This window comes from Candidatus Accumulibacter sp. ACC003 (genome assembly GCF_907163085.1).
Taxonomy (GTDB): domain Bacteria; phylum Pseudomonadota; class Gammaproteobacteria; order Burkholderiales; family Rhodocyclaceae; genus Accumulibacter.
This window is the reverse complement of sequence record NZ_CAJQTX010000003.1, coordinates 57672-115342: the sequence shown is the minus strand read 5'-3', so window position 1 is coordinate 115342 and position 57671 is coordinate 57672. Positions and strand designations below refer to the sequence as shown.

Sequence of the window (57671 nt, the reverse complement as noted above, 5' to 3'; positions counted from 1 at the left end):
CGCCGGCGGCGCCGCTACTGCTGGCCGGCAGTATCGGCTTTCTGTTCCACGCGCACGAGGCGCAGCCGATGTTGGCGACGCTGACCGCGCACACCGCCGCCTACTGGGGCTTGAGCGAGCTGCCGAGGCGGCCACTGCGTGGCGCGTCTTGTTTCGGCTCGGCACTGGGGCTCGGCTTCCTCGCCAACGGCGCCCTACCGATGCTGCCGCTCTTGCCGATTGCCGCCTTTGTCGTCTGGCGATCGGAGAATCGCCAGCGATCGGCGCTATTACTCCTCGCCTCCTTGCTCCTGGCCAGCGCTTTCGCCGGCGCGTGGCTCGCCGCCTTGTTCGCCAGTTCGCCGGCCTACCTGGCGGAATTCTGGCAACTCGAATTGAGCCAGCTCGGCGACGACGCGCAACCGCTACTCAGCTTGCTGAATTTCTCGATGCTGCTCCCCTGGTACGCATGGCCGGCCTTCCCGCTCGCCGGGTGGACGCTCTGGGTGAAGCGTAGACAGCTGCGCTCGACCGCACTGGCTCTGCCGATTGTCGCTTTCCTGATCATCCTGGCGGTGCTCAGCGTCAGCCTTGGAGCGCGCAGCGCGCCGGCCTTGTTGCTGCTGCCACCGCTGGTTCTGCTGGCAGTCCCGGGCGTTACATCGCTGCGGCGTGGCGCGGCGAACGCCTTCGACTGGTTCAACATGATCACCTTCAGCTTCTTCGCCGTGCTCGCCTGGCTTGGCTGGTCGGCGATGGTATTCGGCTGGCCAGAGCAGCTGGCACGCCAGGCCAATCGGCAGGAACCGGGATTTGTCGGCCAATTCAGCTGGTTAAACGTCAGCTTCGCGGTGCTCGGAACTCTCGTCTGGTGCTGGCTGATCGCCAGCAGCCCGCGCTCGCCGATGCGCGGCATCATGCACTGGATGGCTGGCCTGACGCTGTTCTGGTTATTGATTGCGACGCTCTGGATGCCGTGGATCGACTACGGAAAAACCTACCGTCCGCTCTCGGCGGCGCTGGCCAAGGCGCTGCCTGCCAAACATGGCTGCATCGCCGCCAATGTCGCCGATTCGCTGCTCGCGTCGCTGGACTATTTCGACGGAATACAAACCGTAGCGCGGGAATCGGCGGAGGGGAGAAGCTGCGACCTGCTGCTGACGCACGGCTCGCCGACCATCAATGGCTGGCAGAAAGTGTGGCAGGGCGGACGACCGGGCGACCGCCGTGACTCGGAAAAAATCAGCCTCTACCGGCGCAAGGCAGGCCACGCCGGCGGCTAGGCTTTTCCTTGCCGACGATCGTCGAACGCTTTCAAAGCTTGATGAAATGCTCGCGGTAGTGCGCCAACTCGGCGATCGACTCGCGAATATCAGCCAGCGCCGTGTGCTCGGAGCGCTTCACGAAGGCCTTCGCCACCTCCGGCTTCCAGCGCCGACACAGCTCCTTCAGGGTGCTGACATCGAGGTTGCGATAGTGGAACCAGGCTTCGAGTTGCGGCATGTATTTCACCATGAAGCGACGATCCTGCCCGATCGAGTTACCGCACAGCGGACTGGCCGCCTGCGCGACGTAGCCCTGCATGAAAGCCAGCGCCGCGGCTTCGACAGCCGCCTCGTCGAGGATCGACGCGCGCACCCGATCGATCAGACCCGAGCGCCCGTGCGTCTTTCGGTTCCACTCGTCCATCGCGTCCAGACAGGCATCGTCCTGATGTACGGCCCACACCGGTGATTCGGCAATCGTCGTCAGCTGGCTGTCGGTAACGATCATCGCCAGCTCGATGATCCGCTCACGTTCCGGCTCGAGACCGCTCATCTCCATGTCCAGCCAAACGAGGTGATTTGCATCGTGTGCCATATAATCTGCCTGAACCTGTAAAAACAACATTGTGTCACACTCGCATGCTCGATACTTTCTCGCTCGTCTTTCTTGCCGCCCTGCTGTCAACGTGCGCTCTGCGTCTCTGGTTGGCCGGCCGCCAGATTTCGCATGTCATCGCCCACCGGGCGCATGTGCCGGTCGGTTTCGCGGGTCGCATCGCCCTCGCCGCGCACCACAAGGCGGCCGACTATACGGTGGCGCGCACACGCCTGGGCCGCATCGGTCTGGCCGTGGAAGTCGCTGCCTTGCTGGCCTTCACTCTCGGTGGTGGCGTGCAGGTGCTGCACGAATTCTGGTCGGCGCGGGTAGACGGCCTGCTTTATGGCGTCGCGCTGATCTTCAGCGTGCTGCTGATTTCCGCGCTCATTGATCTGCCGCTGGCGTTCTATCAACAGTTCGTCGTCGAAGAACGCTTCGGCTTCAACCGCATGACGGCGAAGCTCTTCGTCCTTGATCTGCTGAAACAGGCGGCACTGGCCTTCGCCATCGGCACGCCGGTGCTACTCGCCGTGCTCTGGCTGATGGACAGAATGGGGAGCCTGTGGTGGCTCTACGTCTGGCTCTTCTGGTGCGCCTTCAATCTGCTCTTGCTGTTCATCTACCCGACCTGGATCGCGCCCCTGTTCAACAAATTCGTCGAGCTTGACGACGCTCAACTCAAAGCGCGCGTCGAAGCGCTGCTGAGCCGCTGCGGCTTCACCAGCTCGGGCTTGTTCGTCATGGACGGTTCCCGCCGCTCAAGCCATGGCAACGCCTACTTCACCGGCTTTGGCAAGAGCAAACGCATCGTCTTCTTCGACACCTTGCTTGGTCGCCTGCAAGCCGTCGAAGTCGAAGCCGTACTGGCGCACGAACTCGGTCACTTCAAGCATCGCCACGTAATCAAACGGATCGGCATGCTCTTTGCCATGTCGCTGGCTTTTCTCGCCGTACTCGGGCAGCTGATCGACGCCAGCTGGTTTTTCAATGGCCTCGGTGTCGAGGCCGGCAACACGGCACTCGGGCTACTGTTGTTCTTCCTTGTCGGACCCGTGTTCACCTTCCTCCTGACGCCGCTGCTGAGCCTGCTGTCTCGCCGCGACGAGTTTGAAGCGGATCGCTACGCCGCGGCCAACGCCTCCGCAGACGATCTCGTCGCGGCGCTGGTGAAATTGTATGAAGACAACGCGTCGACCTTGACCCCCGACCCCTTACACTCGCTGTTTTACGATTCGCATCCGCCCGCCGCGCTGCGCATTGCCCGCCTGCAGGAGGCGTGACCCGCCCGTCACCGGAGGTCCCAAGATGACTACCGCTCAAGAACTTGCCCTCGAACATTGCCGCCCCTTGCGCGGCAACGAACACCTGCTTGACCCCGCGCAGGCTAGCGCGCTGCAAAAAACGTGTCTGCCCGACTGGACGATTGCCGAGGCGGGCGTCCTGCAGAAGGACTTTGTCTTCGCCAGTTACGCCGCGACACTGCTGTTCGTCAACACCGTCGCCGGCCTCGCCGAACGCGAAAACCACCACCCGGAGCTCGCCGTCGGCTACGGCCGCGTCAAGCTCAGTTACAGCACGCATGACGTTGGCGGCCTGTCGCGCAACGACTTCATCTGCGCTGCCAAGATCGAGGCATTGACACGGATTTGAACCTCGCCGGCACCGTCGTCGCCGCTTACGGTCGGCAATATCGCGTCGAACTGGCCGACGGCGCCACACTGCTCTGCTTCCCTCGCGGCAAGAAAAGCGAACTGGCCTGCGGCGACCAGGTCAGCGTCCAGCAAACGGGTTCGGGGCAAGGCGTGATCAGCACGGTCGCCGCACGCCAGACGCTGCTCTATCGTTCCGATCAGTTCAAGCAGAAGCTGATTGCCGCGAACGTCACGCAAGTGATCGTCGTCGTGGCCACCGACCCGCCGTTTTCCGACGAGCTGGTCACACGCTGTATCGTCGCCGCCGAGAGTCAGGATATCGAGGTCCTGATCGTGCTCAATAAATGCGACTTGAGCACTCGCCTGGCGGCGCCCAGAGCCGCGCTGGTGCAATTCGAGAAGCTCGGCTACCGGGTCTGCGAACTCTGCGCGCACCAGAACGGTGCGCTCTTGCTACCCTATCTTGCCGATCACCTCAGCGTGCTGATCGGCCAATCCGGAATGGGCAAGTCCACGCTGATCAACGCCCTGGTTCCTGGCGCCAGAGCGCCAACGCGGGAGATCTCGCAAGCCCTCAACACCGGCAAGCACACCACGACGCACGCCAAACTCTACCGCCTCGGCCAAGCGTCGGCGCTGATCGACTCGCCCGGGCTGACCGAGTTTGGCCTGCACCACCTGTCGTCGGACGACCTTGCGCAAACGTTCCGAGAACTCAGACCGCTGCTCGGGAAATGCCGTTTCCGCGACTGCCGGCACGATCGCGAACCCGACTGCAGCGTTCATGCAGCGCTTCAACACGGCGACATCAACCCACGCCGCTATGCGGCGTTTCGCTCACTTTGTGCCGAAATCGGCTAACCCCACAGGACCCCTCCGATGAGCGACATCAGCATTCGCCGCCAACATGGCAAAACCCGTGCCGAGGCCCGTGCCTCTGCCGAACACATGGCTTCCGAATTGAAGGACGAGTTCGACCTGGACTACGCCTGGGACGGCGACGTCATGAACTTCAAGCGCCCGGGAGTAGCCGGCGAGCTGTCACTCGACAAACACGAAGTCGCGCTCGAGATCCGTCTCAGCTTGATGCTGTTCGCGCTCAAACCGAGCATCGAGCGCGAAGTCCAGCGCTTCTTCGACGAGAACTTTCCGGCCTGAACAACAGCGCCTGCGAAAGCGAGTAGCGCCGCGCCGGTTTCAGCAGCCTTTCAGCGCGTCGACCAGGGCGACGTACTGCGCCATCGCTGCCGCGCCTGCGGTGCCCTTGATCGCCGCCCATGCGTCGTACTTGGCGCGCCCGATCAGGTCCGTAAACCCCGGCCGCCGACCTTCGACGTCGCCACTGCTGGCCTGCTTGTAGAGCGCATAGAGTTTCAGCATGGTGGCATTGTCCGGACGCTCGGGAAGATCCCTGGAACTGGCCACGGCGGCGTCGAACTGGGCTGGCAAGTCACTCACGCTGTTTTCCCGGGTTCCGCGATTCAATCTGAATAGATAGCGGGAATGCCCCGCCAAGCCTTGATCTTGGGTAGAGTGATGTTACTGAGACAGTCACCTATTTGGAGAGCAAAGGAGGCGGGGCGATGGGAACTCTGGCACAAACGGTGCTTCCGTTCAAGGTTGAAGCGACGGACGAACTGCTGACGGCGAATGCCGGGCTGGTGCTGTTCGGCGAATTTGTGCGCGGCTTGGGATTGAATCGGTGGCTGGGTACGGAGATGCCCAAGCCCGGCAGTCGGCGCGGCTATCAAGCCAGTGCCTATGTCACCCCGCTGGTGCTCATGCTGACCGGTGGTGGTCGTTCGTTGGAAGACCTGCGGACGCTGAAGAACGACGCCGCCCTGGGCCATCTCCTCAAGCAGGATGCGCTGCCCAGCACCGACGCCGTAGGCGACTGGCTGCGCCGCACCGGTGCCGGCGACGGACTTGCCGGGCTGGATCGCATCAACCGACGCGTCGTGGCGACGCGGCTTCGGCAGAGTGGTCTCATCGCCCATACGCTGGATGGTGACGCTTCGCAGATCGTCGCCGAAAAGGAAGCGGCGCAGCACACGTACAAGGGAGAGCAAGGCTACATGCCGATGATCGGGCATCTGGCTGAAGCCGGTATCGTGATCTTCGACGAGTTTCGGGAAGGCAATATCGCCCCGGCGACAGAGAACTTCGAATTCATTCAGGCGTGCGAAGCACGCCTGCCCAAAGGGCATCGCATTGCCCATGTCCGCCTGGACTCGGCCGGCTATCAGGCCGACATCGTCAACTACTGCGAAGACACCGGCAAGACCTTCGCCATCGGTGGACGGCTGGATGGGGCGACCCAACAGGCCATTGCCGGAATCCCCGAAGCCGCCTGGAAAACCTACGCGGACTGTGCCGTGGCCGAAACGCTGCACAGCATGAACGAGACCAGGAAAGCGTTCCGCTTGATCGTCGTCAAATATCGACGGCAGGCCGAGCTGTTCGACGACGCACCGAAATACCACGTCATTGTCAGCAATCGGGTCGAATCGACCGCAGACACCTTGATCTGGTATCGCCAGCGCGGCGAAACTTCCGAGAACGGGATCAAGGAACTGAAGATCGGCTTCGGCATGGAGCGCATGCCCTGCGGACAGTTTGCCGCCAACGCCGCCTTTTTCCGCATCGGCGTCATCGCCCACAACCTGTTCGTCCTGTTCAAGCAGGCCGCCCTGGACACCGCCTGGCAACGCCACAAAGTCGCTACCGTTCGCTGGCGTCTGTTTCATCTGCCGGGCAAGGTCGTGCGCCATGCCGGGGCATGGGTGTTGAAGGTCGCCGGCGACACCGTCGACTTATTCCACAGCATTCGCACCCGTAGCTTCGCGCAGGCCATGGCAAGTCCTCCATAGCAAGCGCCCGTTCTCTCTCGACACGCCGGAAAAAACTCCCCCGCGCCGCGATGCGCGAGGATCGGTTCGCCCAGAATTCGCGTCAGCAATGCCATTGGGATCCTTTCGTCCCGCTTTTGACTGCTCAGCGACCTTCAGCACGCTCTGGCGCAGGCTAACTCGCGCCTTGAGGTGCTCCAGCGCAGGGCAGAGCCCTGGCATCAGGTCGGCAAGAATTCCAATCGCGGAATTTGGGGTTTTCTCCGCTTGCTGATCTGACCCTCAACGCTCACGAAAACTGACCCTTTTTCGCTCACGGAAATTGACCCACCGTTGGCGCGCGCCAACACCCAGGTTTTCGCCTCGGAGCGGGGTCAAGGGCGGGCTGCGGTTTTTGCAGCCCGGCGCAGCGTACCCTTGACGCCGTGTAGAGGCGAGTACGCTCGGGAATGGCTGTGTGCGCGGCATTTTCGTGCGCACAGCCATGACGACTAGGCGGGTCCGGTTTCGTGAGCAAAAGTGGGTCAATTCCTGAGAGCGTCAAGGGCTTGCTGATCTGACGAATGGGCCTGCTATTATATGAGCTTGCCATTTCCTTGGGGAGCGCACGCGATGGCCTCGCGCGAAAGGGTTTCCCCGGTCGACAACGCCTGGCTGCGCATGGACCGGCCGGCAAACCTGATGCAGATCGTCGGCGTCATGATCTTCGCCGGCCGCATCGACGCCGAGCGCTTCAAGCGTACGGTCGGCCATCGCCTGTTGCGCTACCGGCGCTTCCAGCAGATCGCGGTGCGCGACTCCGACGGTGCGTACTGGGTCGACGACGCCGACTTCGACATCGACAGCCATGTGTGCCACGCACTGCTGCCCGCTCCAGGCGGCCAGCACGAGTTGCAGAAATTCGTCGGCGACGCGACCAGCACGCCGCTGAATGCAGCGCGGCCGCGCTGGCAGTTCACGCTCGTCGAAATGGCCGACGGCAACTCGGCGCTGGTCGTTCGCATTCATCACGCGATCGCCGACGGGATCGCCCTGATCGGCGTCATGAACTCGCTGACCGACGAGCACTTCGACACCCCCGAGGACGACGGCGCGCCGCCAGGAAGCGGCGCCAGCAGCGGCCGACCCGGTAACGCCGGGGGCGACAGCGATCACCGCGGCGCCCTCTCGCACCTGATCATCGAAGCGCTCGCCGACGGTGCGCAGACGGCGATCAGCGTCGGCGGAAATCTCTGGGGGCATTACCTCGGTCTGCGCCAGAACCCGGCGGCGATCGCCGACTACGCCCGCGTCGCTCGCACCGTCGCCCGCGAGCTTGGCAAGCTTGCGCGCCTGCCGGCGGACAGCGTGACACGCTTCAAAGGCAAGGCTGGCACGGTCAAACGCGTGGCCTGGTCGCCGCCGATCTCGCTGGCCGAGATCAAGGCTTGCGGCCGGCTACTCGACTGCTCGGTCAACGACACTCTTCTCTCGGCCGTCGCCGGCGCCCTGCGCGGCTACCTGCTGGCCAAGGGCGATCGGCTAAACGCCGCCGAGATTCGCGTCATGGTGCCGGTCAATCTGCGCGCCGCCAGCGAGCGTGACGAGCTCGGCAACCGCTTCGGCCTGGTCGCCCTCGAACTGCCGATCGGTATCGCCAACCCGCTGGCCAGGCTGTACGCCACGCGCGCGCGGATGGCTGCCTTGAAGGGCTCGTACCAGGCGATGCTGACCTTTGTGCTGCTCGGCGTGGCCGGCATGGCGCCCGCCTCCGTCGAGGAACAGCTGTTGCTGCAACTGGCCGACAAGACCACGGCGGTCATGACCAATGTCCCCGGCTCGCAGCAGCCGCGCTACTTCGCTGGCAGCCGGATTGACCAGCAGATGGTCTGGGTGCCGCAAAGCGGCGACATCGGCATGGGGGTGAGCATCCTCTCGTACAACGGCCGGGTGCAATTCGGCTTGATCACCGACAAGAGCATGGTCGACGACCCGCAGAACATCGTCGATCGCTTTGCCGGCGAGTTCGAGAAACTCCTCTGGCTGACTCTGCTGTTACCCGCTGACGTGCTCGCTGATCCGACAGCCGTCGAAGATCATCTCGCAGCCCTGGCCGCTGGCTGATCCGCCGCAAACAGTTCGCCAGCGGCCGCTTCGCCGCTGGCGCATCGGCGATCTGATCTTGCCCGGGCTGGCGGCCCCGGACAGACAAGACGTCAATCCGCCAGCTCGGCCTTGGCCTGCTCGACGTCCAGCCGTTCCATGGCATCCATCGCGGCGAACTCGGCCGCTTCCTGGTAGAGGCGCTCGGCATCCTTCATCTTCGCCTTGCCGAACATCATGACCAGCGCGTTGGCGTACTCGATACGGGCAATCGCCGAGTCGGGGTTGAGCTTGAGAGCCGCTTCAAGCAGTTCGTTGCCGCTACTCTTCTTGGCGCCGTAGGTCAGCCCGCCAACCAGCGCCCCAACCTTGTCAATCACCTCGGCGTGATAAGCGCCCAAAGCGATCTGTGCGTCGGCATGCTGCGGCTCGATTTCCAGCGCCTGCGTCAGACTGTGTTTGATCTTGCCGCCGAGCCCCTGCGCCAGCGCCTTGACCACCGAGATGCTCTGGCTATAGCGGCCCAGAGCATAGGCGTGGAGATACCAGGCATTGGCATTGCCCGGCGTCTGCTCCTGCAGTTCTTCGCAACGGCGAGCGACGTCCATCAACAGACTGCACTTGCGTCCTTCATCGGTTTCCAGATAGTTGGCGTAGATTGCAGCGGCCTTGTTGGCTGCGTTGTAACCCGCAAGGCCGCAGGCCAGACCGCTGTCGACGGCTTTGCCGAAGTCGCCGGCATGGTAACTGCGCCACGCGTCCTGCACCTTGGCGTCTGCGGGATAAGGCTCACGGTCGCCGGCATGCAGACGCGCCCAGTTCTTCTGCAGCGCCGTGCCGGGATAAGCGTACGCCTTTTCGGGATAAGGGAATTTCTTCCAGGCCATGATCTTTCTCCAGAGTAATTAAGCGCTGGCGGCAGGCGAAACGCGCGGCTACGGGCTGAGGTACTCGCGCGACAGCTTCTCGAGCAGCCCCCGGGATTCATCCAGCAAGAACGGTGAAACCATCGCCATGACCTGATAGACGCCGCGCCCAATACGACCGCTCTCGACCTTGCCGCGAGGGTCGCACGCGTATTCGAAAGACAGCCAGTAGCTGGCAAGCACCGCCATGTTCGTCGCCAACGCACGCACTTCCTCGGTCGTTGCCCGCATCGCGCCGGTGGCCACCAGACCCTCGCAGAGAATCGTCGCGGTGTGCACCTTGTGCGCCATGATCTGCTTGAAGTGGATCTCGAGAACGCGATTGCGCGTCAGCAAGTCGTTGAGGTCGCGATAGAAGAAACGATACTTCCAGATCTGTTCGAAAAGGAGGTGCAGAAATAGCCAGATGTCTTCGACATCGGCGAGCCTGCGAGTCGGAGCGGCGAGCGTTTCCTCGATCTCGCGTTCGAAGACGGCGAAGATCGCCTCGATGATCTCGTACTTGTTGTGGAAGTGGTAGTAGAGGTTGCCCGGACTGATGTTCATCTCGTCCGCAATGACCGTGGTGGTCACGTTCGGCTCGCCGAAATCGTTGAATAGCCGCAGGCTGGTCTCGACAATCCTCTCGCGTGTTCGCCGCTTCGGTTTCCTTTCCATCAGCTCCCCGCCCCTATCCTGAACCTCGCCAGCGGCGAGCATAGCATTACCGGCAAGCGCGGGAAATGAGGCCGACGGCACTCTCTCTGCCGGCGCGCTCAGCTCACGACTGCTGTGCCTTCAGCCAGCACTCCAGGTCGTGCAGGGAAGAATCCAGCGCACTGGCGCTGCTCGCCAGGTCCGGGCGACGCTTGCGCGAGAGCAGCGAGCGACTGTGGTCCTTGAGCACCCCGAGGTTCAGAGCGAGACCGTGGCGCTCAAGGATCGGCTGCAGCTCGTGGTGACGCCGGTACAGGTCGCCACGCGTACGCTGATAGGCATGCTCGCAAAGCCGACTGCGGCTGCGATAGCTGAATACATTGGTAAAGAACATCTCGGCATCGTCGCGTGTCGGTTCGAAAAGCACCACATCGGCATTGGCGAACTCAAGCCGGTAGCGATCCATACCGGTACGCATCCGCGAGTGGATGATGGCGCGAAAGGTCTGTGCCAGGACCACCGGCAGACCACCATCAACCAGATGCGCCGGCGGCGGCGCCCGCCGATCGCCTGGCGAACGCTGCGCCGCCAGACGCGAATCGAAGGGCACCAGCGGGTTGATGCAGATCAACAATTCAACGCCTTCGTGCAGAGCGACGGAAGCGTGCAGGGTCTTGATCAAGGCGCCATCCACGAAATAGCGTTCGCCGATCTTGACCGGCGGAAACAATCCCGGCAGCGCGGCGCTGGCCTGCACGGCAACGGAAATCGGCACCTCATCGTGGCCTTCGGAACCGAAGGCCACCGATTCGCCGGTGTCGAGATCGGTCGCCACCAGCAACAGCCGATGTTTGAGCTGGCGAAAATCGTTGCTGCGCCCAGCCGTTGAAAAGAGTTTGCGCAGCAGCTGATCGATGCCGGCGTTGTTGAAGACGCCGGTCGGGATGGCATGACCGAGCCCCTGAAAGGACTCGATGAGACGAAGATGCCACGGATCGGAGAGATACTGCCGCAGCGAAGACCACAGTAGCACCGGTACCGACAGCGCGCACCGGAGGTATTCGGCAAACGCCGGACGCAATAACATTTCCGGGTCGAACACTTCGTCGGCGTCGTTCTCGACGAGCATCCGGGCCAGCGTCGCGGGCCCCAGTCCGTTGGCTACCGCGGCCGCGATGATGGCCCCCGAGCTGACCCCGACGTAGATATCGAACTCGGTAAAATCGGCGCCTTCGATCGCCTCGGCGAGTGCCACCATCGCGCCGACTTCATAAATGCCACCGACCGGACCACCGCCGGCCAGCGCCAGCCCGATCTTTGCACGCCGAGTTGCTGCAGCAGCCATAGAACAGCCTTTTGTCAATGGAAAGCGCGACCCCAGGCAGTCTTGGCGACTGCCGCCTGGCACCTTCTGGTGTTAAGGCGCGCCGCTGCACGCGCTCGCCGGGAGCAGGCGCGGCGAGCCGTCAGCGACGCTGCCCAGAGCCCTCCGGGCAGCAGGGCGGCACGCCCTCCGACCAAATCGGGAACCCTGAGCGGCTTCCTGGTCGGCAACCAGCAAGCTGCGATCAGGAACGACGCGGCCGAGCGCCTTACTCGCCAGTGTGCGGCAGAGTATTCAGCACATCGGCTGGGGTGACCGGCGCCACAGGCTTGGCGGCAGCCGCTTTGCGAACCGCTGGTTTGCGGGCCGCCGCCCGTGCCGCTACCGGCTTGGCGACATCGCCAAGGTCCTTCGGCAGGTCCTTGGCGACGTCCTTGACAACCGTTTTGGCGGCGGCCCTGGGCGTCGCCTTGGCAGCAGGCTTGCCTTCGGTCAGCGCCTGTACCGCGGCGCTCAACTCGACGACGCGCTTGGACAGCTTGTCAATATCCTGCTTGCTCGGCACGCCGAGGCTGCCCAGGGCGCGCGCGACGCGATCTTCAAAAACGTGCTCGAGGCGATCCCAGGTGCCGGTCGCCTTGCCGGCAACCTGCGCGATCTTTTCATCGGTCGCCTTGCGCGTCTTCGACTGAATGCTCTCACCTTCCTTGACCAGTGCGTCGAACACCTTGCCACCCTCTTCCTGTGCCTTGGCAAAAGCGCCAAGCCCGGCCAGCCAGATCTGCTGCGCCGATTCCTTGACCGTCGATGCCAACTGGTTTTCCGTCACGTCACCCGCCAGTTCCTTGAGTTTCTTGCCCATTTCCATCTCCTTGGAGGTATTAATCAAAAAGGTCAACAAGCTTTCCGCTTGCCCTGGAAAGCGAGTCTAGTGACAATATCTAGAGGACGCACACTAAAGGCCTGGAGTAAGGCCTCTATAACGCGCTAGTCTAGCAAATACCCGCAGCACGGAAAGTCCATGGATTTCAGGAGAGAGCAATGAATTACTTCGTCACCGGTGCCTCTGGCTTCATCGGCAAACGGCTGGTCACCCGCCTGCTGAGCCGACCAGGAAGCATCGTCTATTTCCTGACGCGCTCGCTTGAACTTTCACGGCTCCAGGACTTGTACGAGTACTGGGGATGCGACGACAAGCGCGTCGTGGCGATCGTCGGCGACCTGACACAAGCCGACCTGGGGGTCTCGAAAACCGATATTCGCAAGCTCAAAGGCAAGGTTGAGCACTTCTTCCATCTGGCCGCCGTTTATGACCTCAAGGCCAGCGCCGAGGACCAGCAACTGGCCAACGTGGACGGCACGCGCAACACCGTGCGCCTGGCCGAGGAAATCGGCGCCAGGCATTTCCACCTGGTCAGCTCGATCGCCGCCGCCGGACTCTACGAAGGGCTGTTTCGCGAGGACATGTTCGATGAAGCCGAGAACCTCGAAAACCCATACTTCCGCACCAAGCACGATTCCGAAGCGATCGTCCGCAAGGAGTGCAGCATCCCGTGGCGAATCTTCCGCCCGGCGATCGTCGTTGGCGATTCGCGCACCGGCGAAATGGACAAAATCGATGGGCCTTACTACTTCTTCAAGCTGATCCAGAAGATTCGCAAGGCCTTCCCGGTGTGGATGCCGACGGTCGGCATCGAAGGCGGACGCATCAACGTCGTCCCGGTCGACTTCGTGGCCGCCGCGATGGACCACATCGCACACCTCAAGAACGAGGACGGTCGCTGCTTCCACCTGACCGACCCAACGCCGATGCGCGTTGGCGATCTGCTCAATACCTTCGCGCGCGCGGCGCACGCGCCGGAAATGGCGATGCGCATCAACGCCGCGCTACTCGGTTTCATCCCGCGCTCGGTGCGCAAGGCGATGTTTGCCCTGACGCCCGTTCGCCGCATCCGCAACGCGGTGATGAAGGATCTCGGACTGCCCGACGACATTCTCGATTTCATCAACTACCCGACCCGCTTCGATTGCCGCGAAACCCAGCGCGCGCTCAAGGGTAGCGGCATCGCCGTACCACCGCTCGACGACTACGCCTGGCGCCTGTGGGACTACTGGGAACGGCACCTCGACCCCGATCTGTTCATCGATCGTACGCTGCGCGGCAAGGTCGAAGGCAAGGTCGTTCTGGTCACCGGCGGCTCGTCCGGAATCGGCCGGGCGACGATTCGCAAGCTCGCCGAAGCCGGCGCCATAGCCATCACCATCGCCCGCGACCCGAAGACGCTCGACGAGACGCGCGCCGAGTTCGCAGCGGCCGGTCTGCGGCTGATCACGCACGCGGTAGATATTGCCGATCCACAGCAATGCGAGGAACTGCTGAAATCGCTCAAGGACGAGCACGGCGGCGTTGACATCCTGGTCAACAACGCCGGTCGTTCGATTCGCCGCGGCATCGAGAACTCTTTCGACCGCTTCCACGACTACGAGCGGACCATGGAAGTCAACTATTTCGGCGCGCTGCGACTGACCATGGGCTTGTTGCCGGGAATGATCGCCAAACGCAAGGGACAGGTGATCAACATCTCGTCGATCGGCGTCCTGACCAACGCGCCGCGCTTCTCGGCCTACGTCGCATCGAAAGCGGCGATGGACGCCTGGGCACGTTGCGCGGCATCGGAGTTTGCCGACCGCGGCATCGAATTCACGACGATCAACATGCCGCTGGTCCGGACGCCGATGATCGCGCCGACCAAGATCTACGAGCAGGTACCAACGTTGTCTCCTGAAGAAGCCGCTGACCTGGTCGTCGAAGCGATCATCCACAAACCGGTGCGCATCGCCACCCGCCTGGGTATCTTCGGCGCGCTGCTCCATTCGCTGACGCCGAAAGTGGCGCAGATCGTCATGAACACCAGCTTCCGGATGTTCACCGACTCCAGCGCGGCGACGCACAAGCTGGAGAAGTCGGCACCGCAAACGGCAGACCAGATCGCTTTCTCGCAGATGATGCGCGGGATTCACTTCTGAAGACGCTGCGGCGAATCGCCAGCCAAACGGCTCACCATGCGGGACAAGCGCCGCCCGACAAGCGCTTGCTCACAGCGGCAAAAAACCCGCCGAGTCGATGTACGATACGGCAGACCACTCTGCCAGCCATCCACACCCCGCTCACCTTGACTGCAACCGACCATTGATGACTACGCCCACTCCAGGCCAAATGCCCATTGCCATGCCCAGCCAGACTCCAGACTCAACAGCTAGCGCCATGCCCGATCCAGCGCCCAGCCCCACTCCAGACTCATCCGCTAACGCCGTGCCGGATCCGGTACCAAGCCCGAAACCCGCCGCCAACGCTCGTCAACTCCTGAAGGAATTGCACGAGACGTTTCCGGTTTTTCGCGACTGCCTGCCCCTGGCGATCGGCATCGACAAGCAGCTGCTGTCGCGACTCCCGGGCCTTGATCGCAAACCCTTGCGGATCGCCCTGGGTATCCACACGCACTCCTTGCGCTACCTGAAAACGATCGAACGAGCGACTGAACGCCTGGACCTCGACGGCCAGCCCGCTGGCGAGATCACCGCTACGCACCGCTCGCATGCCTCCGAGGTCATCAAGGAGCGCCACAAGAAACACGCCGAACAGCGCCAGGCACAGCGCGCAGCGGACGCGCTGGCGAGACAGCACGAGGAGCACGAAGAGAAGCTGGGGCAGTTGGTCGAGAAGTTCGGCCGGCAGCGGTGAATCGCCTGCGCGCGTCGCCTTACCGGCAGCGATGCCTGGCGTCGAAGCGCTCTGGCGACGGCCTGGTGCTCTGGCCGCCGCTGGCCTACGCAATGCCGAGAGCGGTCGCTGCAGCGCCACCCGCACAACGCGGCTGGCGCCACTGAGCCGGCCACGAAAGCATCATGGATCACCTGCTCAGGGACAACGCCACACTCGAGTTATACGCCTGGCTGAACGACGATGCGCCGTTGCCGGGCTGGGATATTCTGGTCGACAACCCCTTTGCCGAGTCGCTCGCCGAAGACCGGATAAGTACGGTTCAGAACTACTTTGCCGAGTATCACCTCGAATATTTCCGGCAGCGGCTCTACCAGCACTTCCCGAGCCGCCTGCACGCCGTCCTGCTGTTTGCCACACGCGTCGATGCCGAAACCTACCGCAGCAAGCATCCAACACATGTCTTTGGCAAGGCACTGACGCGTGCGCGCAGCAAGGGGGCTTACGTCTGTTCGTTTCACGATTGCAGTTGGCTCGACTACCTGCGCCTGCCGCACAGCCTGAGCCTGTCGACGCTGGACGAAATCGCCAACCACTACTGGCGCGGCGCGCTGGTCGAAGAGGTCGGGCTGACCTTCATGAACGAACGCTGGCGGGAACCGCCGGTGATCGAAGCACTTTTCCAAGGCACCATCGAGGCCGTCACGGTGCCCCAGCAGAGCGGCTGGCTGCCGGGGTTTTCATGACGCAAGGCGCTATCCCGAACTCACCAGGGACGCTCGCCCAGCGCGCCCGACTGGCTGGCCGAGGCTCCCCCAGGCCTTCTTTTCAGCGATGACAAGAGTCTTTGCCGCAACCAGCTCCCGGCAATTGCTTGCCGCCCGGCTGCGCAGCCGTTAAAATCCGCGGTTCGCTTCGCCAAGCGAAGAACCATTTATCCATCAGGCGTTCGCTCTATCAAACCGGGGCTGCGCCGTTCTTTATGAAAGAGAGTTTGACATGGCGATTAACGTTGAGCAAAAAGCAAGCATCATGGCCGACTACCAGCGTGCCGCTGGTGACTCGGGTTCTTCCGAAGTCCAGGTGGCGCTGCTGACCGCCCGCATCAACGACCTGACCGGTCATTTCAGAGAGCACAAGAAGGACAACCACTCACGTCGCGGGCTGTTGCGCATGGTCAGTCGGCGCCGCAAGTTGCTGGACTATCTGAAGCGCACCAACGTCGACTCGTACCGCTCGCTGCTGCAGCGACTCGGCCTGCGCAAATAGACTCCCTCGCCGACCCGCGCTGCGATCCGGGCTGCGGGCCATTCAGCCGTCAGCGGCCAGCCCCTCGCGGGCTGTGCCGCTGTTCGCGCTGCGGCGTTTTGCCAACTTGGCGCGCCATTGAATCGCCTGCCGGAGTCGTGGGCAGGCACGCGCCAGACAATTGAGAAAGGCAACAATGTTTAATATCGTCAAGAAAAGCTTCAACTACGGCGCCCATCAGGTGACCCTGGAGACCGGCGAAATCGCCCGCCAGGCCGGCGGCGCCGTCATCGTCTCGATGGACGACACGGTGGTGCTGGTCAGCGTCGTTGGCAACAAGACCGCCAAGCCTGGTCAGGACTTCTTTCCGCTGACCGTCGATTACATCGAGAAGACCTACGCCGCCGGCAAGATCCCCGGCGGCTTCTTCAAACGCGAGGGCCGCCCGTCCGAGAAGGAAACGCTGACCTCGCGGCTGATCGATCGGCCGCTCCGTCCGCTCTTCCCCGAGGGCTTCTACCACGAAGTCCAGATCGTCGCCATGGTGATGTCGCTCAACCCCGAAATCGACCCCGACATCCCGGCGATGATCGGCGCTTCGGCAGCGCTGTCGATCTCCGGAATCCCCTTCGACGGCCCGATCGGTGGCGCCCGCGTCGGCTACATCGACGGTCAGTATGTGGTCAATCCCAGCACCACTCAACTCGCTTCCAGCCAGCTCAATCTGGTTGTCGCCGGGACGCAGACGGCCGTGCTGATGGTTGAATCGGAAGCCCGGGAGCTCTCCGAGGAAGTCATGCTCGGCGCCGTGCTCTTCGGTCACCAGCAGCTGCAGGCGGTGATCAACGCCATCAACGAACTCGTTGACGAAGCCGGCAAGCCCGAATGGGAGTGGTCCGCCGCCGCCCGAAACGAAGCCGTCCACGAGAAACTCGACAAGCTGGTTACCGGCGAGCTCGAAGAAGCCTACCGGATTACCAGCAAGCCGCTACGTAGCCAGCGTCTCAAGGAAATCACCGCCTACGCGGTCGAAGCGCTGACCGCCGACGACAACGCCCCCGACGCCAGCGCGGTCCGCAGAATGGTCTCCGACGTCGAAGCCCGGATCGTCCGTGGTCGCATCCTCGCCGGCGAGCCACGTATCGACGGGCGCGATACGCGTACCGTCAGGCCGATTGCGATCCGTTCGGGCGTGCTGCCGCGGGCGCACGGCTCGTCCTTGTTCACGCGTGGCGAAACGCAGGCGATCGTCGTCGCCACGCTCGGCACCGGGCGTGACGAGCAGATCATCGACGCGCTGGCTGGTGAATACCGCGAGCGCTTCATGATGCACTACAACTTCCCGCCCTACGCGACCGGAGAATGCGGCCGCGTCGGAACGCCGAAGCGTCGCGAAATCGGCCATGGCCGCCTCGCCAAGCGCGCCCTGATCGCCGTCTTGCCGTCGCCGGAAGATTTCTCCTACACCATTCGCGTGGTCTCGGAAATCACCGAATCAAATGGCTCGAGCTCGATGGCCTCGGTCTGCGGTGCATCGTTGGCGCTGATGGATGCCGGCGTTCCGCTCAAGGCACACGTCGCCGGCATAGCCATGGGGCTGATCAAGGAAGGCAATCGTGTGGCCGTGCTGACCGACATTCTCGGCGACGAGGATCACCTGGGCGACATGGACTTCAAGGTCGCCGGCACCGAGAACGGCGTCACCGCACTGCAGATGGACATCAAGATCCAGGGCATCACGCAGGAAATCATGCAGATCGCCCTTGCCCAGGCCAGCGAAGCCCGCCTGCACATCCTCAAGGAGATGCAGAGTTCGATGTCCGGCCATCGCGACGAGGTATCGACCTACGCGCCCCGCCTGTACACCATGAAGATCAATCCCGAGAAGATTCGCGACGTGATCGGCAAGGGCGGCGCGGTGATTCGTGCCATCACTGAAGAAACCGGCACGACGATCGATATCAAGGACGACGGCACGATCACCATCGCCTCGGTAAGCGGTGAAGCAGCCGATGCCGCCAAGGCACGTATCGAGTCGATCACCGCTGACGTTGAAGTTGGCAAGGTCTATGACGGCACGGTGCTCAAGCTGCTTGACTTCGGTGCCATCGTCAGCATCCTGCCGGGACGCGACGGCCTGCTGCACATTTCCCAGATCGCCAATGAACGCGTCAATGCCGTTGCCGATTATCTCAAGGACGGCCAGAAAGTCCGCGTCAAGGTTCTCGAAGCCGACGAGAAGGGACGCGTGCGCCTGTCAATGAAGGCACTGACCGTTGAAGAAGGCGGCACGGCGGCTGGCCCGGCTTCGTAACCACCGTCTCGTAGGAAAAAGCTGACAAAAAAGGACGCCCCGGCGTCCTTTTTTTGCTCTGCGCAGCCTTGGCTCAGCGCTGTCACCCCTCTACTTGGCGATCTGTTTCTCGCGCACTTCTTCGAGCGTCTTGCAGTCGATGCACATCGTCGCCGTTGGCCGCGCTTCCAGGCGCTTGATACCGATCTCGACACCGCACGCGGCACAGTAACCGTAGTCACCACTGCCGATCAGATCCATCGTTTCTTCGATCTTCTTGATCAGCTTGCGCTCGCGGTCACGGTTGCGTAATTCGATGGCAATGTCGGTCTCCTGACTGGCGCGGTCGTTGGGATCGGCGAAGTTCGTCGCCTCGTCCTTCATGGTATGAACCGTGCGCTCGATGTCGACCACAAGCTGCTGCTTGAGAGCCTCGAGAATGCTGCGGAAATGATCCAGCTGCGCGCTGTTCATGTACTCCTCTCCGGCTGTTGGCGCGTAGGGAGTGAAGTGTTTGTACGCTAACTCGTCAGTCATTTTTCGAAGACCCTACTTTGCAAAAAAACGACTAGATAGCAGAAATACAGCCGCCTGGCAAGCAGCCTCTGCGCGCCTGCCGGCAAAGGCCGGGAGCGCGTCTGCCGAGATCTACTGATCGGCAGCGGCTGCCGCCCTGCCGGGGCGGCCTTTATAGCGTTCCCGCTGGGCCATGGCCATCTCGAATGCGGCCTGCGTGAAGCTCAGAATCTCGGCAAACTCCGGGTCACTGAGGCCCCGCGCGGCGTCGTTACTGCGATAGACGTTCACGAACTGGTGTTCGCGAACCGACTGCAGCACCAGCTTGCCGACGCCGAGGGCTTCGAGGCTCTTCCACAATTCCGGGTTGGCCGTGCGCGTCATCTTCATGACAAAACCGAGCGGATCCTGACGACCGAAAACCGCCGCCAGGCGAAGGATCAACTCGAACGACAGCGCCACCCGACCGTTCTCCAGCGCTTCGATCAGCGACGGGTCCTTGAGGTCGATGGCCGCGCCGACTTCAGCAATCGTCAAACCGGCAGCCTCGCGCATGGCGCGTACCGCCGCGCCCGTTCGGCCCCAGGCAGCGGTTTCCGCCGCACTCGGCAAGACGACGCGCAAGACCTCGGCTGCCGCCTCGATCGCCTGCCCGTCCGACAACGCTCTGGAGACCTTGCCGGCCGCCTCTAGCGTTCGTCCGGCGACGCCAGCCGCCGAACTGACGTCGAGCAATCGACCGGCGATGCTGCGCACCCGCTCGACCAGACCCGACTCAACAGCGGCAGGCTCGCTGGCCGTCGCCCGAGCTTTTTTCCTGGGCATTCGCCTGCCGGCATTTTCCTGGCGTTCTGGCGGTGGCGCGGGCGGCTTGTTCATCGATCAGTCCTTTGCAAAAGCTCAGCGGCGATAGCCAGCGCCGAGGTGTTCGCCGGACGCTGCTGTCACAAGCACTATACGTCGCCTCCCGATGGCGCCGGAAGCCTGCCCGCCATGGCACGTCGAGCTACCGGCAAATACCGTGCCCCCAGCCGCACAGGACGCGCCGTAGCGGCCTTGACGGGCGCCTGGCGATCGGCCACAGCGCGCCCATCATCCGGACGCGCGGCCGCCGGTCGTCGGTGGCTGCGGATTCGCCTTTCTCGCCGGCCGCGCGGCCAGAATGCTCCTGAAGAATACCGGCTCGAACGGCACCAGGGGCAGCACCAGCATCATGCCCGCCAGCGTCGCTTCGTCCTGGCCATCCGCGTTCGCTTCCTGCGCGCGATCGGGCAGACGCTCTGGCGTGCCCTCCTCAAGCCGCTCTGGCGTGCCCTCCGGTGCATCTTCCAGAAACTCCTCGGGTGCCACTGGCAATTGTCGCGACGGCCCGGGCGTCACTCGCAAGTCCTTGTTCGGGTTGTCCGATTTCTTCGCCATATTGGTCACGAACGATTTCCGCCACTCATCGCGCGTACCGCGGCCAAGTCCCACCGGCAAGCGGAAGCCGGCAGGACGCGGGAGAAAGTCGATCTGCGGCAGCACGGCCAAGCGCACTTCCGCCGCCGCCGTCGCGTCGTCGGTCGCCAAGCCCGGCGGCGCGCTGAAAACAGTGTCGCGAGGGGCGATACCTGGCGCTGACGAACTCGGCAGGCGATCGACACCGTTGGCTTGCTGCCCGGCGCTGGCACTACCGGCAACGCCGTTGCTGTCGACAGCGAAGGAAGCGAGTTGCAACGGCTGTCGCGTGACCACGAGCGGCAGCGGTTCGACGACGTAACTGCCATCCTCATCGGTGACCGTCGCCCTGATCTCGAGCGGCCCCGCGACGGCGCCATAGCGGTGCTCAAGCTGCCGCGGGTTACCCGCATAGTCGACGACCTGGCCATCGCCCCAGTCGATCCGCCAGTTGCTGATGCGGTCATCGCCAGGGTCGCTACTGCTCAGCGCCAGGGTGTAGATCTCGCCGGCGGCGGTCGACGGCAGGCCGGCCACACGCAGCGTCGGCGCGACATTGGCAACGCTTACCGTGAATCGGCGAGTCGCCGAAGCGCCACCCGAATCATTGACGCGTACGACGAAACCATAGTGCTCGTCACCATCGCTTACCCGCCAGCTGATCGCGCCGGTGAGCGGATCGATGCGCGCTCCCGCCGCCAACGAGGCATCCACGCTATAAGTCAGCGCGTCACCCTTATCGACATCATGGCCGGTGGCAAATACGGTCAGGATTTCCCCTTCCTTGAGGCGGATGTCCGCGATCGGGTCGAGCGTCGGTGCGTGGTTTGCTCTCGGCTCGATCGTCACCCGAACGTCGCCACGGCTGCTGGCACCGGCGCTGTCGGCGAGCACATAGTGGAAGTCGTCGGTGCTGAAGTTGCCGGCGGCCGGCGTGTAGCGCACCTGCCCGTCCTCGACGACGGCCGTTCCGTGCGCAGGCTGGCTGACACTGGCCAGCGTCAAGGCCTGATTCTCGGGGTCGCTGTCGTTAGCCAGGACGTCGATCAACACCGAATCGCCCGCGTCAACCCTGGCGCTGTCCGCCACAGCGATCGGCGCCTGGTTCACCGCTGTGACGTCGAAGCTCAGCGTCCGCGCCGTCGGGTCGGTATCGACGCCAGCGTTGGCCGTGCCGCCGTCGTCCTGCACGCGGAAGCTCAATTGTGCGTAAGCCACGCCGATGGCCTTGGCCGCCGGCGTGAACAGCAGCGCGTTGGCGTTGATTTCGGCAAGCTCGACGACCGCGCCGGCACTCAGGGCAAGGCCATTGAGTGTCAGCGTCCCGGCGCTCGGCAGGCTGTCGATGATCACCGCCTTGAAGGCGTTCGCCGGCGTGTCGTCGGGATCGCTGAAACCGAAGTCGCTGGCCTTGAGGACGGCCGACGTGCCTTCCAGCGTGACGATGCTGGCACTGGTTCCGCGCGGAGCGTCATTGACCGCTGCGATGCTCAGGCTGACGCTCGCCAGCCGCGAATCGAGGAGGCCGTCGTTGACCGTGTAGGTGAAGCCATCGAGCCCGTTGTAGTTCGCCGCCGGGGTGTACAGGAAGTTGCCGCCAACCGTCTGCGTCAGCGTGCCATGACCGGGAGCGGCGACCACCGTCACCGTCAGCGGGCTGTTCTCGGCGTCGCTGTCGTTGCCAAGCACGTCGAGCAGCGTCGGCACGTCTTCGCTGACGACAAACTGATCGTCGACCGCCAGCGGCGCATGGTTCACCGCCGTGACGTCGAAGCTCAGCGTCCGCGCCGTCGGGTCGGTATCGACGCCAGCGTTGGCCGTGCCGCCGTCGTCCTGCACGCGGAAGCTCAGTTGTGCGTAGCCCACGCCGATGGCCTTGGCCGCCGGCGTGAACAGCAGCGCGTTGGCGTTGATTTCGGCAAGCTCGACGACCGCGCCGGCACTCAGGGCAAGGCCATTGAGTGTCAGCGTCCCGGCGCTCGGCAGGCTGTCGATGATCACCGCCTTGAAGGCGTTCGCCGGCGTGTCGTCGGGATCGCTGAAACCGAAGTCGCTGGCCTTGAGGACGGCCGACGTGCCTTCCAGCGTGACGATGCTGGCACTGGTTCCGCGCGGAGCGTCATTGACCGCTGCGATGCTCAGGCTGACGCTCGCCAGCCGCGAATCGAGGAGGCCGTCGTTGACCGTGTAGGTGAAGCCATCTAGCCCGTTGTAGTTCGCCGCCGGCGTGTACAGGAAGTTGCCGCCAGCCGTCTGCGTCAGCGTGCCATGGCCGGGAGCGGCGACCACCGTCACCGTCAGCGGGCTGTTCTCGGCGTCGCTGTCGTTGCCGAGCACGTCGAGCAGCGTCGGCACGTCTTCGCTGACGACAAACTGATCGTCGACCGCAACTGGCGCGTGGTTGCCGTTGGCGAGGCCGAAACGCACGTCGTCGAGGATCAGCGAACTGTCGTACGGCCCGAATCCGAGCAGGTCCAGGTAGAGCGTGATCGCAGATCCGGCAGCCACGCCAGCGAGGTCCACGCTGACGGTGATCGGCGACGCCAGCGACCCGCCCTGGCCCGAGACCGATCTTCCGGAAACGCTGACGCCCGGCGCGAAGAAGATGTCGCCGTCGGACTGAACGTTCAGGAACGCGTCGGTCATGCTCAGCCCGGTCGCCGTGCCGACAAGCGAGTTGCCGCTGGCGTCGAGCAAGGCCGCTTCGAAGGCATCGGGAGGATTGCCGGCGACATTGCTCCTGAAGTCGCTGGCGGCGAGAGTGAACTCGAGCGACGTCGCACCAAGCGGTACGACAAAGGTTTGCGACAGACCGCTGTTGACGGTCGAATTCTCGCTCAGCGTTGCCGTACTGACGGTCGTCACGACCGATCCGCTTTCCGTCCAGCCGAGCAGCGGCCCACCGGCGCCAGTAATCGTAAAACCGTTGTTAACGTTTGGCGAAACCGGCGGCGCCGCATGCAGCAAGGCCGCGGCCGATGGCTGCCCGTAGCCGACGGGAAGTGCATCGCTGACCCTGAGCACCGCCTCGGGGAAGAGCGCCTCAAGAATCGACGGGGCGACGATCGGCGAGCGGATGGCATCGATAATCTGCACGTCCCTCGCCGACGGCAGGCGCCGCACCGACGGTGCCAGGATATCGTTCATCAGATCATCAGCGTAGCTGCTGCTCGCCAGGTGCTGGCCGTCAAGCGACAAGCGGGCGGTGAAACCGGCGCCGACGAAAACCTGCGAGCCGGCGACCGTCCCCACCTGGGCGGCAAAGCCGGCCGTCAGCGGATTGAAGCCAAGCAGATGGCCTTCCTCGTGCAGCAACACGGTGAGCAGGTCGTACCTGCCGGCAGCGAGCGAATCGGCGGCGGCCCGGAAGGCCGTGTCAGCGAGCGTCGTCGAGAATTCGGAGTGATCGAGCGGCGTCGGATCGACGAACCAGCCGAGGCCACTGGCGTTGCGGTCGAGGACGATGGTACCGGCGGTCGGCAGGCCGTCGGCGCCGACGGCGTCAATGCGCGCCTCGCCGAGTTGACCGTCGGGCAGGTCTGCCAGGCTGACGCTGATCTGAATCGCCGCCGCCTCGTGCAGGCGGCTGGACCAGAGCTCAAGGGCGGCCGCCGGATTGGTCGCGGCAGCATCGAGATCGGACATGGTCAGCGCTACGCTCTCGATGCTGACGGCGGTCACCGTGCCGCTGTCGGCAACGGCGAGATTCCTGGTCCCGTTACTCAAGTAGAAATTGGCGAGAAGCGGATTGCTGGTCAGCGCAAACGCACGCCGTACGGCGGCACCGACATCGACCAGCCCGTAACCGTAGGCCAGGTTCTGACCGGTGCCGGGGGTGGTGCCGACGCTTGCCGTCGCACCGCTGTAGGCGAAACGGACAACGCTCAAGCCGTTGTTGTGAGCAGCGGATGTCGTGCCGTTGTAAGCGCGGATCACCTGATACGTCGAACTTCCGATACCGGGCGTCACGGAGGTGACAAGCATGTCTTCCGAACCCACCCGGATCACCCAGATGGATGGCGAGAAGGCTGGTCCGGCAGAAGTGTAGGAGTCCGAAACGCTGATCGAAGTCGTCGTGGCATCCGGAACGGCGGCCGTCAGCGCGAATACACCGGTCGTTTTGCGGGCCGCGAGTGGGCTGGCCGTGTCGATCAGAAGCTGTCGCAGTTCGCCGCCGGTCAGGTCGGGATTGACGCTCCAGACCAGAGAGGCGTAGCCGGCCATGTTCGGATTGGCCGCGGAAGTGCCATTGAAGAAAAGTGAGCCGTTCGACGCCGGCGTGAGCCCGGGCCAATTCCCCAGGACGGTGCCATTGCCAATTACCGCCGGTGAATCGGTCGGGGCCATCAAGGTCAGCGTCGGACCGAAGTTCGAGTAGTTGGCGCGGCTGACCGCCGTCGCGTTCTGAAGGCCGGCTGCCGCCGTCAGCGAGGAGACCGGGGTGGTGAAGGCGTCGCTCGCGTTGGCGATCAAGGCGCCGACAGCGATGACATTGCTGTTGGTAGCGGCGAAACGGGCGACACCACCGCTGAGAACGGGGTTGCCGGGATTCGTGATGTCGATGTCGATTCCACCGTTGCCCGCGGCCACGGCAAAGAGTGCGTAATTGGCGTTGGCCGCGATCAGTTGCTGCAACTGGGCCGGTGTGCCGCCGCTGGTCAACCAGCCTTCGCCTTGAATGCCGCCCTGGAAAACAACATGGTCGTAACCTTTGGCAACGGCGTAGGCCAGCGCGTCGCTTACCGAGAAGTTGGCGGAACTTGCGGCGTTGTAGGGGTCTTCCACGAGAACCGGGCTGGTCCAGTTGATGCCGGCGACTCCGAGCGCGTTGTTCACGATCGCCGACATGATGCTGATCGACTGATGGCCATGCGAATCGCTACCCGAGGACGAGACCGCTCCCGGGTGCGAAGCATCGATCCGCGTCGGGTCGAGGTCGTCTACGCCAGTGGGCGCATTGGGCAGGCCGTTGTCCACCGACACGATCAGGATCTTGCTGCTGCCGGTCGTGAAACGCCAGGCGTCGGGGGTATCCGTGACGGCCAGATTCCATTGCAGGCTGTAGAAAGGATCGCTCGGATGGACCTGCAGTTCCTTGACCGTTCCGTCGGAGAACAGCAAGCGCTCGATCCCCTGGCAGTAGATTTCCTGGCCGGTGTCCAGACACAGGTAGTCAAACGCCGTTCCCCGGTAGATCACCTGACTGGGCGGCGAACTCCAGGCATTGTTGAAAGCACTGAGTGAGCGGCCGTCGATACTCGTCAGCTGCGCAGGCAGCACGCCGAGATTGAGCGTATCGGTGCCGCCGCCGCCATAGATGACGATGCCGTCATTGAGGTAGTCGGCAAGCTTGTACGTTTGCGGCGCAAACGAGCCGCGAATCATGCCGTCGGAGGCGACAAAGGGTGCCGCAGTATCCGCCCGATCGCCCTGAATAATCATCGGCTTGAAACCGACGTCCTGGGCTGCCGCGCCGTTCTCGAACTCGAGGTGCAGATAGATCTTGTAGTAGCCCTCGCTTGGCAGGGACGGCGTGCTGCCAGCCGGCCCGGCGAGCAGCACATCAAGGTTCAGGAGTTCGTCGGTAACCTGGAGTTGCTGGCCGTTATAGGTCTTCAGGAGCACATCGGCGCCGCCACCGGTCGGCTTGGCCTTGAGCTGGATTTGTTTCACGACCCCGGCAAGCCCCGAAGAGGGAATGCCAAAGCTGACTTTCAGGACGCCATGCTGAAACACGGTCTCCGGCGTGTTGTCGCCAGACGCGTCGTAAACGCTCAGCGGATACGAGCGCGTCTGCAGCGCGATGCCACCCGGGAAGCCGCCGGTGAGGACCGGCGGCCGGTTGCTGCCCGCCGGGATCCCGAAGGCCGTCAGCGTACTGCCGTCGTCAAGGGTATCGGTATGCAGCAGATAGTCGGCGCGCACGTCGATCTCGGCGTTCGCCGCGCGATTGCCGTTGATCAGCGGCAGGTCGTCGATCGCGTACTTGCGCATGTCCTTGCCCGAGGGATCCTTGGCCAGCTGCAGCTGGACCAGCTGCAGCATCGCCCTGGCGTCAAAGACCATCACCCCACCCGAGCCAGCGCTGGTCGGCAGCCCCTGGTAGCTGACGTAGAGATAGCGACCATCGGCCGACAGCGCCAGGTCCACCGGGAAACCATGCGGTGTCGGGCGCGTTGCCGCGACCACCTGCGGATGGTCGGTCAAGGGATCCTTGATGATCGCCACGTTACCGGCTTCGTAGAGGGGATTGGCACTCTGGTCGAGATAGCCGCTGACACCGCCGCCATTGAAGCTGAAGCCGTTGAATTCGCCGCCGAAGACCTTGTTGACCTGGTCAGCACGGGCGGCAACAAAGGCATAACTGCCGTCGGGAGTGAACACGATGCCGCTGGCGTTGTGCACGGCGAGTTGCGGGTTCAGCGCGGTCGCCAGCTTGTCGAGGTCGAGCGGAATGGTGCGCTTCTGGCTCGCCGCAAAGTTGGTCACGAAGACGCCCAGCGCGTCGGCCTCGGCATTGGTGAACCCGACATCCTGGCGGCCCGGAGTGACGGCAACGCCGTAGGTTTCGCGACTTCCCGGGATGTACTTGATGGCCGCCGGGTCGCCCGCTTGCAGCTTGCTCAGATCGATATCGACCAGATTACCGGCAAGTTTCGTCCACGAGTGGCCACCGTTCGGATCCGTATTCTCGTTCGGAGCCGTCACATAGACGTGCAGGCCGTCGGCGGAAACCGCGACCTTACGCAGGCCCGACGGTGCCTTCGAAGCGCTGGCAAAGCTTTGCTGGTTACCCTGGTCGACCCCGGACAGCGACACCTCGCCGCCGACGCGGATATTTTGCACGACCCGGTTGTAGTTCACCGACGCCGGGTCGATGTCGATCTGGAACAGGTAGGACGATGCGACGCCCATGATGAGATACGGGCTTTGTGCGGCGACGTAGGCGTATTTTCCGGCCGGGTCGATGGCGATGCCGTAGGGCTGGGCACCGAAGGGCAGGCGAATCGAATCGCTGGGAAACTGATTCGAGTAGATGTAGACCGATGAATCGACGAATGAAAGACCGTCCTTCCGGGTCGCCACCAGCTCCAGGCGGTAGTTCCCGGTGGCGTAGTTTTTCGGGTCGAAGGTGGTCAGAATGCCGCTGTTTACCGTGCCGCTTCCCGTCGCCAGTTGCATCGAGCTGCCGTCGTTCATGGCCAGCAGACTGAGAGTCCAGCTCGCAAGATTGGCAATATCGATCGTTGCGCGAATCGCCGTGGCCCGGCTGACCTCCCTTCCGAAAAGGTCGGGATCGACGTGCAGCGAACCGCTGATCGGCTTGTTGCTGGCAGGCGGCGGCGCGCTGTTGGTATTGATTTGCTGCAGCGCCACGGTATCGACGACGGCCACGCGCCCGGAGCCGCGCAGCGTGACGTAGGCGCGCGTGTTATCCGGGGTAATCGCCACGTCTCGCGGGAAGGGATTGTCCTCGGCCGAGTCGAGAGGAATCCTGGCGATCAGATCGCCGAGTTCGCCGAGAATCGGATTGCCATTGAGAACGGCGAGATCGCCTTGCACGCCGGCAGGGGTGTACTTGCCCTCGGGTAGCGCGACGAAAACGTAGGTCCCTTCGGAGTTGATCGTCGCCTCGTTGCTATCGACCGGATGGAAGTTGTAAACGACGACGCCGTTCTGGTACGACTGCTGCGCGTCGATCCGGGTGACCCTGATTTGCGCGAGACCGAGGACGACCGACGCCGGCACGAGCACGTGCAGCTCGGTCGCCGTACTGCCCGATGAAGGACTGACGGTCGTCGTTCTCTTGCTGTTGAACGGCCCGGGCATGCTGAAGCTGACCGACAGTTCGTCGGGGTTTTGTCCCGAGTCGGTGAAATGGCTGCCGGTCAACACCAGCTCGTGCAGCAATTCGCCGGTGGCCGGATCGGTCTTGCTCAGGTCGACCGAGACCGAGGTGATGTGCGGCGCCGTCGGCGGCAGGCTGGGCGGTGGCGTGATCGTGGTCGCGTAGTTGCTGACCTGGTTGGGGTTGATCTGGAAATCGGAGACCGTCGTGATCGGCAGGCCGTCCTGCGGTACGACCTGAATCGCAAACGGCAAGGGTTGTGGCGCCGAAGGAACCGCCAGCGAGGCCATGATCCCCGCGGCGCTGACCGCCCCGAGCGTGCCGACCAGCGTGCCGCCGGCGCTGGCCAGCGAGACCGTGAGGACCAGCTGTTGGATCAGTGCCGCCTCGAGCTGCAGGCGCCCGAGATCAACCGTCGGGTAGGCGATCAGGTACTGGGATTTGTCCTTGATGCCGGGGAAGGGGCGTGAATGGGTATGCGCCATCCCGTCGCTGCCGACCTCGCCGCTGTCGACCTGCCACCAGATCGGCCGCGTCGTGCCGTCGTCGTTGAGATATTCACCGGCCTGGTAGAAATAGACCGTCGCGCCGACGGGAATCGACGGATCGACCTTGACGTGGAGTTGCAGCGGCACCGCCAGGGCTTTGTCGCCGACATCGAGATTGAACGCTGCGGCGAACTTGAAACCGTCGGGAACGGCTTGCGGAAGCTCCGCCAGAGTGGCCGACGTCAGGCTGACGGTCGTCTCGGCGGCCAGGTCGCCCGGCGGTACCGCGACGTAAGAACCGTCCACGGCGGTCACCACGCCACCGGCCGACCCCAGCACGGCAGGACCCGTCGGGCCAGGCGCCACGACGCGCACCGGCAGCAGCGATTCAGCAGCGCCGTTGATGACCGTCAGCGTCGCGTTTCCTTCAGCGACGGCAGTGATCAGGCCATCGGCACTCACCGTCACCACTCCCGGATGGTTGAGGAAGTAGCGGGTGCCAGCGGCCGCCGCGGTAAGGTCCATCGACAGCGTCGTATCGGCCTCGGCAAAGACCTGCATCTGGCGGCTGCCATCCTTGCTGCTGAGGGTCACCGCGCCCGGGTAGGCATTGAGTCCGAGGGCATAGAGATATTGCCCCAACAGACTCTCGGGAATGCCAACGGTGACCGCAGTCGCCGCCTGGACGCCGTGGCTGGCGACGACAAGCGCGGTGCTCCCGTTGTTCACGGCGTGCAGCAGGCCGCTTGACGAGACGCTGGCCACCGTCAGGTCGGTCGATTGGAAGGTGAGATACGAGCTGGGCAGGAACACGCCCTGCTGGTCGGCAAAATCGCCGAAGACATTGAACTGGAAGTCAACCGGTGTGACCACTGGCGCCGGGCCGGTTGGAACGAAGTCACCGACCGACACATCCCAAATCGCGTCCCAGCTGCCGATGACGCCGAGCTGCAAACGCGGCGCCCGCTCCTGGAAGTCCAGGTTGATCAGCGGTGCATTGCTGACAGTGACGACAACGGTGGCGACCGCGGAAGTGCCATAGCCATCGTCAGCCAGGAACTGGAAGCTGCCCTGCCCGGCAAAGCCGACGTCGGGAAGGAAGCTCACCGAACGGCCACCGGGCGCCAGCGTCGCCATCCCGTTCTGCGCGCCGACGATGCGGAAGAACAGCGGATCACCGGCGGCGTCGCTGGCCAGCGTCGTCAGGTCGATCGAAGTCGGCAGGTCGATGTGCGTCAGCGCTTCGGACGAATGGGCGACCGGCGGACCGATGGCGACAAAGCCGAAATTGCTGCCCAGCAACTGCGCGTCGTTCGGGTCGATCGTGCCGTCACGGTTGGCATCGACGGCGGCCACGTAAGTCACTTGCCCGCTTGAACTGCCCAGCGCCTGCGCGACCAGGGCGGCGTCGAGCCCGTCCACCTTGCCGTCCTCGTTGGCGTCGCCAGCGACGAAGAGTTGCAGCGTGTAAGCGCCGGCACTGCCGGCGTCAATGCCGGCAATGCGCAGCAAAGCGAGTCCCGCGTCGCTGACTGAAAACAAAGCGAAGGCGCTGCCGTTGCCGATCCTCTGCAGCAGCGGCGTCAACCCGGCGATCGTCGGCAGCGCCGGTTGCAGTGCGCTGCCGACGTCGGCACGCAGTTCGACTCCCAGGAGGACCGTCCCCTGGCGCGTCGACTGGATTTCCAGAGGCCGCAGATTGAAGCTCAAAAGATCGCTCGCGCCTGCCGTCAGGGTGCCGTGAAATGGCGTATTGGAGAACTGTCCGGGGCCGCCGAGGTCGGCGAGCACCGGAGAAATGAGCACGTTGGCGCCGTATTCGATCGCCTTACCCGTCTGAGTCGACGGCGAAGTCGCCAGGATCAGCCGCGGCGCATCGTTGCCGGCGTAGCCGTAGCGGCTGCTTTCCTGCGTGCTGGTGTCGTGGAAGGAAGTCAGCTTGCCGAGCGCATCGTAGGCGTAGACCACGCGCCGGCCGTCGGGCCCAATAATCTCGCTGACCCTCCCCGACGCATCGCGAACGAAGTGCACGGCCTCGCCCGTCGAACTGGTGATGCCGTCGTCGGTGAAAATCAGGCGCCCGCCGCCGGGCAGGACTTGCTGCTCGACGCCCTTGGCCGCGCTGAGCTGGTAAACGGTTCCGTCGGGCGCGCTGAGCGTGTATTCGGGCCCGTCGAACTGCCCACTGGCAGGATCGTAAGCCTGCCCGGTCTGCGCGTCGTAGAAGCCTTTCGGACCACGAATCAGCACCGCGCCGGCCGAATCGAGCCGGTAGTCGACGCCGACATCGGCCTGGTACGCGGGCGTGTAATAGCTGACGCCGGAGAGCGTGTGCTTCTCGGGAGTAAAGGTATAGCCGACTCGCCGACCATCGGGCAGCGTCAGGTAAACGCGCGTGCCCTGCTGGAAGGGATTGTAGATGCCGCGGCTTTCCTCGCCGGTCGGCACGACGCTGGTCTGGATGTCGCTGTCGCGGTTGGCGAGCCGCCAACCCAGGCCGAAAGTTCCCGCCACATCGTGCTGCAGGGAATCGTAGGAACGTACCAGGTGGACCACCGTGCCGCCGAGATTTGCCGAAAGATCGACGTCCGCTTGCTGGTAGCTTCCCGGCTTGCTCGCCGTATTGGCGTCGAAGACCGTCTCGGTAGTCGTCGTACGACCACTGATATCGCTTGCCGTCAGGCGCAGGCGATAAACGCCGTTGGCCAGGCTGGCCGGATCGAGTGCGTAGAGCACGCCGCTGACCGAGCTGTCGCCGCCAGCCAACGTCGTGAAGCGTTCGGAGCCGAGTGGCGCCAACTCCAGGGTCCAGAAGTCAAGGTTGCTGTCGCTGACCGAGCCGCGCAGATCGAGGACGCTGGTCAGCGTGCTGCCGGCCGCAAGGTTTGCCAACGACAGCAGCGGTGCGAGTTGATCGTTCGGGTCGCGGACCTTCAAGACGCTGCTGGCAGTGCCAACGCGGCCGTCGCCGTCGCTGGCCGTGGCGACAATCGCAAAGCGACCGGGCGTCGCTGGAACGTAGGTCGCGCGACCGTGTACGTCAAGGACGAGCGGCTGTCCGTCGACCGTCAGGGTCAGGCCGCTGATCGGTGCGACGCTGCTGGCGGCGGCGTGTACGAGCACCGGTGAACCTGGAACGCCGGGGAAACTGGGGGTCAGCTCGATCAGCACCTGTGGCGGTACGGCAGCGAGCGTGACGCGCAGGAGCGACGGTCGGGTGATCGTCAACTCGCCGTCGCTGACGGCAAATTGCACGGGAAAGTCGCCGGTCTGCGACGGTCCGGGAGTCCACAGCAGGCGCCCGCTGCCGGCGTCCAGCGTCGCGCCCGCAGGCAGCCCGCTCGCCGAGTAGCTCAAGGTCGTCGCCAGATCGGCATCGGCACCGGTCAACTGCAGGCTGAACGGCTGCCCGACGAGCAGCCCGTGATTATCGACCAGCAGCGTCGGTGGCCGGTCCACGTTGTCGATATGCAGCTGCGCCGCCAGGCTGTCGGTCAGACCACCGGCATCGGTCACGGTGAAGGCGAGCGCGTAGTCACCCGCCTGCTGGTAGTCCGGAGTCCATTGCAGGCGCCCGGTCGACGCTTCGAGAAGCACCCCGGCAGGCAGCGCCGAGGTCGCGCTGTAGGTCAGCGGATCCTGGTTGGCGTCGGCGGCGGCCAGCGTGAATTGCAGCAAAGTTCCCTCGCGGCCCGACTGTGCGGGCAGCGGCACGAAGCGCGGCGCCTCGTTGACCGGCGTGACGGTGATACTCATCGTCTGGCTGGTCGCCAGGTTGCCGTCGCTGGCGGTCAGCACGATATGCTCGTATTTGCCGACCTGCACCAACAGCGGCGTCCAGGTCAGTACGCCGGCGAGCGCGTCGAGCGTCGCCCCGACCGGCAGATTGGCCGCCGAATACGTCAACGGGTCGCCGTCGGCGTCAAGCGCTCGCAACTGCAGCGCCAGCGTCTGGCTGGCGGGCGCTGTCTGGGTGGCGGACGACAGCCACGCTGGCGCCTGGTTGCTGGTGCGCACGGCCAGCGTAAAGGTGCGTTGATCGGCAAGCGAGCGTGCCGGATCGCCGTTGCCGCCGTCGGCGACCCTGACGAGAACCGTGTAGTTGCCGACGTCGAGCGCCGTCGGCGTCCAGCTGATGACGGCCTGGCCGTAAGCCGGGCCGGCAGCGATGCTGGCGTTGCCGGGCAGACCGACGGCGCTGAAGGCCAGCGCTTCCTGATCGCCGTCGCCGGCCTGGATGGTGAACTGCAAGGCCTGCCCGACCAGCGCCACCTGGTTACCGATAGGCGCCAGATGCGGCGGCACGTTGGTCGCGTCGACGCTCAGCACAAAGGACTGCGTAGCCGACAGAATCGCCCCCGGTCCATTGCCGTCGCCGTTGTCGAAGGCGCTCAGCGAGAGCGTGTAGTTGCCCCGGTCATCGCGCCCGGGCTTGAAAGTGAGCTGGCCGGTACCGTCGCCGTAATCGACGAACTCGCCGAAGGCCGGCAAGCCGACCAGCGCGAGCCTCAGCGGATCGCCGTCGGCGTCCACCGCCTGCAGCGGGAGGTGCACGACCGTATCGTGGTCGATGTGCAGGTTGGCCATGAAGTCCAGCTGCGGCGCACGGTTGACGTTGAGCACCTTGATGGTGACCGTCTGGACGGTGCTGAGTGGCTGCCCGGTGCCGTCGCCGTCATCGGTAGCGGTGATCGTCAGCGTGTGCTGGCCGGCGTCGCCGTAGCCCGGTGTCCAGGTGACGAGTTGCGTCTCGGCGTCGAAAGTCGCGCCTGGCGGCAGGCCGCTGGCGGCATAACTGACCGAAGCCCTGCCCGCCTCGCTGCTGACCAGCGTGCCATCGGCCGCACGCTCGGGAGCGATCCAGGTCGGGTTGTCGGCGTCGAAGGCCTGCGCGCGGAACTGGAGCTGCTGCCCTTCGAGGATCTGGAAGTCGCTGAGATTTTCGAATACCGGCGCCGCATTGGCGTTCAGCACGACGATGGCCAGCGTCTGGCTGCTGCTCGCCTGCCCGTTGCTGACGCGGATCGGCACCGAAAAAAACGCCGTGCTGCGTCGCATCGGGAGTCCATTGCAAGACGCCGCTCTGCGGGTCGAGGAAGGCGCCCGGCGGCAGCAGGTCGCTGCTAAAGCTCAGCGCCGCGCCATGCACGTCGCTGGCACGCAACTGAATCTCGATCGGGTCGCCTTCACGGCCGGTGAAATTGGCTGGCTTGGCAAAGGTCGGTGCTTGCGGCGTCGGCGCGATGATCACCGTGATCGTCTCGCTCAGCGTGTGCAACCCGTCGCTGACCAGCAGGCGCACGTCGCTATACGTTCCCGCGGAATGGAAGTCGGGCGTCCACACCAGCGCGTGCTGGACGGCATCGAAGACCGCACCCGGCGGCAGGTGATCGGTCCAGTAAACCAGCGGATCGCCTTCCGGATCGCTCGCTTCGATCAGCACTTGTAGCCGTTCGCCTTCCTTGCCGCGAATCTGGTCGGCAAGAGAAACAAACACCGGCGTGCCGTTGACGCCGTTCACCGCCACGGTGAACGATTGCGTGTCGTAGGCGCCGGCCGAATCGTAGACCTGCACGACTGCAGTCGTCAGCCCGGAACTCGCTGCCAACGGCGTCCAGGTGAGCAGGCCAGTGAGCGCGTCCACGACCATTCCGGCCGGCCCGCGGACCAGCAGGTACGACAGCTGATCGCCATCGCTATCCGCCGCCAGCGGCTGGTAGCTGTACAGCTCAGCGACGGCGGCCGATGTCGGCGGCAGCGAAGAAAAGGCGGGCGCATGGTTGCCGGCCAGCAGGCCCGATACGCCAGGGTCGAAGGCGACCGGGTGACGATCGGGGGTGAGCACGGAAATGGTTCTGCCGGTCGCCCGCTGCCCCGGTTCGAGAATGCCGTCGGGCGGCAGAGTGCCGCTCAGGTCGATCAACCACGAGCCATCGGCGGCGCGGCCCTGATTGCCGAGCGGCTCGCCGTCGAAGTGCTGCAGCGGCGTCAATTGCAGGATCACCGGCAACAACAGCCGGTACTGACTGTTGTTGCTGAGCGTGACGTCGAACGAAATCGTACCCGTCGCTCGATCGCTGCGCGCCAACGAGAAGTCCAGGCCGAGCACCGCGCTGAGGTCGCCGATGGCCGTAAACGCGCTGCTGTACGGCGCCGCCAGCGCGAGGCCGGCGTTGCTGTGCAGTTGCGTCAACACCTGCAACTGATAATGGTCGGCCAATAGCGGCGTGAAACTCAACACGGCGGTCCGACTGGCCTGGTCGTAGGCGATGGCGCGGATCGGCACCGCGCCCGCCAAGTCGCCCAGCAAGCGGTAGTTGTCGGGATTGAGCACCGAGTGCGGGTCGGCCGCGCTACTGGCGAGCATGTCTTCGTCGAAGGTCACGGCGACGTTGGCGAAGGGCAAGGCCACGGTCGCGTCCGTCGGCGGGTTGCTGCGCGCGACGTGCGGCGGGCGAACCGGGTTGAGGACGTCGATCTGGTGTGATTGGCTGATGAACACCCGGCCGTCGGCGCCGGCCTTGAGCTGATCGCCACGCGTGCCACCACTGGCCAGTACCACCCTCTTGAGCGTCGCCAGATCGACCATCGTCAATTCGCTGCCGGCACCCGCCATCGACTCCTCGCTGTGCGAGACGAAGAGCAGGCCTTCTAGTGGCGAGCCCGGCAGGCCGAAGGCCAGCGAGTCGACGTCGGCGTTGAAGTCGAGCATCAGCCGCGGCTTCACCGGCGTCCCGCTGAACTGGATGATCTGCGCCTGGTTGTGCGGCCAGGTCGCCGCCCAGAGCGTGCCGTCGGGCGCGAAGGCCAGACTGCCGACGCGGATGTCGCTGAAATGAGCGAAGCTGCCGCTGCCCGGATCGAAGACCTCGATGCCGTTGCCCGACGACAGGTAGATCAGCCCGCTGCCCGGCTCGATGGCCAGGCTCTGCGTCAGGCCGTCACCGAACTCGCCGAGGATCTCACCGGTGGTCGCGTCGAGCTTGAGCAAGGGACCGCCGCCGGTCGTCGCCCAGATGACGGCGCCCGTGCTGTCCAGGGCCATGTCGTAGATCGGCTGGGCGAGCGTCGCCAGCGGCGTTGCCGCCCTGCCGCCGTCGCTGTTGAAGCGGAACAACTGGTTGCGCGCGGCGCCGCCGCTGGCCAGCAGCGAACCGTCGGGCAGGATCAGAATCGCCAGCGGGCCGATAGCGGCGCCGCTCTGGACGAATCCGCTGGCAAAGACCTGGCCGGTGAACGGCGACACGACGCTTTGGAACTCGGGCAGGTGGCTGGGACTGAGGCTCGCGGGGATCCCCTGCTCGGCCTGCACGAACAGCGGATTGACCGCCGCTTGCGCACTCGCTGGCGGCGGCGAGCCGAAATCGCGACTGCTGCCGGATACCGTCGGCAAGCCGCCCAGATTGGCTCGCGAATCATCGCTGGGGACCGACTTTCCGGCGCCCGGCTGTTCCTGGTTGCCGGCGTTGTCGGACGCCAGCGCGAGAAACTGGTAGCTGTGTCCGGCGCGGCCGTTGTAGATACCGGCGGTATCGCTGCTCTGGCTCTTCCAGATCGCGTAGTCGCCGCCGTCCTCGGCAACGTAGACGCTGACGCTCTTGACGCCGCTGCCGCCATTTTCGTCTTGTGCGCTCCACTGCACGCGGTAATCGCTGCCACCCTGGACTACCCGGCTGGCGGTCAACGTGCTGGTCGGAGCGAACGCGTCGAGGGTGTAGGTGATCGGCGCGGTATCGAGCGGCGCGGTGGTATTGAACAGCACGCGCGCCTGCGCGCTGATCGGCGTGCCGGTGGCCAGGCCGTCGCGCGGCAACACCGTGTAGGTGACGAAGCCACGTCCGGCGCCCTGCGCGTTGTCTGGCGGCAACAGGCCGCGGGTCGGGTCGCTGACCACCTCGCCGGTCAACGGATCGATGGCCTGCAACAGCCAGGTCACGGTGTTGGAGGCGATGTCGATGCCGGTGCTGACGCGCAGAATGAATCCGCGACTCCTGGTGAAGTCGAAATCGCCCTGGAAAGAACCGACGTCGGACGGGATGTGCACCTGCAGATCGCCGAGCTGGAGGTCGCCAAGCCGGAAACTGCGCGGGTCCAGATTGGCGTCGAGCTGGCTGACGACGCGCACCTGGCCGACTGTCGCGGCGGCGTTGGCGCCGTTCTGGAACTGGATGGTGTAGGGCTCGGCCTGATTCTGCGGAACGAACTGCGCGGAACCGAAAGCCAGCGGACCATTCACCGCCGCCTGCCCGGCGCGGCCGGTGCCGGTGAAGAAGGGGGCAAAATTCGGCGCCTGGACGTTGAGGAAGTTCGGGTTCTCGGGGTGCGTCTCGTCCGAGTCGCCGTGGTCCGGGTGGGTCGGAAAGTCCCAGTCGTTGGCCCACGGCACGTAGACGTAGAAACCCTCGTAATGCGTCGGCGCCGACTGCTGCAGGTTGAAGTCGCTGGCCGGCGGCGGATCGAAACTCCAGTAGCTGGTCGGGTCGTCGGGGCTGACGAGATCCTGCTTGACGCTGCTGTAGGGCGTCGTTTTACTCGGGTCGTCGCCGTACCAGGTGCGCACCTGGTCGAAGAACTGCACCAGATTGCCGCTGGTGATGATCTGCTGGCCCGCTGGCCCGGCCAGGATGCCGGCGCTCAACATCGCCTGCAGGCTGACCAACAGCGGATTTTCGTGCACCGCCGGAGGCGCGTCCACGGCCCGCAGGAGGCCCGCCTGGACCAGCGCCTCGAGATACAGGCCGGTCCATAAGCTCGCGTCTGCGGCAAGATTGCGCAACGCCGACGAGGCGCCAGAGTCCTTGATGATATTGGCGCGCAGGATCGCCGCCAGGGCGCTCTGTTGCGCGACGTACTCGTCGCGCGTCAGCGGCGTCGCCGCGCCCATGATGTTGAAGGCAAACGCCGTCACCCCGGGTTGTTCGGAGTACGCGCCCGGCGGCAGGCCATTGGGGTAGGTCTGGACGAGGAAGCTGAAAGTGGTGTTCGAGCGGTCGGCGAAGTCGATCGCGTAACCGCTGCTCAGTAGCTGGCCATTGCTGTTGGCGCTGGGCACGACGCCTGCCCAGGGAACGTTGGCGACGTCTGGCGCGCCACTGACGTTGGTCGTGAATCCGAGATACGGCACGCCTTCGTTCAGCGGCAGCCCGGGAACTCCATACTGGAACTCGACGTAGGGGATGTCGACGTTGGTCCGGCTGGTGAGCGTGAAGCCATACAGCCCGCTTTGCCCCGCCCAGACGACGCGCGGGCCACCCAGGGCGATACTGACATCGGGCGGCAAGGCCTGTTCGACCAGGTAGCGGTACGGCGCGACGGCCGTCCGGCCATCGGGGTTGATGACCTTGACGTCGTAGAGGCCGTGCGGCGCGGCGCGCAAGTCGAAGATGGCGATGATGCGCGTCTTGTCGATCACCTGATAGCTGACCGGCTCGTATTCGGCGAAGCCCGGACGAATCAACTTGACCGTCGCCTGCGCGTCGAATTGTGCTCCCAGAATGGTCGTCGTGACGTAGCGACTGTCGCCACCCTTGTCGGGAACGATGTCGGTAATGCCGAAGGGCAGGACGTGCGCCAGAATGCTGACCGGCGCCCCGGCGGACGGCTCCGACTGCCCGTGGATCAGCACGTAGTAGGTCCCGGCGGTCGTCGAGGGAATCACCGCGAACTGGTTTGCCTGCAGCGCTTGCTGGTACGCGGCGTCGTAGGTCGAGCCGCTCGGCAGGGCGGCGTAGCGCAGGAACAGGACGTTGGCCGCCGCCGAATCGGCGGAGATCAGGTCGACGCGCAAGGTCTCCCCCTGCGCGACGCTGACCTGGTAGAGCCGGTCTTCGCCCGTATGCAGCGTCGTGCTCAGCGGCACGCCGAGGTGCAACTCGGGAACGCTGACCTTGAGCAGGTCGGCCGAGGTCGTCGTGTTATTCAGTTCCTGCGATTCGAAGATGTCGTCAAAGATGTCGCTGCGCACGATCACCCGATACGAAGCGGGCGTGGCCGGCGGCAGATTGGCGTCCAGCGTGGCGTGGTAGGAATCTCCGGGTAGCAGCGTCCCGCTGAAACTGAAACGGCCGATCGGCCGGTCGCTGATATCCCAGGTGTTGTCGGCCGACAGATAAGCGATGTCGCTCCAGCTGCCAATGGCGGCGTTGACGCCGATGTTGCTCACCGTCCAGTTCAGGTGCACGGGATCGCCGGCCATCGCCGATTGCGGTACGGTAATGCTGTCGACCACCAGATCGGACGGCGGTGGCTGCTCGATCAGCAGCGGCGTCGCCGTCACCGTCGCATTGTTGCCCTCGTGGTCACCCTCGAATACCAGGCCGCGCGGCGAGATCGACGTCGGCGCATCGCTGAGGACGAAGACGTACCAGGGTCCGCTCATGTTGCGTGGCGCCTTGAGCGTCACGCTCCTCGAATAGCTGGCGCCGGCCGCCAGGCCACCGCTGTGGCGGTCGTCGGCAAAGTAAACGTCGGCATCGCTGAGGTAGGGGTCGCGCGACAGGTAAATGCGGTCTTCCCAAATCGCCTGGCGGTCTGGCGTATCGCCGCTGCCGGTGTTGGTCACGGTGTAGGTGACGGTGAATGACTGGCCGCTGAGCACGTGGCCGGGCTGCGCCGGGTCCGGGCCAAGCGCGACGAGCGCGGTGACCTGCAGGTCGGGTGGCGGCGTCAGCGTAACCGGCATCGCTGCGGCGGTCTGGTTGTTGCCCTCGCCCTGAAACTCGGGAACCGATCCCATCGAGGTACCGCCGCTGACTCCCGGCACGCCGTTCGTTCCGCGTACCGTCGCGTCGGTGAACACCAGAATGTGGAAGTCGCCGCCGATGCCGTCGGGCAGGCGAACGTTGAGCGTCTCCGAGTACTGCTCGCCGGTCTTGAGGATCGTGCTGTGCGCAATCTCGCCCAACTGCGTGTCGCCGGAGTCGAGCGATGCGTCGGTGGACAGGAATACGCGGTCGCTCCAGTTGCCTTCGCGCGTGTCGCGGTTGCCGAGGTTGCCGACCGTCCAGGTGACCGCCACGATATCGCCGGAATGCACTCCGGCGGTAGGCACCAGCAGGTCGGTCACCCGCAGGTCAGGCTCGCGGTAAATGACCGGCAGCGTGCCGGTGCGCTGATTGTTGCTGGCATCCTCATAGGCGAGCGTCGCGAACGATCCACGGCTGGCGCTGTTGTCGCGCGACCGGGTATTGATCGTGCCGTGGGCGTCGGTCACGACGTGCACGTAAAAAGTCTGCGGATCGGCAACGCTGCCGCCGATACCCTTGGGCAAGACGAAACTTGCCGACTGCGTGTAGCTGGCCGCCGCCGCCAGCGGCTGATCATTGCTGTGAGCGAATTGGCCAACCAGGACGTCGCGGGACACGTCGAGCGTCGGATAGCGCGAGAAATAGACGTCGTCGAGCCAGTAGCGCGTACCCGACCAGGCCGCCGCACCGAGGTTCTGGACGGTCCAGGTGACCTCGGTAGATTCGCCCGAATAGTTGGGCACCTGGGCGACGACCGAAGTCACCTGCAGGTCGGCCGGCGGCAGCGGCGTGACGTGCGTCGCGGCGGCGGTGACATTGTCGTCGGTGTACGGTCCTTCCCAGGTCGGTGCAAAGTACGTTCCGACGGCGACGGAAAACCGCGGGTCCTTGCTCGGGTCGATCACCGTGCCGCCGGTATTGCTCACCACGATGACGTACTTGCCGGAGATCTCCGGCGACAGCTTGAAGGTGTGCTGTGCCGTGTAGGAGCCATTGCTGGCAACGATCCCGTCGTGCTCGACGCTGCCCAGGAACCACTGGTTGCCGACGTTCTGGCCACTGAACGGCGGCACGAAAGTCGCCTTGTCGGAGAGATACACCTGGTCGAAGAGAACGCTGCCTTCGGTCGCGCTGGTGCCCTTGTTCTGCACCGTCCATTGGACGGTGAAATCGTCGCCGCCAAGCGCCGAAGCCTGCGGCGTCACCGCCGTCACCACCAGGTCGGGCGGCGGCGTCAGCAGGACGGTAATCGGCCGAGCCTTGTAGTTGTCGTTGTTGAGCTGCGTCGGGTCGTCGGGATTGACATTGACGTCCTGGGTACTCTTGAGGACGACATCGAAGGAATCTGACCAGGCGGTGATGTAGAACTGCCCCGAGATGTGCTTGGGCAGCGTCACCTGCGTGCTGACATCGTAGCCGACCGGCGGCGCGATGATCGACGGGTCGTTGCCGAGGAGGCCGCTATGCGGCAGCGTCGCCAGCAGCACGTCGCCCTTGGTGACGTTCGGGCGCGTCGCGTCGCGGGTCAGCCAGATGGTATCGGTCCAGCTCGACCGGTCGGTGGGTTCCAGGCCAAGGTTGCTGACGTGGTACGAGACGTCAATGGTCGTGCCGTCGAAGGTCTGGTTCGGCGCGGTGACGAGGCCGGTGACGAGATCGGCCGGCGGTTCAGGGTTGATGTAAATCGACTGCACGAGCGTGTTGTTGTCGGCGCGCGGGAATTCGTCGACGCTGCCGTCGGCGTTTGTCGCGACGATCAGGTAGGCGGGCCCGCCAAGACGTTTGGGCACTGACAGGTTGTCGCTGTGTCCTTGATACTTGGCGCCGGGCATCAACGCCGACTGGTTGGCGAAGGAACCCAGGAAGATCGCGCTGCCGTCGAGATGGTCCTTCAGAGACAGGTAAACCTTGTCGGTCCAGTGACCACGCGCGTCGGCGCTCCCCTGGTTGATGACCGTGTAGTCGAGGGCAACGGTGCCGCCGGCGTTGGCCGTTGCCGGGGCGTTGTCGATCGAGAACACTTGCAGGTCGGGATTGGGCGGCACGGTGAGCGTCAGCGTCTGCGCATCGACGAGCGTGTTGTTCGCACTGGCGCCGTTCTCGAAGATCGGGAAAAGTCCGGTATTGGTCGTCAGCAACAGCTGGAAGACGCCCTGAACCTTGCTCGGCAGCTGCAGCTGCTCGGTGCGGGTATAGAACTGGCCACCCGGCAGTGGGCTGGCGTAGGTGAACGCGCCGAGCGTAAACGATCGGATGCCGCCGACTTCCCTGAGCACGACGCTATCGACCCAGGTACCCTTGGTCTCGCCAGCACCGACATTGTGAACGGTCCAGCTGACATCGATCTTGTCGCCGGCGTTGGCGGTGTCAAGCACGGCCGTCGATCCCGGCGTCGTCGCCGCCAGGTGGCTTGGCGTCAGATCCGGCGGCGCCGAGAAGGCCACCGCCAGAGGCCCCGAGACGGCGCTGTTATTGTCGGTGTAAATGAACTCGTGCGGTCCGCCGGTGCGAACGACGACGTAGAAGCTACCGCTCAGACCGTCCGGCAGGGTCGCGCTGACGGTATGTGTATAGCTACCGCCGACGGCCAGCGCGCCGAGGTGATCGAAGCCTCCCAGAGACGCGACGACGTTCTTGCCCGCCGCGTCGGACGCCAGATACAGCGAATCAGCCCACAGGCCGGTATTGGTCGTACCGATCGCGTGCGGCGACTGGTTGCTGACCGTCCAGGCGACCTCGATCGCCTGGCCGCTGGCGCCGGCAAGCGGCACGCTGACGCCCGACACGGTCAGGTCGGCGTAGGGAATCGGCGTCACGTCGAAGAGATTGGCGGCTTCGCCGAAGTTGTTTGCTTCGCCGCCGTTCTCGAAGACCGCATCAGCGGCGTCGGTGCGCACGAAGAGGTGCGAATGCGTCTGGAACTGCGCCGGCAAGAGGAAGGTCTCGCTGCGCGAATAGCCGGCACCCGTCGCCAGCGCGCCCTGGTGCGCGAACTCCTTGAGCACCGTGCCATGGCTGGGTTCGGCGTCGGGCGAAATGATGATCGTATCGACCCAGGCGGCAAGCGTCGTTGCCGCGCTGCCGACGTTGGCGACGCTCCAGCTGATCGTCACCTGCGCCGGGTCGCCGATCGTCAAGGCCGGCGCCATGACGCTGTCTACCGCCAGGTCGGCATACGGCGCCAGCGCCGAAAGCGCGGTGACGCTGCTGGCGTTATTGGTCTCGGCGGTGCTGGTGCTGTTCGGGCCGGCGGTGTTGTACTCGGAAAGCTGATTGTAGTAGTCGGCGGTGACCGTAAATAGCAGCGTGCCGGCGCCGGCATCGCCGGCCGGCAAGGTATAAGCGAGCTGCTGCGCAAGCGAGTCGCCGCTGGCGATGGCCGCGTTGCCGACAAGCGTCGGGTCGTAGGCCACATCGAAGGTGCTCAGCTCCTTGCCCGTCTGCTCGTTGAAGACGCTGACGTGCGAGTAGAACGCTTTGCCGGCGGCGGCCGTGCCGGTGTTGGCAACATTCCAGTGCAAGACGACGCTGTCGCCCGATGCCAGCCCCGCGGCCGGGGTCAGGGCGAGGCCGCTCACCTGCAGGTCGGGAGCCGGTGCTAGCAAGGACGTTGCCGTAGCGCTTGCACTGTTGTTGCCTTCGGCGGCATTGGCGCCACCTGGCCCGGCGGTGTTGTATTCAAAAATCTGGTTGAACCAGTCGCTGCTGACGGTGGCCTGGATTTGCCCGGCGCCACGCAAGCCGCTCGGCAACGTGAAGGCGAACTGTCGTGACCGCTTTGCGCCACTGGCGATCGCGCCGTTACCGACCGCCGATTCCTGGTAGGCAACGGTGCCCGTGCTCAGCGTTTCGCCGGTCGAGACGTTGGTGACCGTGACGTAATCGTTCCACGAACCGCTCGTTTCGCGGCCGCCGCTATTGCGGTCGCTCCAGCGCAGCGTCACCACGTCGCCCGACTGCAGGCCGCTGACCGGGTCGAACGCCAGATCACTCACCTGCAAGTCTGGATAGGGCCCGGCGACCGACGCGGCGCTCAGCGAAGCGACGTTATTGCTCTCGGCCGTACCGGCGGGGTTGCCTTCGAAAAGCGCATTGCCGGTGTCGGCAAGGACCTTGACCAGCAGCTGGCCCACTCCAGCGACGCCGTCGGGCAAGCGAAAGCTGTACTGCCGGGCGCGTTTGTCGGCCGCGGCGATGTCGCCGTTGCCGGTGACCGCCGGGTCGTAGACCAGCGCCCTGCTGACCAGGATCTCGCCGGTAGTCGTATTCTTCACTTCCAGCAGGTCGCTCCAGGCGCCAGCAGTCGCGCCGCTGCCGGTGTTGGCGTCGTTCCACTGAACGGTCACGGCGCCGCCGGAAACGACCCCGTCGGGACCGTCGATGCTCAGCTCGGTGACCTGCAGGTCGGGATACGCGGCCAGCGCCGAGCTACGCGTCAACACCGCCGTGTTGTTGGCCTCGGCGGTACCGCCGGCATTGTTCTCGAAAATCGTCTGGCTGCTGTCGATGCTGACCGTCGCCTCGATTTGACCAACGCCGCGCAAACCATCGGGTAGACGAAGCGTGTACTGCCTGGCACGAGTGCCGCCCGGCGTAATGCTGCCGTTGCCGATCGCGGCGGGGTCGTAAGGCAATGAGACACTGGCCAGAGTCTCGCCGGTGCTGGTGTTCCTGATCGTCAGCTGGTCGCTCCAGCCAGCAGACGTGGCGCGCGTGCCGGTATTGCTGTCGTTCCAGAGGACCGTGAACGAAGCGCCCGAAAACAGGCCGGCGGGCGGTTCGATGCGCAGGTTGGCGACCACCAGGTCGGGGTAGCTGGCGAGTGTAGACGTGGTCGTGACCACGGCCGCGTTGTTGGCTTCGGCGGTGCCCGCCGGATTGAGCTCGAAGAGATTGCCGTTGGCGTCGGCGAGCACCGTGACCTCGAGGTCACCGACGCCGCGCGGTCCGTCGGGCAGGGTGTACGCGTACTGCTTCGAGTGCGTGCCGCCAGCGGCGATCGGCGCGTTGGCCGGCAGCGCCGGATCGTGTGCGATGGTGGTGTACAGCAGCACTTCGCCGGTGCTCAGGTTCCGCACCGTCAGCCGATCGAGCCACGCAGCGCTGGTCGCGCCATTGCCGACGTTGGCGTCGTCCCAGAGGACGAGCAGCGGGCTGCCGGACAACACGCCAGTGGCGGGCTGCAGGCGCAGGTTCTGGATTTGCAGATCCGGATACGGCGCCAGCGTCGAGGCCTGCGTGATGCTGGCGGTGTTGTTGGCCGCAGCCGGAGTCGATTCACTGATCTCGCCGTAGGCGTTGAGCGTGACCGTAAATGAGAGGTCGCCGACAGCGACCAGGCCATCGGGCAATCTGAGCGAGAACTGCCGCTGCCGCGACCCCCCGGCCTCGATCGCGCCGTTGGCCAGCGAATTCTGGTCGTAGAGCACCGGCGTGCTAAACAGCGTCTGGCCGCTGCTCGCGTTCTTGACCACCAGCAGGTCGGAAAAGGAACGGTTGGTGGCGACGTTGCCAACGTTCGCCACCGTCCATGTGACGAGCACCGTGCCACCCGACTGTAGTCCGGCGGCCGGTGTCAGCGACAGGTTGGCAATGCGCAGGTCGAGCGTGTCGTTGTCGTGGTTGACCAGGCTGACGTCCGGGGGGTTGAGCCCCTGGTACTTGAGGTCAGCACTGACCGCCGGCGACGTGACGATCGCCCAGGCGACGTCGCCATCGACGACCTGGTCTTCGACGCCGCTGGCGGTGACCGTCTGGGCGATATTCCAGTTTTGCGGCGTGAACGTGAGCTGCGACGGCAGCACCGTGCCTTCGCTGCCATTGCTCGACGCCAGCACGAAGCGGACGTTCGCCGTCGGCCTGGAAGCGAGCGCGACGGTAAAGGTCGCGCCAGCGCCCGATTCAGACGTCGCCAGCCCGGAGATGGCGCTGAAAATGAAGCCGGCGTGATCGTCGTTGAGATTGCTGAGAGTCACGTCGCTGGCGTTGAAGCCGTCGTAGGCAGGATCGGCTGAGACCGCCGGCGCGGTGACGACGTGGTACGCCACGTCGCCGTCGTCGACGGCGTCATCGACGCCGGTGACCGTGACGGTCTGCGGCAGATTCCAGTCTTGCGGCGTGAACAGCAGCGATGCCGTCGACAGCGTGCCTTCGGCCAGCTTATCCGAGAGTAGAGCGATCGACACCGCGGCCGTTGGTGCCGTGTCGAGGACCACGGTGAAAGTCGCAGTTGCCCCGGCCTCCGACGTCGTCAGTCCGAAAGTCGGGTTGATCTTGATGCCCGCAACTTCGCTGAGCAGGGTGAGGTCGCTGGCACTGTAATTGGCGCGCAGGAGCGCCGACGGGCTGGCAATCTGCGCGAACTGGCCGCTCCGCGCGGCAAAGCCGAGGACCTTGAAGGCATCGCCGCTGGTCGGCGTGAAGGCATTGATCAGGGCAACATTCAGGGTGCCGTCAAGCGCCGCGTCACCGTCGATGGCGAGTTGATCGAACTGTGATCCTGCGTTCACTCCACCGAGCTCGACGGTGAGCACACCAGCGGCGGTCTGGGTATAGTTGCCGACGACGCTCAGCGTGCCCAGCGGCTTACCGGGGTTGATCAGCGCCGAATTCGCCAGGTCGGCGTCGATGATGCCCGCACCACTCAGGCTCCCACCCAGCAGATCGACGACGCCTGGCGCTTGCAGCCGACCGCCGTCGAGCAGCGTGCTTCCCGCCGTCTGCACGTAGGAATCCGTGGTCACCCGGGCACGCAGGCGGACCGAGTCGATTTCTTCCCAGGCATTGAGATCGTGATTGGTGTCTACATAGACCTTGAGACCTTTGACCAGATACGCCGTCGGCGCCCAGGACACGCTGAAATCGACGGTCGCGCCTGGCTGGCTTGAGTCGGCCCCACTCCAGACGGTATGCAGGACGTCGCCGGTATCGACGACGTCGATCTGGTACACGAAACCATTTCCAGAGGTCTCGCGAATCGTTGCGCCACTGGCGAAAACAGGTGTTGCAAAGCCCAGCGTGAGGAACTCCAGCGTACCGTTGAGCGACGAAGGTGCCCAGGACGTCGGCCGGTCGCCATAGCCGAGGGTATTGGGCGTTCCCAGAGCCTGCGCGGCGGACCACGAACCGCTACTGTACTGAGAACTGAAGCCGAGAACCGTCTCCGCATACTGGTCAGCGCTGCCGACCTCGAGAAGGCTGTTGGTGCCGACGAACACCGCGCCCGCATTGCTGAAGTCGCTTGCCAGGTCCAGGCTGGCGCCGTTTCGCAGCGTCAGGCTGCCGCCACTGGCATTGCTCGTGAGCCCACTCAAGGCGCTGGTCGTACCGGCATCGCGATAGAAATTGGCGTTGACCCCGTCAAGGACAAGGCTGGCCGCGTTGCTGATGATCGGCGAACTCAGCAGGACGCGCAGAGTGCTGCCCGCGGACGCCTCCCAGACGCCGCCGGTCAGGGTGCCGGCGACAAAGTTGGCAAGCGTCGTCGGCTGCACATTGAGCGTGCCGCCACCGCTGGCCCGCAGCGTCCCCTGGTTGTTGAAGCTGGCGCCAGCGAGTGTGATGGTGCCGACGCGGTCGGGACCGATGCTCCCGAGGTTGCGTACCGAAACGTTGGCCGGGCCGCCCCAGCCGGCGTTGTAGCCGATCGTCCCACCCGCGCCCGTGACGGCGATCCCCGCGCCAATCGTCAACTCGCCGCCACTGGCGAGTTCGCGGACGCTGTTGTAGCTGTTGTTGTCGCCGAACAGCAGCGTGCCGCTACCGCCCAGCGTCGCCGCAGCGCTACTGAAATTGAGCTGGCCGTAGTTCTGTACGGTGATCGTCGCGTTGGCCAGCGTCAGGTCGCCGCTGACGCCAAGGTTGACGCCGTAGCCAGAGCTCAGATCGAGTACCGTCGGTTCGTTCTGCGCCGCGTCGCCCTGCAGCGTCACGTCCTGCAAGGTGCCGCCCAGGTTGCTCGCCAGCAGCTTCGCACCGCCCGTGGCGCTGACCGTGCCGCCCTGGATCGTGCCGCCCGCCAGGTTCCAGGAACCCGTGCCGGCGTCCAGCGCCAGCGCGCCGCCGGTGTTGTTCAGCGTGCCGCTCAGATTGACCGTGCCGCCGCTGCGGTTGAAGGTCCCGAGATCGGCCAGCGTCAGGCTGCCGCCTAGCTTGACCGTCGAGTTGCTGGCGCTGATCGTGCCGGCGTTGGCGTAGCTGCCACCCAGATTCAGCGTGCTGTCAGTGGCCGTGATCTGTGCGCCAGCCACGTTGCTCCAGCTTGTCGGCTGCACACTGAGCGTGCCGCCACCGCTGGCCTGCAGCGTCCCCTGGTTGTTGAAGCTGGCGCCAGCGAGTGTGATCGTCCCGACGCGGTCGGGACCGATGTTCCCGAGGTTGCGCACCGAAACGTTGGCCGGGCCGCCCCAGCCGGCGTTGTAGCCGATCGTCCCACCCGCGCCCGTGACGGTGATTCCCGAGCCAATCATCAACTCGCCGCCGCTGGCGACTTCGCGGACGCTGTTGTAGCTGTTGTTGTCGCCGAACAGCACGGTGCCGCTACCGCCCAGCGTCGCCGCAGCGCTACTGAAATTGAGCTGGCCGTAGTTCTGTACGGTGATCGTCGCGTTGGCCAGCGTCAGGTCGCCGCTGACGCCAAGGTTGACGCCGTAGCCAGAGCTCAGGTCGAGTACCGTCGGTTCGCTCTGCGCCGCGTCGCCCTGCAGCGTCACGTCCTGCAAGGTGCCGCCCAGGTTGGTCGCCAGCAGCTTCGCACCGCCCGTGGCGCTGACCGTGCCGCCCTGGATCGTACCGCCCGCCAGGTTCCAGGAACCCGTGCCGGCGTCCAGCGCCAGTGTGCCGCCGGCGTTGTTCAGCGTGCCGCTCAGATTGACCGTGCCGCCGCTGCGGTTGAAGGTCCCGAGATCGGCCAGCGTCAGGCTGCCGCCTAGCTTGACCGTCGAGTTGCTGGCGCTGATCGTGCCGGCGTTGGCGTAGCTGCCACCCAGATTCAGCGTGCTGTCAGTGGCCGTGATCTGTGCGCCAGCCACGTTGCTCCAGCTTGTCGGCTGCACATTGAGCGTGCCGCCACCGCTGGCCTGCAGCGTCCCCTGGTTGTTGAAGCTGGCGCCAGCGAGTGTGATCGTCCCGACGCGGTCGGGACCGATGTTCCCGAGGTTGCGCACCGAAACGTTGGCCGGGCCGCCCCAGCCGGCGTTGTAGCCGATCGTCCCACCCGCGCCCGTGACGGCGATCCCCGCGCCAATCGTCAACTCGCCGCCACTGGCGACTTCGCGGACGCTGTTGTAGCTGTTGTTGTCGCCGAACAGCAGCGTGCCGCTACCGCCCAGCGTCGCCGCAGCGCTGCTGAAATTGAGCTGGCCGTAGTTCTGTACGGTGATCGTCGCGTTGGCCAGCGTCAGGTCGCCGCTGACGCCAACCTTGACGCCGTAGCCGCCGCTCAGATCGAGCACCGTCGGTTCGCTCTGCGCCGCATCACCCTGCAGCGTCACGTCCTGCAAGGTGCCGCCCAGGTTGCTCGCCAGCAGCTTCGCGCCGCCCGTGGCGCTGACCGTGCCGCCCTGGATCGTGCCGCCAGCGAGGTTCCAGGAACCCGTGCCGGCGTCCAGCGCCAGCGTGCCGCCGGTGTTGTTTAGCGTGCCGGTCAGATTGATTGCGCCGCCACTGCGACTGTAGTTGCCGAGCTCAGCGGTGCTGAAGCTGCTGCCGAGATTGAGCGTCGAGTTGCTCTCGGTAATCAGGCCACTGTTGCTCCACGCCGTCGCCTGGAGATTGAGCGTGCCGCCACCGCTGGCCTGCAGCGTCCCCTGGTTGTTGAAGCTGGCGCCAGCGAGTGTGATCGTCCCGACGCGGTCGGGACCGATGTTCCCGAGGTTGCGCACCGAAACGTTGGCCGGGCCGCCCCAGCCGGCGTTGTAGCCGATCGTCCCACCCGCGCCCGTGACGGTGATTCCCGAGCCAATCGTCAACTCGCCGCCGCTGGCGACTTCGCGGACGCTGTTGTAGCTGTTGTTGTCGCCGAACAGTAGCGTGCCGCTACCGCCCAGCGTCGCCGCAGCGCTGCTGAAGGTGAGCTGGCCGTAGTTCTGTACGTTGATCGTCGCGTTGGCCAGCGTCAGGTCGCCGCTGACGCCAACCTTGACGCCGTAGCCGCCGCTCAGATCGAGCACCGTCGGTTCGCTCTGCGCCGCATCACCCTGCAGCGTCACGTGCTGCAAGGTGCCGCCCAGGTTGCTCGCCAGCAGCTTCGCGCCGCCCGTGGCGCTGACCGTGCCGCCCTGGATGGTGCCGCCGGCGAGGTTCCAGGAACCCGTGCCGGCGTCCAGCGCCAGCGTGCCGCCGCTGTTGTTCAGCGTGCCGGTCAGATTGATTGCGCCGCCACTGCGACTGTAGTTGCCGAGCTCAGCGGTGCTGAAGCTGCTGCCGAGATTGAGCGTCGAGTTGCTCTCGGTAATCAGGCCACTGTTGCTCCACGCCGTCGCCTGGAGATTGAGCGTGCCACCACCGCTGGCCTGCAGCGTCCCCTGGTTGTTGAAGCTGGCGCCAGCGAGTGTGATCGTCCCGACGCGGTCGGGACCGATGTTCCCGAGGTTGCGCACCGAAACGTTGGCCGGGCCGCCCCAGCCGGCGTTGTAGCCGATCGTCCCGCCAGACCCCGTGACGGTGATTCCCGGGCCAATCGTCAGCTGGCCGCCACTGGCGACTTCGCGGACGCTGTTGTAGCTGTTGTTGTCGCCGAACAGCACCGTGCCGCTACCGCCCAGCGTCGCCGCGGCGCTGCTGAAGGTGAGCTGGCCGTAGTTCTGTACGTTGATCGTCGCGTTGGCCAGCGTCAGGTCGCCGCTGACGCCAACCTTGACGCCGTAGCCGCCGCTCAGATCGAGCACCGTCGGTTCGCTCTGCGCCGCATCACCCTGCAGCGTCACGTCCTGCAAGGTGCCGCCCAGGTTGCTCGCCAGCAGCTTCGCGCCGCCCGTGGCGCTGACCGTGCCGCCCTGGATGGTGCCGCCAGCGAGGTTCCAGGAACCCGTGCCGGCGTCCAGCGCCAGCGTGCCGCCGGCGTTGTTCAGCGTGCCGCTCAGATTGATTGCGCCGCCACTGCGACTGTAGTTACCGAGCTCAGCGGTGCTGAAGCTGCTGCCGAGATTGAGCGTCGAGTTGCTCTCGGTAATCAGCCCACTGTTGCTCCACGCCGTCGCCTGGAGATTGAGCGTGCCACCACCGCTGGCCTGCAGCGTCCCCTGGTTGTTGAAGCTGGCGCCAGCGAATGTGATGGTGCCGACGCGGTCGGGACCGATGTTCCCGAGGTTGCGCACCGAAACGTTGGCCGGGCCGCCCCAGCCGGCGTTGTAGCCGATCGTCCCACCCGCGCCCGTGACGGCGATCCCCGCGCCGATCGTCAGCTGGCCGCCACTGGCGACTTCGCGGACGCTGTTGTAGCTGTTGTTGTCGCCGAACAGAACCGTGCCGCTGCCGCCCAGCGTCGCCGCGGCGCTACTGAAATTGAGCTGGCCGTAGTTCTGTACGTTGATCGTCGCGTTGGCCAGCGTCAGGTCGCCGCTGACGCCGACCTTGACGCCGTAGCCGCCGCTCAGATCGAGCACCGTCGGTTCGCTCTGCGCCGCATCACCCTGCAGCGTCACGTCCTGCAAGGTGCCGCCCGAGCTGGTCGCCAGCAGCTTCGCGCCACCCACGGTACTGACCGTGCCGCCGTCGATCGTGCCGCCGGCGAGCGTCATGCTCCTATTGAGCACGATCGTCGATGACGCCTGCAGCGTTGCCCCCGCCATAAGGGTGATTGGCCGGCTGCTGCTCAGGCTCTTCAGCTGCACCAGCCCGGCGGCAGCCGAGACGTTGATCGCCGGATCGCCGGCAGCGACGTCGATGATTACGTCGTCGTTCACGCCTGGCGCCAGATCGCCACTCCAATTGAAGCGGTCACTCCACGAAACACCGTCGCCGCCACCATCCCATGTTCGATTGCCGAGCAGCGACGAGTATCGGTTCAAGGAGGACTCGCTCGCCGGCAGCGACGCCTCGATTGGACCGGTGCTTTTCTCCAGTTGCCAATTGCCACCCAGCAGCGGGCTGCCGGTAAAGTCGGTCGATGCGGCAACGTCGGCGCCGGTCAGCGCCGCCATGCGTGCGAGGAAGCGGTCACCATCCGGCCCATAGCCGACGTCACAGCCGTAGATCAGGATATCGCCATCGGGCGTCAGGGCACGACTCCAGGTGCTCAGTTGCGCGGCATAGGCATCCAGCCCTGCGGCATCAACGCGCTCGGCGCCGAACTGCAGGCTGCCGTCGCCACCGTGCGTCACGATGTGAATCGCCGAGACGTCGCTTTCTCCGTCCAGAGCGTCCGTGATCTGCTGCAGCAAGCGATTGCCGCCCTGGTCGAGAACGAAAACCTCGGTCTTCCCTGCTCTGCCGCCGACAGCGCCATCTTCGCCAGCGGCAATCGCCGTAAGCAGCGTCTGGTAATCACCAAGGCCGGCGTCGACGACGACGATCGCGTGTGACCCGGGGCGGGCCGGAGCGGCCTGATTCGTTCCGGCAACCGCCGTCGACGCCAGCGACCGTGCGCCGCTGCCGAGATCAATCCGGGGACCGACGTCCACCCACGGCGCCACTTGCACCGGCAGGTCGGTGGTCGACGCTTGATTCGGATACGGCAACACGTCTGCGGAAAGCAATAGCCGGGGTTCCAGGCTTTCGAAACGCAAGCTCGACGACGCGGCGCGGTCGGCACTGCCGCTCGCGCCGATCTTGCGGAAGGCATTGGCAGCGATCATCTTGCGCAAGGCCGCGACGATCGGCTTCGCCCCAAAGCCACGCAGCCGCGGCGAGGAAGCGCTCGCGCGCTTGACATGATTCATGAGTAGTCCCGAGGAAGAGGAGGTCCGGAGAAAAGACCGCGGCGGCGAGCCGGGCTGGCCGGGGAGCTGAGCGGATCCGACAAGCCGAGCGGACGCCGGGAAGCCGTCAAACGAGCCAGTCTCAGCTTGCTTTCGCTGTGTAATTGACTGCCGGCCACTGAGTCTCCTCTGGCTGCGATGCTGACGAACATCATGGCGGCCGGACTACTTCCCGCTGGGGAGAGTCGTGGCAGTCGCTGGCCCCGCCTCACGACGGGAGTACTACATCCCTACACACCTAGGTCCGTACCGGAGCGCCTGTACGGGACATCGCTTGGCCGCCGCGGGAGCCTCGCCATCAGAGAAATTTCGCACTGTTGCGTGCAGCGCGAGCGGCGCGCCGCCAGCAACTTCCCATCCCTGCGTGCGACTGGTATAGGACCGAAAATTCCATGACGCGTTCATTCCAGCGGCAGCGCCCGGCGCCCTATCGGCAAAGCACGCATGCACCGATGACTGACGCCCATCGGCTTGCCGCAGGACGCTGGTCAGCGTCGCGAATGCTACACGATTCGCCCATCGGAGAAATAAAAAAAATGCCGTGGCGGCGCGCTGGCAAATGCCAAAATTGGCATGCCTACGTTTCGCTCAAGTGGTCGTCGCAAGGCATCGGCGAGCGCGGGCCGTGACCTTAAACGTGTGGTGCTAGCCGCTGTTCACCGACCAGGCGTTCATCCCGATGCGCTGCCGCTGGTCCTTGACGGCCGCAGCTTTCGCGCCGGCCACGCCCTTCTTGCCAGAACGCTCCTGAAAAATGCCGGTTCCAGCGGCACCAGAGGCAACACCAGCATCATGCTCGCCAGCGTCGGGTCGTCCTGGCCGTCCGCGTTCGCTTCCTGCGCAGCGCTCGCCGCGGCCGCGGGCGTGTGATCCGGCTCAAGCGGCTCGGCGCGATCGGGAAGGCGCTCTGGTGCACCCTCCAGCGTGCGCCCCGGTGCATTTTCCAGAAGCTCTTCGGGTGCCACTGGCGATGGCCGTGACGGCCCGGGCGTCACTCGCAAGTCCTTGTTCGGCTTGTCCGCTTTCTTCGCCATATTGGTCACGAACGACTTCCGCCAATCGTCGCGCTCGCCGCGCCCATCGCCCAGCGGCAAGCGGAAGCCGGCAGGACGCGGGCGAAAGTCGATCTGTGGCAGCACGGCAAAGCGCTCTTCCGCCGCCGCCGTCGCGTAGTCGGTCGCCAGGCCAGGCGACACGCCGAACACGCTAGCGGAGGGTATGGCGATGCCTGCTGCAGACGACGTCAGCAGTCGCTCGACGCCGCTGGCCTGCTGCCCGGCGCCGGCAGTGCCGGCGACGCCGTTGCGGCCGGCAGCAAAGGAAGTGAAGGTCGGCAAGGAAGCGAGTTGCAACGGCTGTCGGATGACCGCCACTGGCAGCGCTTCGAGGGCATAACTGCCACCTTCGTCGGTGGCTATTGCCCGGATCTCCAGCGTCCCCGCCGCAGTGGCATAGCGGTGCTCGAGGCGACGCGCGTTACCGGCATAGTCGACGACCTGCCCGTCGCCCCAGTCGATCCGCCAGTTGCGGATGCCGCCGTCAGCAGCGTCGCCACTGCTCAGCAGCAGCGTGTAGGACTCGCCGACGTAGGTCGACGGTAAACCGCCAATGCTCAAGCTCGGCGCGCGCTGGCCGGTGACCAGAACCTCGACGACACCGCTGGCGCTGGCGCCGCCACTGTCGGCCAGCACGTAGCTGAAGCGATCGGCGCCGAAGTAATTGGCGAGCGGCGTGTAACGCAGCTTGCCGTTCTCGATCGTCACGCTGCCGTGCACAGCACCAGCGGCGCTGACCAGGGTCAGCGCCTGATTCTCGGCGTCGGTATCGTTGGCCAGGACGTCGATCAACAGCGAACTGCGCGCGTCGACACGGCCACTGTCGGGAACGGCGACCGGTGCGTCGTTGACCGGCGTGACGATGATCGTCGTCTCGCCGGTCGCTGTGCGCTGACCGTCGCTGACGCGATAGCTGAAGCGACCGAACACGTCGCTGCCGTTGTACTCCGCAGGCGGCAGATACTGCAAGCCAACGAGCTGCGCACTGCTCAGCGAATCGTTGACGGCGACCGCGCTGCCGTCGGCGTATTGAATGGCACCGATGGCCGGCAGGCCGCTGACGACGATGCTCAACAATGGGCTATCGACGTCGCTCGGCGCGCTCAGGCCGAGCGCCACCGCCGCGCCCTCTTCGCTGGCGCTGATCGCGCTGCTGCTGGCGACCGGCGCGTCGTTGACCGGCGTGACGACGATCGTCGTCTCGCCGGTCGCCGTGCGCTGACCGTCGCTGACGCGATAGCTGAAGCGACCGACCACGTCGCTGCCGTTGTACTCCGCAGGCGGCAGATACTGCAGGCCGATGAGCTGCGCACTGCTCAGCGAATCGTTGACGGCGACTGCGCTGCCGTCGGCGTATTGAATGGCACCGATGGCCGGCAGGCCGCTGACGAGGATGCTCAATAATGGGCTATCGACGTCGCTCGGCGCGCTCAGGCCGAGTGCCACCGCCGCGCCCTCTTCGCTGGCGCTGATCGCGCTGCTGCTGGCGACCGGTGCGTCGTTAACCGGCGTGACGACGATCATCGTCTCGCCGGTCGCCGTGCGCTGGCCGTCGCTGACGCGATAGCTGAAGCGACCGACCACGTCGCTGCCGTTGTACTCCGCAGGCGGCAGATACTGCAGGCCGATGAGCTGCGCACTGCTCAACGAATCGTTGACGGCGACCGCGCTGCCATCGGCGTACTGAACGACGCCAAGCGTCGGTAGGCCGCTGACGACGATGCTCAACAATGGACTATCGACGTCGCTCGGCGCGCTCAGGCCGAGTGCCACCGCCGCGCCCTCTTCGCTGGCGCTGATCGCGCTGCTGCTGGCGACCGGTGCGTCGTTAACCGGCGTGACGACGATCATCGTCTCGCCGGTCGCCGTGCGCTGGCCGTCGCTGACGCGATAGCTGAAGCGACCGACCACGTCGCTGCCGTTGTACTCCGCAGGCGGCAGATACTGCAGGCCGATGAGCTGCGCACTGCTCAACGAATCGTTGACGGCGACCGCGCTGCCATCGGCGTACTGAACGACGCCAAGCGTCGGTAGGCCGCTGACGACGATACTCAACAATGGACTATCGACGTCGCTCGGCGCGCTCAGGCCGAGCGCCACCGCCGCGCCCTCTTCGCTGGCGCTGATCGCGCTGCTGCTGGCGACCGGCGCGTCGTTGACCGGCGTGACGACGATCATCGTCTCGCCGGTCGCCGTGCGCTGGCCGTCGCTGACGCGATAGCTGAAGCGACCGACCACGTCGCTGCCGTTGTACTCCGCAGGCGGCAGATACTGCAGGCCGATGAGCTGCGCACTGCTCAACGAATCGTTGACGGCGACCGCGCTGCCATCGGCGTACTGAACGACGCCAAGCGTCGGTAGGCCGCTGACGACGATACTCAACAATGGACTATCGACGTCGCTCGGCGCGCTCAGGCCGAGCGCCACCGTACTGCCCTCTTCGCTGGCGATGATCGCGCTGCTGCTGGCGACCGGCGCGTAGTTGCTCGGGATCACGGTAATCGTCGTCTGGCCAGTCACCGAACGACTGCCGTCGCTGACGCTGTAGCTGAAGCTGCTGACGGCATCGCTGCCGTCGCTTACCGCCGGCGGCAGGTACTTCAGTCCGAGCAGTTGGGCACTGCTCAAGCTGTCGCTGGCGCCGACGGCGCTGCCGTCGGCGTATTGAACGACGCCAAGCGTCGGCAACGCGCTGACGACGATGCTCAGTAGCGGACTATCGACGTCGCTCGGCGCGCTCAAACCGAGCGCCACGGCGGCGCTCCCCTCGACGGCGGTGATCGCGCTGCGGCTGGCGACCGGCGCGTCATTAACCGGTCTTACGACGATCGTCGTAACGCCGTTCGCCGTGTTACTACCGTCGCTGACGCTGTAAGCGAAGGCGCCGACGGCATCGCTGCCGTTGTACTCGGCCGGAGGCCGATACTTCAAGCCAAGCAGTTGCGAGCTGCTCGGGGAATCGTCGACGGCCACCGCGCTGCCGTCGGCGTATTGCACCTCGCCGATCATCGGCACGGCGGTGACGACAATGCGCAAGGACGCGCTATCGGCGTCGGTCGGTGCGCTCAGACCGAGCGCCACCGTACTGCCCTCTTCGCTGGCGACGATCGCGCTGCTGCTGGCGACCGGCGCGTCGTCGACCGCAGTCAGCGTGATCGCCGTCTCGCCGCTGACCGTACTGACCCCATCGCTGACGCGGTAGGAGAAACGGCCAACGGCATCGCGGCCGTTATATTCGGCCGGCGGCAGATACTTCAAGCCGAGCAGCTGGGCGCTGCTCAGCGTGTCGTTGACGCCGACCGCGCTGCCGTCGGCGTACTGCACCTCGCCGATCGTCGGCAGAGCACCGACGACGATCGACAGCAGCGGACTATCGACGTCGGTAGGCGCGCTCAGGCCGAGCGCCACCGCGGCGCCCTCTTCGCTGGCGCTGATCGCACTGCTGCTGGCGAGCGGCGGCAGATTGCCGCTGTCAGCGGTGCTGATGATGCTGACGTTATCGATCCGCAGCCGACTCGCCGCTCCGGAAAATCCCAGCAGGTCGAAGTAAAGTGTCAGCACGGTGCCGGCGGCGATACCGCTCAGGTCGATGCTGACGGTCAGCGGCTGAGCGAGCGCCAGCGTGCCGCCGTTGCGGTCGAGCAGGCCGGTGGCGCTGACCGACGCCGCGGCAAACACCTTGCCGCCGGCCTGGACGTTGAACAACGCGTCGCTGTTGCTCACCGGGATGGTGCCGGCGACGGCGTTGCCGGCGGTATCGAGCAGCGCCACCTCGAATGCGTCGGACGGGCCGTCGTCGTTGGCGACGAAATCGGCGCCGAGCAGTTCGAAGCGCAGCAGCTGCGCGTTCTCGGGAACGGCGAAGCTCTGCGCCAGGCGCGACGCCAGCCGCGGGTCCTCGCCGAGAGCGCCCTGGCCCTTGGCCACGCCGGCCTGGCCGACCGCCATCCAGCCGAAATCGGTCGCCGTCACGTCGGCGACATCGAAACCGCCATTGACGATACCGGTGTGGACCTCACCGTTGAAGAGCAGCGATTGCGAAGTCACTGCGGCCGTCATCGCGCCCTGCATGCCGACAAAAGCCAGCAAGG

At 64.9% G+C, this 57671-nt stretch carries 23 protein-coding genes (2 of these 23 cut by a window edge); 12 read left to right on the top strand and 11 right to left on the bottom strand.

The window, feature by feature from the left end; all coding sequences use genetic code 11:
- A protein-coding gene (locus QZ656_RS06785; RefSeq protein ID WP_291992701.1) for a glycosyltransferase family 39 protein crosses the window boundary here: on the top strand, positions 1-1262 show its 3' portion. The gene continues 373 nt to the left of window position 1, outside the view; 1262 of the gene's 1635 nt are visible here — the last part of the coding sequence; the start codon falls outside the window, past its left edge; its stop codon occupies positions 1260-1262.
- Between the two features lie 31 nt (positions 1263-1293).
- Here the strand turns inward: QZ656_RS06785 and orn are convergent, their stop codons facing one another.
- Positions 1294-1839 (bottom strand): oligoribonuclease, encoded by a 546-nt coding sequence (orn, locus tag QZ656_RS06780; RefSeq protein WP_291992700.1) that lies wholly within the window; start codon positions 1837-1839, stop codon positions 1294-1296.
- A gap of 44 nt (positions 1840-1883) precedes the next feature.
- Between orn and QZ656_RS06775 the strand changes: the two genes are divergently transcribed.
- From QZ656_RS06775 to QZ656_RS06760, 4 genes are read left to right on the top strand one after another with little or no spacing between them, the layout of a single operon-like run.
- The gene (locus tag QZ656_RS06775; protein ID WP_291992723.1) at positions 1884-3122 is read left to right on the top strand and encodes a M48 family metallopeptidase; all 1239 of its coding nucleotides are present in this window, start codon (positions 1884-1886) and stop codon (positions 3120-3122) included.
- A gap of 25 nt (positions 3123-3147) precedes the next feature.
- Positions 3148-3492, top strand: a complete 345-nt coding sequence (locus tag QZ656_RS06770) for a 4a-hydroxytetrahydrobiopterin dehydratase (RefSeq protein ID WP_291992699.1) — start codon at positions 3148-3150, stop codon at positions 3490-3492.
- A complete protein-coding gene (gene rsgA / locus QZ656_RS06765; protein WP_291992698.1) occupies positions 3489-4355 on the top strand; it encodes a ribosome small subunit-dependent GTPase A in 867 nt (288 codons plus the stop codon). Before QZ656_RS06770 ends, rsgA begins: the two co-directional genes overlap by 4 nt.
- Before the next feature lie 18 nt (positions 4356-4373).
- Positions 4374-4652: a polyhydroxyalkanoic acid system family protein gene (locus QZ656_RS06760; protein WP_291992697.1), complete on the top strand. Its 279-nt coding sequence runs from the start codon at positions 4374-4376 to the stop codon at positions 4650-4652.
- Between the two features lie 39 nt (positions 4653-4691).
- Here the strand turns inward: QZ656_RS06760 and QZ656_RS06755 are convergent, their stop codons facing one another.
- Complete coding sequence (locus QZ656_RS06755; protein WP_291992696.1) at positions 4692-4952, bottom strand: acyl-CoA-binding protein; 261 nt, start codon at positions 4950-4952, stop codon at positions 4692-4694.
- Between the two features lie 125 nt (positions 4953-5077).
- On the opposite strand from QZ656_RS06755, the gene QZ656_RS06750 reads away from it, so the two are divergent.
- Together QZ656_RS06750 and QZ656_RS06745 are read left to right on the top strand one after the other, a co-directional pair.
- Positions 5078-6364: an IS1380 family transposase gene (locus tag QZ656_RS06750; protein ID WP_291992695.1), complete on the top strand. Its 1287-nt coding sequence runs from the start codon at positions 5078-5080 to the stop codon at positions 6362-6364.
- A 591-nt stretch (positions 6365-6955) separates the two neighbouring features.
- Positions 6956-8446, top strand: a complete 1491-nt coding sequence (locus QZ656_RS06745; protein ID WP_291992694.1) for a wax ester/triacylglycerol synthase family O-acyltransferase — start codon at positions 6956-6958, stop codon at positions 8444-8446.
- A gap of 92 nt (positions 8447-8538) precedes the next feature.
- On the opposite strand, the gene QZ656_RS06740 is transcribed toward QZ656_RS06745, so the two are convergent.
- The 4 genes from QZ656_RS06740 to QZ656_RS06725 form a co-directional block, all read right to left on the bottom strand.
- Complete coding sequence (locus QZ656_RS06740) at positions 8539-9312, bottom strand: hypothetical protein (RefSeq protein WP_291992693.1); 774 nt, start codon at positions 9310-9312, stop codon at positions 8539-8541.
- A gap of 48 nt (positions 9313-9360) precedes the next feature.
- On the bottom strand, positions 9361-10008 hold the full coding sequence (locus QZ656_RS06735) for a TetR/AcrR family transcriptional regulator (protein WP_291992692.1): 648 nt from the start codon (positions 10006-10008) through the stop codon (positions 9361-9363).
- Positions 10009-10111: 103 nt separating this feature from the next.
- Positions 10112-11332 (bottom strand): patatin-like phospholipase family protein, encoded by a 1221-nt coding sequence (locus tag QZ656_RS06730; RefSeq protein ID WP_291992691.1) that lies wholly within the window; start codon positions 11330-11332, stop codon positions 10112-10114.
- 247 nt (positions 11333-11579) lie between these two features.
- Positions 11580-12173 carry a phasin family protein gene (locus QZ656_RS06725; protein WP_291992722.1) on the bottom strand — a complete coding sequence of 198 codons (594 nt, stop codon included), beginning with the start codon at positions 12171-12173 and terminating at the stop codon, positions 11580-11582.
- 179 nt (positions 12174-12352) lie between these two features.
- On the opposite strand from QZ656_RS06725, the gene QZ656_RS06720 reads away from it, so the two are divergent.
- The 5 genes from QZ656_RS06720 to pnp all read left to right on the top strand — a co-directional run bounded on the left by QZ656_RS06720 (position 12353) and on the right by pnp (position 18594).
- Positions 12353-14338: an SDR family oxidoreductase gene (locus QZ656_RS06720; RefSeq protein WP_291992690.1), complete on the top strand. Its 1986-nt coding sequence runs from the start codon at positions 12353-12355 to the stop codon at positions 14336-14338.
- A 286-nt stretch (positions 14339-14624) separates the two neighbouring features.
- A complete protein-coding gene (locus QZ656_RS06715; protein ID WP_291992689.1) occupies positions 14625-15053 on the top strand; it encodes a ProQ/FinO family protein in 429 nt (142 codons plus the stop codon).
- 164 nt (positions 15054-15217) lie between these two features.
- Entirely contained in the window at positions 15218-15778 is a 561-nt protein-coding gene (locus QZ656_RS06710; RefSeq protein ID WP_291992688.1) for a hypothetical protein, read from the top strand.
- Positions 15779-16031: 253 nt separating this feature from the next.
- Positions 16032-16301 carry a 30S ribosomal protein S15 gene (rpsO, locus tag QZ656_RS06705; RefSeq protein ID WP_291992687.1) on the top strand — a complete coding sequence of 90 codons (270 nt, stop codon included), beginning with the start codon at positions 16032-16034 and terminating at the stop codon, positions 16299-16301.
- 175 nt (positions 16302-16476) lie between these two features.
- Positions 16477-18594, top strand: a complete 2118-nt coding sequence (gene pnp, locus QZ656_RS06700; RefSeq protein ID WP_291992686.1) for a polyribonucleotide nucleotidyltransferase — start codon at positions 16477-16479, stop codon at positions 18592-18594.
- Between the two features lie 90 nt (positions 18595-18684).
- Here the strand turns inward: pnp and dksA are convergent, their stop codons facing one another.
- The 5 genes from dksA to QZ656_RS06675 form a co-directional block, all read right to left on the bottom strand.
- Positions 18685-19110 carry an RNA polymerase-binding protein DksA gene (gene dksA, locus QZ656_RS06695; protein ID WP_291992685.1) on the bottom strand — a complete coding sequence of 142 codons (426 nt, stop codon included), beginning with the start codon at positions 19108-19110 and terminating at the stop codon, positions 18685-18687.
- A gap of 111 nt (positions 19111-19221) precedes the next feature.
- Complete coding sequence (locus QZ656_RS06690; RefSeq protein WP_291992684.1) at positions 19222-19968, bottom strand: helix-turn-helix transcriptional regulator; 747 nt, start codon at positions 19966-19968, stop codon at positions 19222-19224.
- Between the two features lie 213 nt (positions 19969-20181).
- A complete protein-coding gene (locus QZ656_RS06685) occupies positions 20182-33642 on the bottom strand; it encodes an Ig-like domain-containing protein (protein ID WP_291992721.1) in 13461 nt (4486 codons plus the stop codon).
- A complete protein-coding gene (locus QZ656_RS06680) occupies positions 33539-52486 on the bottom strand; it encodes a DUF4347 domain-containing protein (RefSeq protein WP_291992683.1) in 18948 nt (6315 codons plus the stop codon). Before QZ656_RS06680 ends, QZ656_RS06685 begins: the two co-directional genes overlap by 104 nt.
- Before the next feature lie 710 nt (positions 52487-53196).
- On the bottom strand, positions 53197-57671 hold the 3' portion of the coding sequence (locus tag QZ656_RS06675) for an Ig-like domain-containing protein (RefSeq protein WP_291992682.1). 32290 nt of this gene lie beyond the right edge of the window; 4475 of the gene's 36765 nt are visible here — the last part of the coding sequence; its start codon lies beyond the right edge, outside the window; it ends in the stop codon at positions 53197-53199.

Coding starts and splice junctions, on each gene's coding strand:
- QZ656_RS06770 (WP_291992699.1), top strand. CDS start 3,148: ATGACTACCGCTCAAGAACTTGCCCTCGAACATTGCCGCCCCTTGCGC.
- QZ656_RS06740 (WP_291992693.1), bottom strand. CDS start 9,312: ATGGCCTGGAAGAAATTCCCTTATCCCGAAAAGGCGTACGCTTATCCC.
- QZ656_RS06710 (WP_291992688.1), top strand. CDS start 15,218: ATGGATCACCTGCTCAGGGACAACGCCACACTCGAGTTATACGCCTGG.
- QZ656_RS06745 (WP_291992694.1), top strand. CDS start 6,956: ATGGCCTCGCGCGAAAGGGTTTCCCCGGTCGACAACGCCTGGCTGCGC.
- QZ656_RS06750 (WP_291992695.1), top strand. CDS start 5,078: ATGGGAACTCTGGCACAAACGGTGCTTCCGTTCAAGGTTGAAGCGACG.
- orn (WP_291992700.1), bottom strand. CDS start 1,839: ATGGCACACGATGCAAATCACCTCGTTTGGCTGGACATGGAGATGAGC.
- QZ656_RS06775 (WP_291992723.1), top strand. CDS start 1,884: ATGCTCGATACTTTCTCGCTCGTCTTTCTTGCCGCCCTGCTGTCAACG.
- QZ656_RS06680 (WP_291992683.1), bottom strand. CDS start 52,486: ATGAATCATGTCAAGCGCGCGAGCGCTTCCTCGCCGCGGCTGCGTGGC.
- QZ656_RS06730 (WP_291992691.1), bottom strand. CDS start 11,332: ATGGCTGCTGCAGCAACTCGGCGTGCAAAGATCGGGCTGGCGCTGGCC.
- dksA (WP_291992685.1), bottom strand. CDS start 19,110: ATGACTGACGAGTTAGCGTACAAACACTTCACTCCCTACGCGCCAACA.
- QZ656_RS06720 (WP_291992690.1), top strand. CDS start 12,353: ATGAATTACTTCGTCACCGGTGCCTCTGGCTTCATCGGCAAACGGCTG.
- QZ656_RS06735 (WP_291992692.1), bottom strand. CDS start 10,008: ATGGAAAGGAAACCGAAGCGGCGAACACGCGAGAGGATTGTCGAGACC.
- QZ656_RS06725 (WP_291992722.1), bottom strand. CDS start 12,173: ATGGGCAAGAAACTCAAGGAACTGGCGGGTGACGTGACGGAAAACCAG.
- rpsO (WP_291992687.1), top strand. CDS start 16,032: ATGGCGATTAACGTTGAGCAAAAAGCAAGCATCATGGCCGACTACCAG.
- QZ656_RS06690 (WP_291992684.1), bottom strand. CDS start 19,968: ATGAACAAGCCGCCCGCGCCACCGCCAGAACGCCAGGAAAATGCCGGC.
- QZ656_RS06760 (WP_291992697.1), top strand. CDS start 4,374: ATGAGCGACATCAGCATTCGCCGCCAACATGGCAAAACCCGTGCCGAG.
- pnp (WP_291992686.1), top strand. CDS start 16,477: ATGTTTAATATCGTCAAGAAAAGCTTCAACTACGGCGCCCATCAGGTG.